Consider the following 55,809-nt stretch of genomic DNA (forward strand, 5'->3'; position numbering starts at 1 on the left):
AGGGAGTCCATGCGGAGTATCGGCGACCGACGACAACGCGGCGAGGTGCGTGCTCCGGCGTCGCGCGCCCGGCGTGATCCGAAAGAGAGCCCCTACGTCCGAGGGCCGTCCGTCACGAGGTAGCGGTCGCTGGTGCTGGTCCAGGCCTGGACGCCCTCGATGAGCTCCCGGGTGCCGTCCAGGTACCAGCGCCCGGCCGGGTGGCGGTGGCGCAGGTCGCTGCGAAGGGCGTCGTTCTCCCGCCGCAGCCGGGCGACCCGGGAGCGGACGGCGCCGACGGCCCGGCTGCGGGTGCAGCCGCGGATCCGTTGCAGGGTGAGGACGGTGTTGAAGGCGGCCGCGCTCTGGCGTTCCTCCCGCTCCAGTGAGTACAGGTCGTTGATCAGCGTGGCGGCGTCGGCGGTGTTGGCACGCAGCCGGTGCAGTGCGGGCTCCGCGTGGAGGGCGGCGGGGGCGTCGGCGCCGTGGACCCGTTCCAGTATGTTCATGAACGGGTAGAGACAGCTGCCGTGGCGGCGCAGCCGCATGGTCTCGGGCAGGCCGAGGGCGGGGACGGTGCCGTGGGCGCGGTGTTCGGCCTCGGCGGGGAAGGTCTCCAGGCAGGCCTGCCACTCCCGGGCGGCCCGGGCGCGCCAGTTGGGGGACATGCCCTGCGCCTGGCGGCTCCACAGGTCGTGCCAGGCGCGGAGCACGTGGTCGCCGGAGCGCGGCGCCGGGCCCGCGCCGACCGGCGCGGAGGCGCCCGTCCGATCGGCCCCGGTGCGGTACAGGACGTCGATGAGCGGGTCGACGACGTCGCGGGCTTCGACGGGGCGGCGCCCGGGCGGGCCGTCGAAGCGGTCGTCGAGGATGGTGAACCAGCCCAGCATGTCCACCAGCAGGTCGAGGTCGGCGCCGTGGGCGCGGGGGAAGGCGTGGCCGATCAACTCGTGCAGGGCGTAGGCCCCGTAGCGGGTCATCTCGGGCGGGGTGAGGAGGTTGCGGCCGACCACCCAGGCGGCGTGCCGGGCCGCGGCGGTGCGCAGTTCGCCGGACCGTTGCGGGAGTTGGGGCGCGGCGGGGGCCGGGGCGGGGATGCTCACCGGGCAGCGGGCCGCCGGCGGGGCCTCGACGGCCGCCCGGTCGTCCCCCGCTAGGTCCTCTCCCGCTCGGTCCTCTCCCGCTCGGTCCTCTCCAGCCCGGTCGTCCCCCGCCCGGTCCTCTCCCACCCGGTCGTCCGGCGGGCTGTCCGGGCGGGGCACCCGGGCGCCGCGCGGGGTCAGCCGCACGCGCAGCCCGTGCGCCTGGACCGTCGTCCACACCACCTCCCGGGCCCGGGCGCCGGGGACGGCCACCGGCCGCCAGCGGCGCAGGATCGCGGCCGCCGCGACCGTCAGCTCGGCCCAGGCGAAGGCCTCCCCGATGCACTTGTGCTTGCCGGCCCCGAACGGGAGGAAGGAGTGCCGCCCGGCCCCGCCGGATTGCCAGCGCTCCGGGCGGAAGCGCAGCGGGTCCGGGTAGCGGTCCGGGTCGCGGTGCAGTGCGGTGAGGCTGTAGAGCAGTTCGGTGCCGGCCGGGATCCGGTACGGGCCGAGGTCCACCGGCACCTGGGCGGTGCGCATCAGGAAGGCGTTGGGCGCGTGCAGCCGCACCACCTCCTGGGTGACGCTGCGGGTGTAGGTGAGCCTGGCCAGCGCCTCGGGGGTGGGGACGGCTCCGGCGGGCAGGTGCTCGTCGAGTTCGGCGAGCACCCGGGCCTCCACCTCGGGGTGGCGCAGGAGTTCGTCGAGGAGCCAGGTCAGCGTGGTGGAGACGGTCTCGGTGCCGGCGCCGAACATGGTGATCGCCTCGGACCGGACGTCCGCCTCGGTGAGCGGCCGGCCGGTGCCCGGGTCGGTGGCGGCGCGCAGCAGGGCGGGCAGGGTGCCGCCCCGCTCGGTGGATCGGGTGCCCGTCGGCCTGACGGCCTGGTCGACGACCTGGTTGAGCACCCGGACGGCGGCGTCGAAGCGCCGGTTGACCGCCAGTGGCAGCCGGGCGAGCGCCGGGTGCGGGTAGAGGGACTGGACGATCTGGCCCTTCACCAGGTCCGGCAGGGCCTGGTGGAAGGCCAGGGTGGCATCCTCGCTCAGCCGGGCGTCGAACAGCGAGCGGGTGACGATCTCCAGCGCGAGGTGGTTCATCTCCTTGGCCACGTCGAGGACTTGCCCGGGGTGCCAGCGCCTGGCCCGCTCCTCGGTGACCTGGTGCATCACGGCGACGTACTCGGCCATCCGGTCCGGCCCGAAGGCGGGTTGGATGATCCGGCGGCGGTCGCGGTGGGCCTGGCCCTCGGACATCAGCAGGCCGTCGCCGAACGCCGTCTTGAGGGTGTCCTGGACGGCGCCGCGCGGGCAGTCGTAGGCGAGGGCGACGAGCAGGGTGTGGACGAGCGGGGCGTCGGTGACCACGCAGACGGTGCGCGGCCCGAGCCGGATCCGGACGACGCCGCCGTGCCGGGAGAGCGAGCCGAGGAAGCCGAGCGGGTCGCGCAGCAGGGCGGCCGCGTGGCCGAGGCCGGGGACGGCGCCGGGGGCGAGCGGGGGGACGGCCGAGCGGGTGGCGCGGGGTGCGGTGGGTGCGGTTCTCGGGGGGAGGTCCCGTTGCCGCGTCTCGGTCAGCAGGGTCATGTCAGTACCTCTCATCAGAGGAGCCGGTGCGGACGGTACCGGGGGCCCCGACGGGCCGGCCGGGAGGTGGGGGGCCGGCTCGCGCGGATCCGCGCGTGCCCCGGCTGGAGGGGCGCACGTCATGGCAAACGCGCCGGTTCGACGGGCGTTGCGCCGAACGCGGGTGGATCACTCCAACGGTCGATCATCCGCAGTGGCTCCGACCGCCCCGGAACGCGGTGCTGACCTGCGGCGAAGGCCCCACCGGAAAGATCCGGGCCGGGCCCCTCGCGCAGGGTCTTTGGACCCTCGCCGCCCGGCCGCCCGAGGGCCAGCATGGTCCGGGAGAAGGAGGACCCTGATGACCAGTCTGCGCCACCAGCCCGCCCTCGACGTCCGGGTGGAGATCCGCGGCGAGCTGCCGCGCGAGAACGCCGAGTACGCCCGGGCGCAGGCACTGGACACGGCGGCCGGGCTCGGCCCCGGAACCCGCGCGCTGCGCATCCGGCTCACCCGCGTGCGCGACCGGGCCATGACCCGGCCCGCCCTCGCGCAGGCCCACGTCGACCTGGCCGGCGCCGGTCCGGTCCAGGTGCAACTCGCCGCCGCCACCGCCCGCGAGGCCGTCGACGTCGCCCTGGGCACCCTCGCCGGCCGGGCCGCCCGGCTGCGCGAACAGGGCGACATCGGATTCGCCGCCGCCCACGAGAGCGCCTACCGCCCGCAGTACGCCGCCCGCCCGCTCGCCGAACGGCGGATCGCCCGGCGCAAGGAGGTCGTCCTCGCCCGCCGCACCCCCGAGCAGGCCACCCGCGAACTGCTCGCGCTGGACCGGCCGTTCCACCTCTTCGCGGACGCTGTGACCGGCCGGGACGCGCTGGTCCACCGCTGCCCGCTCAGCGGCGCGCCCGAGGCGGGCCGGTCCACGGGCGCCGACCCGGCGGACCCGCTCGACCTCACCGAGGCGGCCCGGCGGATCTGGCTGACCGGCGGCCCGTTCGTCTGCTACGCCGACCCCGACGACGGCCGTGCCCGGGTGCTCTACCGCCGCTACGACGGCCACTACGGCCTGATAACGCCGGTAGCGGAGCCTCGTTGACGGGCAGGAGAACCACCGGGGCGGGCCCACCGGCCCCGATGGCCACGACCGCCACGACCGCCACGACTTCCACGACAGGGGAACCGGGACCATGGACTGCGACGAGGTCATGCTGACCGTCCGGATCACCGCCGCCGAACGCGCGCTGCTGCGGGCCCTCGCCCGCGGCCACGGCGGGGACGTCTCCGAGGTGGTGGTCGACGGCCTGCTGGAGGTCATCCCCGCGCTGCACGACGACGCCTCCGCGCTGCAACTGCGGCGCGTCCTGGCCCGGCCCGCCCCCTGCGCCCTGACCCTCTGGCTGCCCGCCCCGATCGCGGACCTGCTGCCGCTGCTGGGCGAGCGGATCGCGCGGACCGGCGGCCCGTCGAGCGGACCGGCCAGCGCCGCGCTGTCCGCCGCGCTGCGCCTGTGGCTCGCCGGGGACCGGGCGGGGCTGGCCGCCGGGCTGGCCCGGCTGCACGGCGGCTGCGCCGGCGGGCGGGCGGCGGCGCAGCAGGCCCCGGTGCGGGCGGCGGCCTGACCGGTTCCGGTGGCCGGTCGGCGGCCTGGCCGGTGGTTGACGATGCGTCAGTCTTCGGTCTCAGCCGGCATGTCCTGGGCGGGAATTGGCCAGTTCAGGACTCTGGTCAGGGCCCCGTGGCACGCCCTAGCATTCCCGTCACGGCCGTCTGAGCCCAGGCCCCGGGACTCCGGCCGGGTGGCCGCCACCACCCCGTTGCCGGGGAGCGCACACCCCCCGAGTGCGCTTCCCGGCACCGTCATGTCCGGGGTTGTCCCCCGGGGGCTCTCGGGTTGCCCCCCTCCACTTCGCGCGACCCGGTCCGCCGCGTGCGAGCGGCTGAATTTCGCAAGAGGTTTTCGTTATTCCCGTGCGGCCCACCGCTCTCCTGAGTGCCGGAAGGTTCGGGCCCCGCTCCGCGGGGCGCCCGTACCTCGCACGAGGAGGGGAAACGCGATGGGACGCCGGAGCGCGGAGCCGCGCCCCCCGTAGCGGCAACTCGCCTCCGGCGTCGGCCGGTTCACTTCACGGCGGGTGGCGGCGCGCTGGTGCTCGGGCTCGACGGCCGCTGGTACTACGGTGGTCGGTTAGGGCGTGTCCTGATCCACAAGACACGCCCCCGGGGGGAGTTCCAGCAGCCCGAACGGCCGGCCGTGCAACAACCGGCCGCTGCTGAAGGCCTCCTGAGACCGTCCGGCGGCGCCGGGTGCGGGCGCCGCCACCACCCGGTGGCGCCCGCACCCGGCGTCACCGCTCCCTGCCCCTCACCCCTCACGAGGATTGCCCGCCATGCGAACCCGACCCTTCGTCGCCGCCCTCGCCCTCGCCGGTGCGGCCGTGTTGCCCGCCGCCGTGCCGGTCGCCGCCCACGGCGACACCGTCCACCTGGACGTCTCCGGCCAGCGGAACGGCCGCGTCAGCACCGTCGCCACCTGGGAGAACGACCACGACCCGGTCACCGGGGAGTTCACCGGCACGCTGGCCGCGACGGCCACCGACGGTCGCACGGTCGGCCCCTGGCGCCTGGTCGCCGTCCCGGGCGAGCCGGGGACGTACACCACCCGGGAGATCCTCCCGGCCGGGCACTGGCGGGTGAGCGTCGACTGCGCATTCCCCTCGCCGGGGCACGGCGAGGGTGAACTCGACGTCGAGGCCGCGGTGGTCGGCGATCCTCCGCTGCCGGGGGCGACGGGCGCGACGACCGGCGCCCCGGCTCCGATACCCGCGCCCGCTCCCACGGGCACTCCCACTCCCACTCCCACACCCGCCGCCCCGACCGCCCCGCCGGCCGCCGACAGCGCCGCCCGGGCCCGCTCCGCCGCCCGCGACACCCCCTCCGACACCATGCCCGACGCCGCCACCTGGGCCGCGATCGGCACCGCCGTCGCGGCCGTCGTGCTGGTCGCCACCGGCTTCTGGCTCCGCCGCCGCCCCCACCGCTGAGTCCGCCGCCGCCCCCACCGCTGAGCCCGGCGGCGGAACCATCGAGCGCGAACCACCGTCCCAGAGATCACCGGGCGCCACCGGGCGCCCGGCCGACCGCAAGGGAGCGTCCGCGCATGAAGAAGGTCCTGATCACCGGCGGCGCGGGATTCATCGGCAGTTCGGTGGTGTTCGCCCTCCTCGACCAGGGCATCACCCCGGTCATCCTGGACGACCTGTCCAAGGGCCGGGCCGAGTTCGTCGAGGGCAAGGTGTTCTACCAGGGCGACGTCGCCGATGTGGCCCTGCTCGACCGGATCTTCGCCGAGCACCCGGACATCGACGCCGCCGTGCACTGCGCGGCCAGGATCGTCGTCCCGGACTCGGTGGCCAGGCCGCTGTACTACTACCGGGAGAACGTCGGCAAGACCATCGAACTGCTCGACGCCCTCCAGCGCCACGGCTGCACCCGCGTCGTCTTCAGCAGCTCCGCCTCCATCTACGCGCCCACCCCGGACGCGCGGGTCGACGAGAGCAGCCCGGTCGAGGCCAACAGCCCCTACGCGCGCACCAAGCTGATGATGGAGCAGGTGCTCCAGGACTGGACCAGGGGGGAGGGCGCCGAGCGGCAGCGGGTCATCTCCCTGCGCTACTTCAACCCGATCGGCGCCGACCCGCGGCTGCGCAGCGGGCTCCAGGACCTCAACCCCACGCACGCCCTGGGCAAGTTGATCGAGGCGCACACCAACGGCACCCCGTTCACCGTCACCGGTGTCGACTGGGCGACCAGGGACGGCTCCGGCATCCGCGACTACGTCCACGTGCGGGACCTCGCCGAGGCGCACGTCGCGGCGCTGCTCCGCTTCGACGAGGTGATCGCCGAGGGCGCCGAGGACCGCTACCGGGTCATCAACGTCGGCACGGGCGACGGCACCACCGTGCGCGAGCTGATCGCCGCCTTCGAGCAGGCCGTCGGCGCGAAGCTCGACGTCCGCGAGGCGGGCCCCCGGCCGGGCGACGTGATCGGCTGCTACGCGGCCGTCGACACCGCCCGCGAGCTGCTCGGCTGGGAGCCGCGGCGGGGCATCGCGGAGGGCGTCGCCGACGCGCTGGCCTGGCGCGCGCAGTGGGCCGCCCGCCTCGACGCCAGCTGATTCCCGGCGCGGCCGCCCCCGCCCCCGGGGGCGGCCGCGCTACTGGACGGCCGTGCCGGACTTGGCCCAGTTGTCGTGCAGCCGGTCGAGGTAGGACTGCGCCTGGGAGCCCACCTTGACCCCCCGGGCGAAGGCCAGCATGTTGCCCGCGCCGGCGTTGTAGCCGAGGGCGAGGAGCTCGTCGTGGTTCAGCGGCGCGCTCGGCCGCGCCGGGAGCTGCCCGGCCAGGTCGTGCAGGTGCCAGGCGGCCGCCTGGACGGCCAGGTCGCGGTCGTCCGGCAGTTCCTCCCACTGGCGGTCGGCGAAGGGGCGGCCGGGTTTGGTGTCGTCGAAGGCGGCGCGGTGCATGTTGGCGATGCCGAAGGAGGCTTCGGGCTTGCCGCGCTGCCAGGCCCGTTCGAGCTCCGGGTCGTGCGGCTTGTACGACTCGTTGTAGAGGATCGCCATCAGCAGCTGCGGGTTGACCCCGGCCTCGGCGGCGAACCGGCGCACCGGGGCCGCGTAGTCGGCGGGGTCGTAGCGGCCGGACGGCTTCGACGGCGCGGTCGAGGCTGACCCGGACGGGGCGGACGCGGAGGGCCCGGCACCGTCCGGGGACGGGGCCGCCGACGGGGAGGCGCCGGACGACGCCGTGGTGGGGTGGTCACCGCCGTGGACGATGCCCCACCCGGCCGCGACGAGTACGCCGACGACCAGCCAGCGCCCCCAGCGCGACCCCTGTTGCCCCTCGCTCATCGCTGCCGACCCCTCCCCGTGTGCCCGTGCCCTTGTTCGACCGTCGTACTGCCGATCGTGCCGGCGACCGTGCCCGGTGGCAGGCTACTCGGCCGGCTTCTGCTCGCCGTCGAGGTTGCGCAGGAAGCCCTTGGCCTTCTCGACGCCGGTGTCGATCTGGCCGCTGTACTTGCCGTCCGTGCGGTCGTCGATCACGTCGCCGACCTTGTCCAGGCCCTGCCCGAGCACGCCGCTGTGCTCGCGGGCGAGGTCGGTGGCCTTGTCCGCGAGGTTCTTCAGACTCTCAAACATGGTGACGCTCTGCTCCTCTGACGCGTTCCTGATGGTGTGCCGACGTGGCGGGGGATCATGACCATCCTAACGACGGCCCACCAGGCGTTCGGCCGCTGCCGAAGGACGGCGGGTGACTTTGCCGGAATGGGTTTGTATGCTCCAGCCCAACTTCTACAGCCCTGTAGAAGTTGGGAACCGCCACCAGGACGGAACGCGTCCCGGCACGCACAGCGGCGCGCACGCGCCGCGGCAGCCGAAACGAGCGAGGGAAGTGCGCATGGCCGGCCAGCGGGCGAGAACGCCGTACCAGGACGCGGGACCGCGCACCGAGGACCCCGCCCTGCCCGCGCAGCGCTCGCGCGCGGCCGCCCCGGCGGAGCCCGCCGCGCCGCCCGCCGCCCGCCCGCCACGGCCCGCGGCCTCCCGCCGCCGGCCGCAGGCCCGCCGGGGCGGCCGGCTGCCGGTGCTGCTCACCGCCGTCGGCCTGCCTGTCCTCGGCGGTGTCGCGGACGAGCTCGGGGGCCCCGGGGTCGGCGTGCTCTTCGCGGTCGGTGCGGTGGGCGGGACGGGCGCCGCGGCGGCGCTGTGCAGCCGGGCCGGCCGCTGGTGGGTCGTCACCGCGGCCCCGCTCGTGGTGCTGCTCGGCGCCGCCGGCATCGAGTACCTGGCGAACCGGGACGCGTACCAGGGCAAGCAGCTCGGCACCGGCGCGCTGCGGTGGGTGGTGGGGGCTTTCCCGGTGATGGCGGCGGCGGTGGGGGTCGCGCTGCTGGTCGTCGCGGTCCGCATCGCGCTCGACCGCCGACGGCTCCGCAGGGCGGGTACCCCGACCGGAAGGAGCCGTCGTGGCTGAACGCGCCGCCCGCCTCCGCCCGCGCGGCCGCGCCCCGCGCCGCGCCGCCGCCCCGCTGACCGTCGCCGGGCGCACCCTCGCCTGCACCGTCTCCATCGCCGTCCTCGGTGCCAGCGGCTTCACCTGGTACGAGTACCGCAGCCTCGACGACGGCATGACCAAGTCCACCGCGCTGAGCGAGGCCAAGAAGAACGCCCCGCCCCACCTCGACAAGTCCGTCAACCTGCTGCTGATCGGCCTCGACAGCCGCAAGGACATGGACGGCAACGACCTGCCCAAGCAGTTCGTCGAGGACGAACTGCACGCCGGGTCGAGCGAGATCGGCGGCTACAACACCAACGCCCTGATCGTCCTGCACATCCCGGCCAACGGCGGGAAGGTCACCGCGCTGTCCGTCCCGCGCGACGACTACGTGCAGACCCTCGGCGCCGACGGCAAGATGCACAAGATCAAGGAGGCCTACGGCATCGCCAAGGTGGCCGCCGAGCAGAAACTCGCCGGCAAGGGGCTCTCCAAGGCCGACCTGGAGCGGCAGAGCCGCGAAGCCGGACGCTCCGCCACCATCCAGACCGTGCAGGGCTTCCTCGACGTCCCGATCGACCACTTCGCCGAGGTCAACCTGATCGGCTTCTACGACATCGCCAAGGCCGTCGAGCCGATCCAGGTCTGCCTCAACCACCCCGTCGACGATCCGATCACCGCCCGCACCGCCGCCCACGAGGGCGGCGGCACCGGCCTCAAGCTCCCCGCCGGCATCAGCTCCCTCAACGCCGCCCAGGCCCTCTCCTTCGTCCGCCAGCGCCACCACCTCGCCAACGGCGACCTCGACCGCACCCACCGGCAGCAGGCGTTCATCTCCTCCGTCGAGTACCGGCTCAAGCAGCAGGGCATCCTCAACGACTTCGGGCAGATGCAGAGGCTGTTCGGGGTGGTGAAGAAGGACGTCGTCATCGACAACGAGTGGAACATCCTCGACTTCGCCCAGCAGGCGCCCAACCTCACCGGCGGGAACGTCGAGTTCAACACCCTGCCGATCACCGGGTTCAAGACCGTCGGCGGCCAGGAGGTCAACACCGTCAACCCGGAGCTGATCAAGAAGATCGTCCGGCAGCTGTTCAACCGCGAGCCGGCCCCCGTCCAGGCCGTCCCCGCGCCCACCGAGACGGTCACCGAGCCGGCCACCCCCTCGCCGTCCGCCGCCGCCTCCCCGACCGCGACCAGGGCCGTCGTGGACGTCAACGCCGCCGCGGGCGCCGGCACGGCCGCCACCGAGTCCAAGGCCCTCACCGAACTCGGCTACCAGGCGGGGAGGATCGGCGACGCCGCCGCCAGGACCAGGGCCACCACCGTCACCTACGGCAGCGGCGCCAAGGCCGACGCCCAGCAGCTCGCCACCCGCTACGGCGTCACCGCCACCGCGGCCGCCGTCGTCGCCCCCGGCCACATCGTCGTCACCCTCGCCGTCACCCGCACCCCCAGCCCCTCCGCCGCCACCACCGGGCCGGGCGACGCGGCCACCGACCCCGCCGCCGGCCTCCCCATGCAGGGCCCCGCCGTCAAGGCCGGCGGCATCCCCTGCGTGGACTGACGGGCGGCGGCGGGCGCCGTGCGGCCGCACCCGTGAGGCGGTGGGCGAACCGGCCCGGCGGCCGAACCGGCCGTCACAGGAGGGGAGTCCGGCCCCGGGCGCGCTGGACGAGCAGGCCGACCAGCCACAGCAGGACCGCCGTGGCGCCCACCGCGGCCAGCACGTAGGTCGCGGGCATGTCGTCGTTGGGGTAGTGGTCACCGGCCACGCGGACGGTGGCCGGGTCGTCCGCCGCCGCCTCCAGGGGGACGGTCATCCCGACGTGCGGTTTCTCGACCCGTTTGAGGCCGAGCGCCGACGTGCGGTAGTCGCGATCCCCCACCCGGTAGGTGACGGTGTAGAGCCAGCCGCCCTTGCGCAGGGTCACGGCACTGACCGTCCCGTCCACCCGCAGCGGCGCGGCGTCTATCCGGCTCGCGGCCCGCCACTGCGCGGACGCGGCGAACAGGCTCCAGCAGAGCACCAGCAGCGAGACCACCGCGCCCGCCAACGGAAGGGACCACACCCGGCGTAACACTGCCTTCATGGCTCGGACGATACCCGCCCCGTGACGCGCCGTCGGTGGCCGGGGCGAAGCCCCCTTCGAGAGTGACACGGCGGTGGACTTCGCCGACGACCTGGCGCGGACGCCGCCGGATCAGGGGGAGGAGTCGTTCCGAGGCTTCGTCAATTCTGCTTCCTGGCAAGCCAGTAGAGCAGTGCGGCCAGACTGGTGGCCGCGCCGAGGAGGCAGACGGCCGTCCAGCCCCAGTGCTCGTAGACGACGGTGGAGCCGATCGCGCCCGCCGCACAGCCGGCGGAGTAGAGCAGCATGTACCCGGCGGTGAGCCGGCTCTGCGCCTCGGGGCGGACCTGGTACAGCAGGTGCTGGTTGACCACGTGCACGGACTGCAGGCCGTAATCGATCACCACCATGGCGAGCACCAGCCACCACACCGAGTGCGGCAGCAGGGCCGCCGGGATCCAGGCGGCGAGCATGGCCAACAGGCCGATGCCGGCGGTGCGTTCGGCCCGACCGAGGTCGGCTTGCCGGCCCGCGCGGCCGGCACCCAGGGCTCCGGCAGCGCCGGCCAGGCCGAACAGTCCGATCTGGGTGTGGCTGAGGTTGAACGGCGGGGCGGCGAGCGGGAGCACCATCGGGGTGAGCAGGACGGTGATGGAGGTGAAGGTGAGCAGCGCGAGGACCGCCCGGGCGCGGAGCACGGGCTCCTCGGCGAAGAGCGTGAACACCGAGCCGATCAGCCGGGGGTAGCTGATCCGAGCGGTCTGCGAGGTTGGCCCGGCCTGAGAGGTCTGCCCGGTCGGCCGGTGGCGTTCGGTCGGGAGGACGACCGCGACGGCGAGGGCCATCGCGCCGGTGGCGACGGCGGACACCACGTAGACGGCGCGCCAGCCGGCCAGGTCGCCGATGGTGCCGGCGACGGTGCGGGCGAGCAGGATGCCGACCACGATGCCGCTGGTGACGGTGCCGACCACCCGGCCCCGGTCGGCGGGCGCGGCGAGCGAGGCCGCGTACGCGACGACGACCTGGGCGACCACCGCGAGGACTCCGACGGCGGCCATCGCGGCAAGCATCAGCGGCGCGGAGGGGGCGAGCGCGACGGCGGCGAGGGCGAGCACGGAGAGCCCGAGCTGGGCGGTGGTGAGGGTGCGGCGGTTGACGTGGTCGCCGAGCGGGACGAGCAGCAGCAGGCCGAGCGCGTAGCCCGTCTGGGTGAGGGTGCCGACGAGCCCGATGGTGGCCGGGTCGATGCCGTAGTCCGCGGCGATGAGGTCGAGCAGGGGTTGTGAGTAGTAGACGTTGGCGACGGCGAGGCCGCAGGCGACGGAGAGGAGCCAGGCGGCGGCGGGTGGCAGGCCGCGCGGGGGCGCTTCGGCGGTGGTGGCGCGGGTGGGCGAGGTCATGGGCGGGACTTCCTGGTGGCGGGCACGGTCGGACTGGTTTCAAAGTGCTACCACGCCACCCTGGCATACTGTGGTTTTAATAAGCAACCACGCGACTCGCCGCTAGGCTGGGCGCCGACCGGTGGAAGGTGGGAGAAGTGCCGAAGCGCACCACGCACGAGGAGTCGACCTGCCCGGTCGCCCGCCCGCTCGACGTCGTCGGCGACGGCTGGACGCTGCTGATCGTCCGCGACGCCTTCGACGGGCTGCGCCGCTTCGGGCAGTTCCAGAAGAACCTGGGCCTCGCCAGGAACATCCTTTCGGCCCGCCTCACCAACCTGGTCGCCAACGGGGTGTTCGAGCTCGCGCCGGCCGCCGACGGCAGCCCGTACCAGGAGTACGTGCTGACCGAGAAGGGGCGCGCCCTCTTCCCCGTGATCACCGCGCTGCGGCAGTGGGGCGACCAGTGGTTCTTCGCGGAGGGCGAGCCGCGCGCCCGGCTGGTGGAACGCGGGTCGGGCGCGCCGATCGAGGCGATGGAGGTCCGCGCGGCCGGTGGCCGGGTGCTGGGGCCCGAGGACGCCGAGGTGCTGCTGCCCTGAGACGCGTCGCCGCCACCGGCGGACGGGCGGCCGGTGGCGGCGGGTGGTGGCGGGTGGTGCGGGGGAGTCGGGCGGATCAGCTGGGGGTGGCGCTCCCGGCCGTCGCGGTCTTCGGGGGTTCGGGGGCCGTCGCGGTGGTGCCGGGGGCGGTGCCGTTGGTGGTGCCGTTGGTGGTGTTCGTCGTGGTGGATCCGGTCGTGGTCGCCGGGGCCTTGGTGCTCGGCGTCTGGGTCGGGGTCTGGGTCGGTGTCTTGGTGGTGGACGAACCCGTGGACGAACCCGTCGAGGAGCCTGCGGACGACCCCGTGGACGAGCCGGTCGAGGAGCCGGTGGACGCGGACGAGGTGCCGGTCGTCCTGGTCGTCCCGGTCGGGGTGCCCGAGGAGGTGGACGACGTTGCCGAGGCGGAGCCCGTCCCGGTCGAGGCGCCCGAGGACGTCGCCCCGGACGAGGTCGCTCCGGAGGACGTGGCCCCCGAGGAGGTCGCCCCGGACGAGGTCGAACCCGAGGTCGTCGCCGAGCCGGACCCGGAGGTCGCCCCGGAGGTGGCCCCGGAGGACGAGGCGGAGGTCGAGTGCGACGTCGAGGCCGTGCCCGCCGGCGTGGTGGGCGTCATCTTCCCCGGCGGCGGGACGCCCGGCGCCAGCGGCCCCTTGGGCGGTCCGACGTTCCGGTCGACCACGTCGATCCGCCCGGTCAGCCGGGAGAACCAGCCGCCCGTCTCGATGTTCACCAGGATGATCTCGGTCACCGGCTGTGGCGCGGGCACCACGACGACCAGCGTGGTCGGGTGGAAGCCGGCCCATGCCTTCCCGGTGTACTTGGCGTCGCTCACCAGCACCGGCGGCTTCAGCGGGTTGCCGCAGGAGCAGCGCACCCGGGGCACGCCCTGGGAGTCCACCAGGACGGCGGTGCCGGCCTGGAGCGCGGACTGGTATTCGGCGACGGCGCCGCTCTTGTAGTTGTGGTTGGTGACCCGGGTGTCCACCCGCAGGTAGGCCGAGGTCAGCGAGCGCAGGTAGGACGGGATCTCGGACTGCTGGACGCCCGCGGCGGAGGCCCAGGCGCGGCCGGAGTCCCCGCTGGAGACCATCCCGATCAGGCGCTCGGTGTCGCAGCTGGGCTTGGTCATCGTCCCGCCGTACAGCCCGGCGGAGCTGCCCTCGACGCTGTGGATCACCGCCGGGGAGGCGGCCGTGGACCGGCCGCCCGGCCCGGACTGCGGTGCCTGGGCGGACTGCGGCGCCGGCCCGGACTGCGGCTCCTGGGCGGGGGCGGGGGCGCTCACCCCCTGGGTTTCCACCGATGGGGTGAACGGGTCCGGCCCCGGGTCGGCCGGGGCCTGGAGGGCCACCTCGTTGGCGGCCGGCAGGGTGTCGTGGTGACCGCCACTCTGGCTGTTCACGATCAGCACGGTGGCCACCACGGCCACCGCCAGCGTGCCGGCGGCCAACGCGAGCCCCCGCCCGGAGCGCCACCACGGCGTGTGCGGCCCCCGACCGCCGCCGGAGGACGGCCCTGACGGACCGGACGGACCGGACGGCCCTGACGGACCAGACGGCCCGGAAGGCCCGGAAGGGCCGGATGACCCGGGCGGCGGCCCGAACTGGCCGCCGCCCGACGGGGGACCTGCCAGCGGGCCGGACGGGGGGCCGTGGGGCGGCTCGCTCGGCGGGCCGGACGGGGGCGGTTGGGAACTCATCGAGGCTCCGTTTCGCAGGCGGCCGGCGGATGCGCCGACCCGGGAAGCTCCTGCCACTGGCCTCCATTTCCCCCCGGCTCCCCACCCGCCGCAACAGCAGGTGCGGAAACCGTCGCCGAGCGTGCCCGCCGGGTGTCGGCCACCCTGGAACGCGAAGCCCGACGCACCGAGGAGGCGCCATGCAGCAGCCCACCACCCGGGTCGCGGGCCCGCCCGGCGCCCTGCGCGGCTGGCTGGACGCGCTCGCCGTGGTGCTGGCCGGGTTCGCCGCCATGGCGGCGGTGGCCGCGCTCGGCCTCTGGCTGGCCGGCGCCGACGACCTCCCGGGGGGCGGCTTCCCGGCCGTGCTGGCCGGGGCGGTGGTGCTGGCCGTCGGCGGCGCCGTCCAACTCGACGGCGGAGCCGGGCAGTTCGCCGCAGTGGATGCCGGGATCAGTGCCATGCCGCTGTCCGTCTCGCTGGCCGGCGCGGTGGTGATGGCCGAGGTGTTCCTGCGTCAGCTGCGTTTTCGCGCGGTGGCCGGCGGCGGCGAACTGCTCGGCCGGATCGCCCGCACGGTGGTGCTCTGGCTGGTCGCCCTCGCGCTGCTCACCCTCGGCGCCCGGCACACCTTCGTCGTCCCGCTCGGCGGCGACCTGGCGCAGACCATCGGCGGTGCGCTCGGGCTCACCCCGGAGGTCGGCTTCCACGCGGACGCCCTGAGCACGGTCGGCATCGGGCTGGCCTGGCTGCTCGTCGTCCTCGCGGGCACCTTCGCGGTGTCCCGGCGGGCACCGCTGCCGCGGGCCCTGCTGCCCTACCAACTGGCCGTCCGCCCGGCCGCGTTCGCGCTCTGGCTGGTCCTGCTGGCGTACCTGGTGATCGGGCTGGCGGCCGGGGTGCTGACCGCGATCGTGCACGGCAACGCCCGGCAGACCCTGGCCGTGCTGCTGCTCGCTCTGCCCGACCTGGTCTGGCTGGCCTTCGGCGTCGGGCTCGGCGCGCAGTGGCACGGGCGGCTCAGCGGCGCGCTCGGCCTGCCGGTGCCCAGGCCGCTCGCCGAGGTGCTGCGGGCGCCGGACGGGCAGCAGGCCACCATCAGCCTGGGCACCCTCGCCGACCAGGACGCGCGCAGCTGGTGGCTGCTGCCGCTGGCCGCCGTGCTGCTGCTCGCGGCCGGCTTCCTCGCCGCGTACCGCTCGCCGCGCACCGTCCGGCTCTGGCAGCACGCCGTCCGGTTCGCCCTGGCCGGCGCGGTGACGGTGCTGCTGGTCGGGCTCTGGACCAGGGCGGACGCCGACTACGGGCTGTCGGTGCTCGGCGTCGGCGTCGGCCAGGGCGGCCTCGGCGACCTGATCGGCTCGTTCCTCGGCGGCGCCAACCCGCTGGCCGGCCTCGGCAGCGGCAGCCTCACCCTGCGCCCGGTGCTGTGGACGGCCGTCCCGCTGGCGGCGGGCTGGGGCCTGCTGGCCGGCGCGCTGGGCGCCCTGCTGGCCGCCCGCACCGGCCGCCGGGGCGAGGTCTCCAGCGACGACGTCCCCGGTGGCGACGTCTCGGGTGGCCAGGTCTCGGGTGGCGAGGTGCCCGGGGCGGGGTGACGGCTGCCGGGCGGCGCGCGCTCAGAACGCCTCGGCGATGAGGATCGCCGCCGCCGGCAGCGCCTGGGCGAGGGCGCCGCGCCAGACCTTCGGCTCCGAGGCGAAGAGGGTGATCCCGCCGGCGACCATGAACGCGGCGACGTAGCTGATCACGGCGCGGCCGGAGGCGGCGTGCCCGGTGTGCAGTAGGACCAGTCCGGCGACCAGGCCGAGCGCCAGGAACAGGTTGTAGAAGCCGACGTTGAAGCGCCACAGCCGGACTTCCGGCGCGTCCGCCGTGCTGCCGGTGAGCAGGAAGCGCACCCGCGGGTGGCCGTACAGGAAGCTCTCCAGCGGCCACGCGAGGAGGTGGACCGCGGCGGCGATCACGGCGAAGACCTGGCTCACGGCGTTCATGGCGGTCGGCTTCCTGGGGGTCGGACGGCGGTGGACGGCGGTGGACGGTACGGCGCTCACCGCGGCGGCGGGTGGACGACCGGGGCGGCCCACGCGGGCGGCTCGGGCACGACGGCCGCCGCGGCGAGCCCGGGGACGACCGCCTGGACGACCCGGGTCGGCGGCCCGTTCCCGCTCCCGCTCCACGCCCTTGGCGCGGTGCTGAGGCCGGGCACGACGGCGGTGGCCGCGCGCAGCTCGGCGACGAACTGCAGGCAGCTGGCATAGCGGTCCTGGGGGGCCTTGGCGAGCGCCCGGGCGACCGCCGCCCCGACGGCGGCGGGCAGGTCGGGGCGGTGGTCGCGCAACGCGGGCGGCGGGTCGTTGAGGTGCGCCCAGAGCAGCGCCACGTCGCTCTCCCGGCGGAACGGCGGGGCGCCCGCGAGCATCTCGAAGACCACGCAGCCGAGGCCGTACTGGTCGCAGCGCCCGTCCAGCGGCTTGCCGGAGATCTGCTCGGGCGCGGCGTAGTCCAGCGTTCCGACGATCTGGCCGACGCTGGTCAGGCCGCTCAGCGAGAGGGACTTCTTGGTGAGGCCGAAGTCCGCCAGGTACAGGTGTTCGGGGTGCTCGCTGTCCGTCCCGGCGGCGACCAGCACGTTGCCGGGCTTGACGTCCCGGTGGACCAGGTCGTGGTCGTGCGCGGCGTCGAGCGCGGAGGCGATCTGCAGGGCCAGCTGGGCGGTCCGCTCGGCCGAGAAGGGGCCGCCCCGGTTCATCAGCCCGCGCAGGTCGCCGCCCTCGACGTAGCGCATCGCGATGAACAGGATGCCGTCGTGCTCGCCGGCCTCGAACACCGGGATGATGTGCGGGTGGTCGATCGCGGCGGCGGCCTCGGACTCGTGCATGAAGCGCTGCCGGAACACCTCGTTGCGGGCCAGTTCGGGGGCGAGCAGTTTGACCGCGACGGTCCGGCCGAGCCGCAGGTCCTTGGCCCGGTACACCACGGCCATGCCGCCGCGGCCGATCTCGCGTTCCAGCCGGTAGCCCGCGATCCGGCGCCCGACCATGCCGGCCGGCAGGCCGGGTGCGGACGGCCGGTCGGCATGGTCGAGCTGGTCGGCATGGCCGGGGTGGTCTTCGGGTACTCGTTCGGCCGACTGGACCGCGGGCTGGGCGGCCGGCCGGTCGAGGGGGCGTTCGGGGGGTCGTTCGGCCGGGGTCACGGCGCGCCCGGCCGGGTGGGGGCGTACGGAGCGGGCGCGGGCCCCGGCGGGGTGGCGGGGGCGGGCGACGGCGTGGGGGACGGCGTGGGCGACGACCCGGGCACCGGCCGGTCGGTGGCCGCGTACGTCTGGAGCTGGAGCCCGTCGCAGTAGCACCAGCGGTCGCGCACCGGGTCGAACACCCAGAGCGCCTCGGCGTCCACGACCAAGCCGATCCGCAGGCCACGGGTCCGCTCCCGGAAGGCCTCCAGGTCCAGGGCGCCCGCCGCGAGGTCCTCCAGCAGGGCCCGGTAGCGGGCCACCGCGGCCTCGGCCTCCACGAGCGCCGGGCGCGGGTCCGCCGTCCGGGCGGGCGGGCCCCCGGCGGTGGGCGGCGGCTCCGGGAGGGCGACCAGCAGACGGCCGTCGACCCAGGCCGTCCAGCCGTTGGAGCAGAGGATCTGCGCCCAGTCGCCCTGCCGGGCGACCACCCGCACCGGCAGCAGCGCGTCCAGCCGGGTGGCGGGCCGGGCCGGGTCCGGGGCCGCCCAGGTGGCCATCCCGGCCGGTGGGGCGACGTGGGTGGGGCGGAACGCGAACTCGTCCATGGGCGGCTACATTTCCTCCGCCGCGCGAGCCCGCGGCTGCGCGCGGTCATAGCGATGGGACTCGCACCACAGGTCGCTTCCCACTGTACCGGCGGTGGTCGGCAGGGGCCCGGGGTCGCCCTTCGAGGCTCAGCGCCGCATGATCGCGGGCTCGTGCCGCCGCAGCAGGGCCAGCACCAGCAGCCCGTACGCGACCGCGAGGCCGGGCAGCACCGCGATGTCGAGCAGCCAGCCGGCGCGCTCGTGGCGGAACATCGGGTCGGCGGTGATCGCCGTCGGGAAGATGCCGTGCAGCTCGACGGTGCGGGCCATCGCGGCCATGCCCCAGCGGGACGGGATCAGCCAGGCGAACTGCTCCAGCCCGGGCACGCCGTGCAGCTTGAGCATCAGGCCGCTGAAGACGATCTGCACCACCGAGAGGAGCACCAGCAGCGGCATGGTGGCCTCCTCCTTGTCCACGATCGCCGAGACCACCAGGCCGAGCATCATCGCCGAGAACGCCAGCAGCGCGACCGCGATGATCAGTTCGGGCAGCTGCGGCATCACCACCCCGGTCGGCACCGCCCAGGAGAGGTCCACCCCGGCCAGGCCGACCACGGTCAGCACGGCGGCCTGGGCGACCGTGACCGTGCCGAGCACCACCACCTTGGAGACCAGGTACGCCGATCTGGACAGTCCGACCACGCGCTCGCGGCGGTAGATCGCCCGCTCCTTGACCACCTCGCGCACCGAGTTGGCGGCGCCGGTCAGCAGGCCGCCGATGCACAGCGTGAGCAGGCAGTTCACGGCGTTGTCCGGGGTGAGCCGGGAGCCGGCCATCACCCGGCACATCAGGCCGATCACGAAGGGCAGCACCACCATGATGGTCAGGAACAGCCGGTCGGCGGCGAGCACCGCGGTGTACCGGCGCACCAGGGTGCCCAACTGGGAGAACCAGCCCTGCGGCTTCTCCCAGCCGATCGGGTCCCGCCCGGCCACCGGTGCCTGCGCCGGCCCCGCCGCCTCCGGCGCTCCCGATGCCGCGGCCGGCGCTCCCGGTACCGCGGCCGGCGTCAGGGACACCGCCTCGGCGGCGACGTACCGCTCGTACTGCGGGGAGGAGCGGAAGCGGCGCTGCCAGGCCTCGTGGTCCTCGCTCTCGAAGGCCTCGAAGGCCTCCGGCCACTCCGCGAAGCCGAAGAACGCCAGCGCCTCGCCCGGCGGGCCGTAGTAGGCCGTCCGGCCGCCGGGGGCGAGCACCAGCAGGCGGTCGCACACGTTCAGGCTCAGCACGCTGTGCGTCACCACGACCACCGTCCGGCCGTCGTCGGCCAGCCCGCGCAGCATGTGCATCACCGAGCGCTCCATGCCCGGGTCCAGACCGGAGGTCGGCTCGTCGAGGAACAGCAGCGAGGGCTTGGTGAGCAGCTCCAGCGCGACGCTGACCCGCTTGCGCTGGCCGCCGGAGAGGCTGCCGATCACCTGGTCGGCCCGGCCGGCCAGGCCCAGCTCGTGGACCACCTCGACGACCCGGGCCTCCCGCTCGTGCTTCGCGGTGTCGCCGGGGAAGCGCAGTTCGGCGGCGTAGCCGAGCGCGCGGCGGACGGTGAGCTGGGTGTGCAGGATGTCGTCCTGCGGCACCAGGCCGATCCGGCGGCGCAGTTCGGCGTAGTCGCGGTAGAGGTCGCGCCCGTCGTACAGCACGGTGCCCTCGTCGGCGGGGCGCAGCCCGGTCAGGGCGTTGAGCAGGGTGGACTTGCCGGCGCCGCTCGGGCCGGCCACCGCCAGCAGCGCCTTCTCGGCGAGCGGGAAGCTGACGTCGTCCAGCAGCACCCGGTGGTCGGAGCCGACCCGGACCACCAGGTGCCGTACGTCCAGGGAGATCTCGCCGGTGTCGGTGTACTCGACCAGGTGGTCGTCGGCGAGGCAGAGCGCGGAGTGGCCGATGCCGACGATGTCGGCCGGGCCGACCGGCGCCCGCTGCACCGGGCGGCCGTTGTGGTAGGTGCCGTTGTGGCTGTCCAGGTCGACGATCTCGTGGCCGCCGCCGGGCAGTTCGCGCAGTTCGGCGTGGTGGCGGGAGACCACCAGGTCGTCCAGGACCAGGTCGTTGTCGTGCGAGCGGCCGATCCGGACCGTGCGGCCGGGCAGCTGGAGCACCGAGCTGGGGCTGCGGAAGGTGCCGGAGGCCTGCGGGGCGAGCAGGGAGGGCCGCTCGCCGGGGTCGGGGCGGGGCAGGCCGGCGAAGGTCGCGGACGGGCCGTCGGCCGGGTCGCCGAAGCGCAGCCGGGTGCCGGGGCCGATGTCCTCGCGGTCGACCCGGTGGCCCTGGTCGTAGGTGCCGTTGGTGCTGCCGACGTCCTCCAGCAGCCAGTGCCCGTCGGTGGCCCGCAGTACGGCGTGGTGCCAGGAGACCCGGGGGTCGTCCAGGACGATCTCGCTGGTCGGGTCGCGGCCGAGGTGGTAGGCCAGGGCCGGGTCGATCAGCAGCGACCCGGTGTCGGTGACCAGGACGAGGGGCGGCGCGGTGGGTGCGCCCGGGCGCTCTCCCATGCTGGGCATTCTATCGCCGCAGCAGTCCAGCGGCCTTTCCGGATCCCGGGATTGGACTGGACCACTGTGACGGCGCGGCACTATCGTTCGGCGTGCCCGCACGCCACCCGCAGAACAACCGGGGACGGAACGCATGAACAGTTGGCCGGTGTTGCGAAGATCCCGGACTGTCAGGGCCGGCCGCGCCCCCGGAACGGTGCTGCACTGCGGCCTGATGGACACCATGCTGGCGGACCTCGCCGTCTCGGTCGTGCTCTACTTCGACCAGGCGCTGGACGAGGACCGGCTGGCCGCCGGACTGGCCCGCGCACTGGACCGGGTGCCGGTGTTCGCCGGGCGGCTGCGCACCGGCGGGGGAGGCGCCCTCGAAGCGGTCTGTGACGACTCCGGCGTCCCGCTGGACGTCTACACCGTGGACGGCACGCTCGCCGAGGCGATGGGCCGGGTGACGGCCGCCGGCTCCGAACTGGTCGATCCGGTGGACGCCCCGGCCGCGCGCGGCGGCGGCGTTCCGCTGCTCACCGTCCGGGTCACCCGCACCGGCGACGGGGGGACGGTGCTGGGATGCTCCTGGCACCACGCGATCGGCGATCTGCACAGCTTCATGCTGTTGCTGCGGATCTGGTCGGCGGCGGTCGAGGGCGAGGAGCTACCGGAGGCCGAACTGGTCGAGGACCAGGACGAGTTGCTGGACCGGGTGCTCCCGGCCGAGGACTGCGGACGGCCCGGCTTCCGGGTGCCCTCGACGGCGCAGGCGCAGCTGCTGGCCCGCGAGGTGGCGCTCGGTCCGCGGGCCAACCGGACCGTCCAGATCTACTTCGGGGACGCCGAAGTCGAGCGGATGCGCACGGAGTTCAGTGCGACGGCCGGCCGGCGGCTCTCCTCCGGTGACGTGCTCTGCGCTCATGTCGTCAGCACCATAAGGGAGTTGGACGGCGACGGGGCGGAGCGCTGGCTGACCGTACCGGTCAACGCCCGGCGCTGGCTCGGACTCTCACCCGCCCTGGTGGGCAACCTGCTGGGCGACGTCCACGTGTCGCACCGGCCCGAGGACGGCCCGGCGGCGCTCGCGGGCGCGCTGCGGGCGGCGGTCGAGGAGTTCCCGGCCGCCCACCTCAACCTGCGTTCCAACCTCGGGTTCCTGGCCTCGCTCGGCCGCTCCCGGTTGCGGGACTGCGTGCCGCTGGGCTTCGACCCGCAGGAGCGCCGGTTCAGCTTCTCGAACTGGAGCCGGTTCGGGGCCTATCGGGTGAGCCTCCAGGGGCACCGGCCGGTGTTCTTCAGCCCGGCCGCCAACTACCCTCTTCCCTGGGTGAGTTGGACGGTTGAGGGGTTCGGCGGCGCCGGCTACCTGACCACCGTGGTGCTGCCGGCCCGGCTCGCCGCCCGGGTGCGGGGGGCGGAGGGCCGGGCCGCGCTGCACCGTTTCCGGACGGCGGCGGACGAACTGCCCGCGTCGGCCGCCGCCGTCCCGAAGGTGGTCTGAGCCGCACCGCATGGCGTGAGGCGCGGGTGAGCCGCGGGGTGAGCCGCGCCCCGGCCGCGCTACGCGAAGGCGGCCTCGATCGCCGTCCACAGCTGCACCCGGGCGCGCAGCGCGGTGCGGACGGTCTCGGCGCACTCGTCCCACTTGGCCTGGTCGTCGCCGCACAGGTCGATCAGCATCTGCATCGCCATCGGGGTGTGCTGCTCGCCGTCCACCTCGATGTGCCGGGCCAGGTAGTCCTTGAAGACGGTGAGCACGCCGTCCGGGTCGTCGATGCCGACCACCTGGGCGAACATGTCCGGGATCAGGTCCTCGCGGCCGAAGGCGAAGGCGGCGGCCCGGCAGTGCACCGGCGCGTTCTCGATGATCGACCAGGTGGTGCCGGTGAAGTCGACGGCGGCCTGCGGCACCGCGGCGGCCTTCAGCGCCTCCGGGACGGCGGTGCCGGTGCCCAGCAGCCCCAGGAACTCCTCCACCGGGCCCGGGTCGGCGCCGGCCTGCCGCATGCCCTCGACGTACAGCTCGAAGTGGCTGGTGTAGCCCTCCCCGAGTTCGTCGCTCTCCTCGACCAGCACGATCTCGTTGATCAGCCGGCGGCTGGCGGTCGGCCCGCTCGGGACCCACGGGACCTCGACGCTGGTGAGGTCGCGCTGCAGGCTCTTCAGCAGCGACATGAAGTCCCAGACCGCGAAGACGTGGCTGTCCAGGAAGGTGCGGACGCGCCCGATGCTGGTCAGCCCGCCGTACACGCCGTGGCCGACCACCTCGCGGCGCAGCGGGTCGATGGCCTGCTGGAGGCTGGTCAGGCCGGGGTGCGAACGGTCCCAGTGGTAGCGGTTGGTGGACAAGGCGGCTCCTTCTGCTCGGGGGTCTCAGGGGTCTCAGGGGTGCTTGAGGACGGCGTGCAGGGCGTGGCGCAGCTGCTCGCGGCCGGGCTGCAGGGCGCGGTCGAGGGCGGGGGCGAACGGCAGGACGGTGCCGTCGGGGCGGGTGACCCGTCGGGGCGGGGCGATCAGGCGCATCTCCTCGGAGGCGGTGGCCAGCACCTCCGCGGCGAAGCCGCAGCTGCGGTTGGAGTCGTCGAAGACGACCAGCCGGCCGGTGCGTTCCAGCGAGGCGGCGAGCGCGGCCCAATCCATGGGGTACAGCGTGCGGGGGTCGAGGACTTCGACCGAGATGTCCTCGGCGACCTCGTCCGCCACGGCGAGCGCGTCGTGCACCAGGTGTCCGACGGCGACCACGGTGACGTCGGTGCCGGGGCGGTGGATCCGGGCCTGCCCGAGCGGGATCGGCGCGAGGTCCCAGGTGACGGTCTCGCGCACCGGGAGGGCGGCGGCGGGCGCGAACACCACGACCGGGTCCGGGTCGCGGATCGCCGAGCGCAGCAGCCCGTAGGCGTCGGTCGGGGTCGCGGGCACCACGGTCTTCACCCCGGCGTGCGCGAACAGGCTGTACGGGTGGTCGGAGTGCTGCCCGGCCCAGCCGTCCCGGGAGCCCGAGCCGGGCACCAGGCAGGTCAGCGGGACGCTCGCCTGTCCGCCGGTCATCAGCGAGAACTTGTGCGCCTGGTTGACGAGTTGCTCGAAGACCAGGAACAGCAGCGAGGGGATCTGGAACTCCAGCACCGGGCGCCGCCCGGCGAGCGCCGCGCCGATCGCCATGGCGGTGAAGGCCTGTTCGGACAGCGGGGTGTCGACGATCCGCTCGGGCCCGAAGCGGTCCAGCAGGCCGAGCGTCGGGCCGGCCATCCCGGCGCCGATGTCCTCGCCGAAGACGCAGACCGCCGGGTCGTCGGCGAGTTCGTCGGCGATCGCCCGGTTGAGGGCCTTGGTGTACGAGAGCCTGGTCATGCCACCGCCCCGGCTCGGGGCCGCAGGCCGTCGGCGTACAGGTGGTCCGACGCGCCGGCCGGGTCGGGGTGTTCGGAGGCGAGGGCGAACTCCTCGGCGGCGGCGAGCTGGCGGGCCACCGCGTCGTCGAGTTCGGCGACGGCCAGCTGCTCCAGCTGGGCGGCGGCCCGGGGGAGCGGGTCGCGGGCGCGCCAGGCCTCGACCTCCTCGGGGGTGCGGTAGTGCAGTTTCATCCGGCGTTCCATGGTGTGGTGGCCCTCGTAGCGGTAGGTGCGGCATTCCAGGAAGCCGGGGCCGCCGCCGGACCGGGCCCGCTCCACCGCGCGCAGGGCGGCGGCGCGGACGGCCTCGGTGTCCATACCGTCCACCTCCTCGGCGGGGATGCCGAAGGCGGCCGCCCGCCCGGTCGCGCTGCCCGCGACCGCGGTGGCGGCGGGCAGGGTGGTGGCGTAGCCGTTGTTCTCGCAGACGAACACCACCGGAAGCTGCCACATCGCGGCGAGGTTGAACGACTCCAGCAGCACGCCCTGGTTGAGCGCGCCGTCGCCGAAGAAGGCCACCGCGACCCGGCCGTCCCCGGCCTGCCGGGCGGCCCAGGCGGCGCCGACCGCGATCGGGGCGCCGGCGCCGACGATGCCGTTGGCGCCGAGGATGCCCAGCGAGAGGTCGGCGGCGTGCATCGAGCCTCCCCGGCCGCCGTTCAACCCGTCGACGCGGCCGGCGAGTTCGGCGAGCAGCCGGTGCGGTGCGGCGCCCCGGGCGAGCACGTGGCCGTGGCCGCGGTGGGTGCTGGTGAGCCGGTCGGCGGGGCCGAGCGCCGAGCAGACGCCGACCGCGACGGCCTCCTGTCCGATGTACGGGTGGATGCCGCCGGGGATCGCGCCGGCCTTCACCAGGCCGAGCGCCAGCTCCTCGAAGCCGCGGATCAGCCGCAGCATCCGGTAGCGCTCGGCCGGCGTGTCCAGCGGCGCGGTGCCGGGAACCGCGGCACCGGGAGCAGTGGTGCCGGGAGCCGCGGCGCCGGGGGGCACGGTCGCCGGGGGAGCCGTCACCGGGCCCCCCGCCAGATGGTCGGGCAGAACTGCGGGTCGGCGTAGTCGGGCCGGCCGTCGTCGGTGCGGCGCACCAGCACGTCGTGGTTGTACACCACCGGGCCGCCGTCCGCCCGGGTGTGGTGGCGGTACTCGTTGGCGCCGTCCTGAAGGTGCAGCGAGACGGCCCGGCGCGGGAAGGAGGCCAGGTTGGGGCCGCTGCCGTGGTAGGTGCGGCAGTGGTGGAAGGACATGTGGCCGCGCGGGATGTGCATCGGGACGGTGCGCACCTGCTGCCCGTTGTGGGCGGCGTTGGCGGCCAGGATGTCGTCGAGTTCGGTGCGGTCGCGGTCGGCGAAGTGGCGGGTGGAGTCCTCGCCGGAGTCCATCTCCCGCCAGCGGTGGCTGCCGTCCACCATGGTGATGGTGCCGTTCTCCTCGCGGCAGTCGTGGAACGGGATGAACGCGGTGAGCATCTCCTCCGAGGTGGAGGTCTGCCAGTAGTGCTTGTCGAAGTGCCAGGGCACCTGGTTGCTCGGCTCCCCGGGCACCGGCGGCTTGTAGATCAGGGTCGCCTGGAACACCCGGATCTCCTCGGCGCCGGCCAGCAGGGCGGCGACCGCGCCGATCAGCGGCTTGCGCAGGATCGCGCCGATGGCGTCGCTCTCGTAGTGCACGTAGTCGTTGTGCCGCTGGATCGGGCCCTGCGAGGGCTCCCAGGCGGCCAGGCGCGGCGGGCGGGCGGGCAGTTCGCGGTCGCGGTGGCCGCCGTAGTAGAGCTCGGTGGCGGCCTGGAGGGTGTCCAGTTCCTCGTCGCTGAACAGCTTCCGGGACAGGTACCAGCCGTGCTCGCGGTAGTGGGCCACCTCCTCGGGCGTGGGCAGCAGGGCGTGTTCGGCCTCGCTGAGGCGGAACTCGACGGCGGTGGTCATGGGGTGTGCCCCTTCTTGAGGTGTGGGCGGCGGTCAGACGGCGGCGTCGGAGCTCTGCCGCTCGACGGCCTCGTACAGGGCCTTGATGTTCGCGGTGCCGAAGGTGCCCGCGCCCTGGCGCTCGATCAGCTCCAGGAAGTACGTCCGCCGCGGGTGGGTGGAGCGGACGAAGATCTGGAACAGCTGGCCGCCGTGGTCCTGGTCGACGAGCACGTGCAGGTCGCGCAGGGTCTCCACCGGGATGGCCGTCTCGCCGAACCGCTCGGCCAGGGCGTCGAAGTAGGCGCCCGGGGTGCTCAGGAACTCCACGCCGTTGGCCCGGGCGGTCCGGACGGCGGTGGCGATGTCACCGGTGCGGAAGGCCAGGTGCTGCACTCCGGCGCCGTCGTGGGAGGCCAGGAACTCGTCGATCTGGCCGGGCCGCCGGGTGGTGTCCGGCTCGATCAGGGTGAAGGTGACCTCGCCGGAGGCGCTCTGCACCACGCTGGAGTCCATGGCCTGCTGGCCGACCTCGATGTACTCGCCGAAGATCCGGTGGAAGCCGAGCGCGGCCTCGCAGAACCGTACGGCGTCGGCGAGTTCGCCGGCCGGGACGCAGATCGCGACGTGGTCCAGGGCGTCCAGCAGGCCCGGCTCGTCGGCGGGGTCGGCGGTGGGCAGCGGCACGAACCGCAGGGCGGTGTCGCCGAAGCCGGCGATCAGCCCGCCGGCCCGGTCCAGCACGCGGGCGCCGTGCCGCTCGGCGCGCTCCAGCGCGGCCTGCGGGTCGGTGCAGGCGAGGGCGAGGGCGGCGACGCCGTCCCCGTGCCGGGCGACGAAGCCGGCCACCGGGTGGTCAGGGTCGGCGGCGGAGGCCAGGTGCATCCGGATCGAGCCCTGGCGCAGCCGGATGGTGCGGGCGCCGTCCGGTGCGGTCTCCGGGGCGTCGGCGGTGAAGTCGAAGTCGGCGCAGAGCCCGGCCGCGGTCTTGTCGGCGTCCGCGCAGTGGAACTCGACGTGGGTGATGGACTGGATGGACAACGGGATCTCCCCCGGAGGGATGGAAGGGCGTGGATCGGCGCGCTACTTGGCGGCCCGGGTGGACGCCGGGCCGAGGATCAGGCTGAGGTTGTGGCCGCCGAAGGCGAAGGCGTTGCTCAGCGCGGCGCGCACCGGTGCGGACCGGGCCCCGCCCCGGACGTGGTCCAGGTCGCAGGCCGGGTCGGGGTCGGTCAGGTTGAGTGTCGGCGGCAGCGTCCCCCTCGCCACCGCCAGGGCGGTCACCACCGCCTCCAACGCGCCTGCGGCGCCGAGGAGATGACCGGTGGCACCCTTGGTGGAGCTGACCGCGGGCGGGTGCGCGCCGAAGACGGCGCGCAGGGCCGCGGTCTCGGCCACGTCGCCGAGCTTGGTGCCGGTGCCGTGGGCGTTCACGTAGTCGATGTCGCCCGGTGCCAGCCCCGCGTTGGCGAGTGCGGCGCGCATCGCGTCGGCGGCGCCGGAGCCGTCGGGGCGGGGCATGGTCGGGTGGTGGGCGTCGGTGGAGGCGCCCCAGCCGATGACGTCCGCGTACCCGGCGGCGCCGCGGGCGTCGGCGTGGTCGGCGCGTTCCAGGACGAGGACGGCGCTGCCCTCGCCGAGCACGAAGCCGTTGCGGCGGGTGTCGAAGGGCCGGCTGGCCTGCTCAGGGTCGTCCCAACCCTGGGCGAGCGCACGGGCGTTGGTGAAGGCGGCGGCGATGGTCGGGTGCAGCGAGGACTCGGTGCCGCCGCACACCACCACGTCCGCGTCGCCGGAGCGGATCAGCCGCAGCCCCTCGGCGACGGCCTGGGCGCCGGCCGCGCAGGCCGTCACCACGGCCGAACTGTAGCCGCGGATCCCGTGTTTGATGGCGATCCGGGCGGTGGCCATGTTGGAGAGCATGCCCGGCAGCAGGTACGGGCTGACGCCGGGGCGGCCGCGTTCCAGCCGGCGGTGCGACTGCTGCTCGAAGGTCTCCAGCCCGCCGCCGCCGGTGGCCAGCACCACGGCGGTGCGGTGCGGGTCGGCGTCCCGGCCGACGACCAGGCCGGCGTCGGCGAGCGCGTCGTCGGCGGCGGCCAGGGCGAGCAGCACGAAGCGGTCCACGCAGCGGGTCTCGGTGGGCGGCAGCACCTCGCGGCCGTCCACGGCGGGGGCGATCCCGGCGGCGGGCAGCCAGCCGTGCGCGGCGTGGCCCTCGGGAACGGCGGTCAGCCCGGAGCGCCCGGCGTTGAGCGCGTCGAACACCTCGGCGGGCTTGCGGCCGAGCGGCGAGACCAGGCCGAGGCCGGTGACGACGGCGCCCTCGCGGCGGGTCATCGGGCACCGGCCGCGGCGTCGAGGTAGCGCTGGCGCAGCAGCACCTTGCGGACCTTGCCGGTGGGGCCGAGCGGGATGTCGTCCCCGGAGACGACCAGCACCTGGCGCACGGTCGCGGCGGCGGCCTCGTCCAGGGCGGCGATGACGTCCTTGGTCCGGTCGGCGGCCGGGTCGGCGTCGGCGGCGAGGATCAGCAGCACGTCGGTGACCACGCGCTCGCCGTCCCGCACGGCGACCACCGTGCAGTCCGCCACGTCCGGGCGGGCGGCCAGCACCCGCTCCTCCGACATGGCGGTGAACAGCCGCTTGCCGTCGCCGAGTTCGACCGAGTCGACGGCCCGGTCGACGTGGTAGTAGTAGCCCTCCTCGTCCCGGTACATCAGGTCGCCGGTGAGGAAGCGGCCGCGGATCCGGGTGCGGAAGGTGGTGGCCGAGTCGTTCCAGTAGCCGAGCGCCAGGGTCGGTGAGGAGGTGGCGAGTTCGCCGACCTCGCCGGGGCCGAGCGGCTCGCCGTCCGGGCCGACCACCTCGCAGTCGACGAAGGCGTGCGGGCGCCCGACGCAGCGCCCGTAGCGCTCGGTGCCGGGGCCGTGGGTGATGAAGAAGTGCGAGTGGCCCATCTCGGTGGAGCCCAGGCCGTCGACGAACAGTGAGCCCGGCGTCCGGGTGCGGCCCGCGCGGGTGACGGACTCCCGGCTGCCGGTGGCGATCAGGCGGCGGATGTGCACCTCGTGCGCGCAGTCGCCGGTGTTCCACCACAGGGCGACGGTGGCGAGGTCCCGGGTGGCGAGGTCGTGGTGGGCGAGTTCGGCCCAGGTGGCGGCGAAGCCGATCACCCCGGTGGGCCGCCACTGCTCGATCGCGTCCAGCACCCCGGCGCCGGACTGCCGTGACAGCACGGCGAGTTCGGTGTGCGAGCTGAGCGCCAGGTTGAGCGCGATCAGGGTGGCGGCGTGCGGCGCGGGCAGCGCGCTGAGCATCCGGTCCTGGCCCTGCGGGCGGGGCAGCCGCAGCCGGTGGCGGATCGCCGCGTACAGGCTCGCGTGCGAGTGGACGACGGCCTTGGGCATCCCGGTGGTGCCGGAGGAGTGGGTGATCGCCACCGGGTCGCCGGACCAGTGCCGGTACGGCTCGGGGGCGGCGTCCGGGTCGCCCGCGCCGAGGGTGGAGATCTCGGGCAGCAGCGGCGCGCCGGGGTCGTGGCCGGCCAGCGCGGCCAGGTGGGCCGGGTCGGCGAGGACGCCGACGGCGCCGAGGCGGGCGATGTAGCGGGCGGCCCGCTCGCCGTCCACGTTGGGGTTGAGCAGCGCGGGGATGGCGCCGAGCCGGGTCAGGGCGAGGAAGGCGAGCACGTGGTCGGCGGCGTCGCTGGCGAAGACCACCACTGGGTCGCGCCGGGTGATGCCGAGGGCGTGCAGGGCGGCGGCGCGGGCCCGGACGGCGCGGTCGAGCTCGCGCAGGGTGAGCGGCTGCCAGGCGGGGTGGTCGTCCACCGGGGTGTCGAAGGTCAGCAGCGGTTCGTCGAGGCCGAGGCCGAGTGCGAGCCGGGCGGTCAGGACGTTGCCGGCGCCCACGTCGGGGTCGTCCGCGATCAGGCTGCGGACACTGCGGATGGTCACGGGGTGGATCCCTCCCTCGGGGCCGGAGACGGCCCGGGCGGCTGATCGGTTGGCGTGGGTCGGGCGGCCGCGCGGGCGGCGAAGGGTGTCGGCGAACGGTGTCGGCGGGTGTCGGTGGGCTGTCGGCGGGTGCGACGGCGCCTGGGTGGGTGACGGGGCCGGATGCTGGTCTGCCGGGTGCGGCTGCTTCAGTCGTCGGGCCTCGTCCGTGGGTACGGCCGGCGGTGGCCGGACGGTTCAGCCGGTGACTGAGGCGGCGACTCGGGCGGTGACTGAGGCGGTGACCAGGACGTCAGCCGGTGACCAGGACGGCCACCGCGTGTCCGGCGGCCTCGCCCGGTCGGTCGTCGCCCGGTTCGGCGGCGATGACCAGCACCTGGTCGGCGTCGCCGTCCGCGAGGAGCAGCGCCGCGAGGTCGAGCGCGTCCGCGGGCACCTGCCCGGGGACGGCGTGGGCCGGGCTGATCGCCACGACGGGGCCGGTCAGGCCCCAGCGGGCGGCGATGTGCCCGAGGACGGCGTTGGGGTTGGACTGGAAGAACAGCAGCGGTGCGGGGCGCCGTCCGGGTTCGGCGCTCTGGTCGATGGCCCGCGCGGTGGCGCGGTCGCCGCCGGCGCTGGCCAGCAGCAGTGCGGTCCGCCCGGGGGCGGGCGGGGCGCCGTGGTGGGCGCGCAGGCAGCGGTCGGCGGTGTCGGCGACCAGCGGGTTGAAGCCGGAGGCGGCGAAGCCGGGCAGCGGTGGCGGTGGGCCGGCCAGGTCGGGGTCGGCCGAGCCGGGGTCGGGTCGGCGGGCCTCGGCGAGGACCCGCAGCCGGGCGGCGGCCGGGGCGGGTGCGGCGCCGACGTTCGTGGCGTCGGGGTCTGTGGCGTCGAAGGCCGTGGTGTCGGAGTCTGTGGCGTCGGTGGTCATGGTGTGGGTGCCGGGGTACGGGGTCGGCGCCGTCGGACGGCGGGCGGGGTCTGGTGGCCGGTCATGCGGGGGCCACCAGCAGGGCGGTGTTGGCGCCGCCGAAGGCGGAGTTGAGGCTGAGTGCGTAGCGGGGGCGGGCGGCGCGGGGGCCGTCCAGGACGAGGTCCAGGCCGACGTCTGGGTCCGGGCCGAGCCAGCCGGCGTTGACCGGGAGCTGTCCGGTGTCCAACGCGCCGATGGTGACGGCGAGTTCGAGCAGGGCGGAGGCTTCCAGGGCGTGCCCGTGGACGGATTTGCTGGAGCTGACCGGGAGTTGGGCGGTGTGCGTGCCGAAGACCCGGCGCAGCGCGCTCGCCTCGGCCTGGTCGGCGAGGGTGGAGCCGGTGCCGTTGGCGTTGACGTAGCCGACCTCGGCCGGGGCGACGCCGGCGCGGGTGAGCGCGGCCTCGACGGCCCGGGCGACTCCGCCGCCGTCCGGTTCGGGGCGGCACACGTGGTGGGCGTCCCCGGCCCGGCCCCAGCCGGCCAGCCGGGCGAGGGCGGCGGCGCCGCGCCGTTCGGCGGCCGGGGCGGCCTCGACCAGCACGGCGGCGGCCGCGTCGCCGAGCAGGGTGCCCGTGCGGCCGGTGCTGAACGGGCGCAGCTCGCCGTCCCGGGCCAGCGCGCGGCCGGCGTCGAAGACGGCGAACACACCCGGCTCGACCAGGTGCCCGGCCGCGACCAGGACCCGCTCGTGCCGCCCGGTGGCGACCAGCGCCGCGGCGTCCGCGACGGCGGTCGCGGCCGCCACGCAGGCGCCGGTGTACACCCGGGTGACGCCCGCGGTGCCCCAGGCGGCGCGGACGCCGGCGGCCACCGCGTCGGCGGTGCCCCTGGTCCGTTCGTCGCTGTGCAGGGCGAGCAGGACGGGCGTGTCCGCGCCGTCGGCGGCGGTCAGTCCGGCCTGGCGGCAGGCCTGGCCGACGGCGTCGAGCACCGCGCGGGCCAGCGGGAAGGTGTGGGCGAGCGGCACGTCGTCGGGCAGCAGTGCGGCCCGGGTGGTGCGGCGGGCGCTCACGTCGAAGCGGGTGACCGGGCCGAAGGCGGTCTTGCCGTGGGCGGCGGCCTCGGTCAGCGGGCCGAGTCCGCGCCCGGCGGCGCTGAGCACGCCGAGCCCGGTGACCACCGGCCGGCCGCGCGGCCGGTGCGCGGAGGGCGCGCCGGTGGTCATGGCCGGGCGCCCACACGTTCGGCCAGGACGGCCGCGCGCAGCAGTTCGGTGGCGTCGTCGACCGTCCGGACGGCGCCGAAGCGGTCGTCGTCGAGGTCCACCTGGATGCCGTAGCGCTGCTCGAACTCGGCTATGAGCCAGGTGAGTTCGAGCGATCCGAGGTCGTCGGGCACGGTGTCGGCGGCGCGCTGCCCGAACGCCGCCAGCATCGCGCGGACCTCGGCCCGGTCGGGGAGGGCGGAGCCGCTCACGCCGGGCTGCCGGCGGTGGCGGTGGCTGCGCCGGCGTCGATCCGCTTGACGACGTCGGCGGTGAACTCGTCGAGCGTCATCAGCGCGGTGGTCTCCATCTCGTCGAGGTCGAACTTGATCCCGAACTCGTCCTCGACCTGCACCGACAGCTCGGCCAGCGCGAGCGATTCGAGGTCCAGCCCGGCCGGGCCGAGGTCGGTGTCCCCGGTGACCTCGGAGACGTCGTACTGCATCTCGGTGAGCGAGGCGAGGACGAACTCGCGGACGCGGTCCTGCATGGTGTGGCTCCTTGTCGGGGTGCGTGCGGTGGATCAGAGCGCGGCGGCCGTGGCGGTGCTGCGCAGGGCGGCCGGGTCGCGCAGGAGTTTTCCGGTGGCGGTACGGGGGAGTCGGGGCAGCAGGGCGAGCCGTCGCGGCCGCTTGTAGGCGGCGAGCCGGCGGGCCAGCCCGTCCTGGACGAGGGCGAGGTCGGCGTCGGGTTCGGTGGCGAGGTAGGCCTCGATCGCGCCGTCCTCGAAGACCACGACGGCCTCGCGGACCTCGGGCAGTGCGGTGAGGGTCTGCTCGACCTCGGTGAGGTCGACCTTGAGGCCGCCGATCGAGACCTGTGAGTCCAGCCGGCCGAGGACGGTGACCAGGCCGGTGGCCGGGTCGAGTTCGGCCGCGTCGCGGGTGTGCAGCCAGCCGTCCGACCAGCGGGTCGGGTCGTCCAGCCCCGGGTAGGGCGAGGCCTCCGTGCCGATCCGCAGCTCGCCCGCGACCATCCGCAGCCGCATCCCGTGGACGGGCTGCTTGGCCGGGTGGAGCGTGCCGGACAGGTCGGTGGCGATGACCCCGGTCTCGGTCATCCCGTACATGGTGCCGAGCGGGACGCCGTAGCGGTCGGCGAACAGCGCGGGCAGGCCCGGGCGGACCAGTTCGCCGGCTACGATCATCCGTCGCAGCCCCGGCAGCGCCGGGGGGTTGACGGTGCCGGCCAGCAGTTCGGCGTGGAAGGGCACCCCGATGACGGTGGTCGGCCGGTCGCCGGCGGCGACCGCGGCGAGGATGCCCGCCGCCGTCATCCGCTCGGGCACGGTGAGCGCGGCCCGCGCGTGCAGACTGTTGAGCAGTCCGCCGACCAGGCCGAGCACGTGCACCACGGAGGACAGCAGGACGACCCGCTCGCCCTCGCCGGGGAACTCCACCAGCCTGTGGTAGCAGTCGAGTTCGCGGAGCAGGTCGGCGGCCGTGCGGGCGATGACCTTGGCCGGGCCGGTGGATCCGGAGCTGAGCTGGATCAGCGCGTGCCCGGTGCGGGCCGGGAGCCCGTCCGGCAGCCGGACGGCCACCGGCTCGACCTCGGAGAAGCCGCGCAGAGCGGCCGCGGGCCGGTGGGCGGAGCCTACCAGGACCTGCGGAGCCAGCCGCGCGACCGCCGCGTCGACCTCGTGGTCCGTCAAGCGGTGGTCGAGCAGCGCCACTTGGGCGCCGAGCCGCCAGCACGCCAGCAGCACCGTGACGAACGCCACCGAGGGCGGCAGCCGTAGCGCGGCGGTGCCGCCGGGGCCGAGTCCGGCCGCGGCGAGGTGCGCGGCCTGTTCGTCGACCAGGGCGCGCAGGGCGTCCCGGTCGAGTGGTCCGCCGAGATGCAGGCACTCCTCGCCTCCGGGACCGGCCAGCAACAGCCGGTCGACCCAGGCGTCCGGGGCGTCGGCGTGCGGCGGTGAGGAAGGCGGAAGTGAAGAGGGGGAAATGCCGGTCAACACCGCTCCACACAAGTGAGGGGATTTGACATGAACGCCGTTCACAACCAAAACGGTCAATTCCGTTGCCAGACGATTGCACAGACGTTTGGTCAAATCAAGGTCTATACCAATGTGGTTGTTGCTCCTACGCTGCGGAACCGGGGCTGGTCCACGCGTGGCCGCCCGGAATCGAGGACGCCCGTGGGAGAACTCACGCTGGCCGGGATGGAGCACGCCGCGCGCGCGCAACTTTCCCCGGAAATATGGGACTTCATCGAAGGTGGCAGCGGCACGGAACGCACCGTGGCGGCGAACCGGGAAATGTTCGCGCGCTATGCACTGCGCCCGCGCACGATGGTCGACGTCTCCGACTGCTCGCCCGGGCGCACACTGCTCGGCGCGCCGCTCGGCCTGCCGGTCGGCATCGCCCCGATGGCCTACCACCGGCTGGTCGACCCGGAGGGCGAGACCGCCACCGCGCGCGCCGCCGGCCGCGCCGGGGCCCTGCTGGTCGCCGGCATGTTCGCCAGCCGCACCCTGGAGGAGATCGCGGCCGCCGCCACCGGCCCGCTCTGGCTCCAGCTGTACTGGCTGCGCGAACGCGCCGCGCTCGCCGCCCTGGTCGAACGCGCCGAGGCGGCCGGCTACTCCGCTCTCGTCCTGACCGTGGACGCCCCCAGGATCGGCCGCCGCCTGCGCGACCTGCGCAACGGCTTCGCGATCCCGCCCGCCGTCCGCGCCGTCAACCTGGACCAGGACCTGATGTCCGCCAGCCACCGCGCGACGGACGGCGGCTCGGGCATCGCCGAGCACGCGCGCGAACAGTTCGACCCCACCCTGACCTGGGCCGACCTCGCCTGGCTGCGCGCCCGCACCCGGCTGCCGCTGGTCCTCAAGGGCATCCTGACCGCCGAGGACGCCCGGCTCGCCGCCGAGCACGGCGCCGACGCCGTCGTGGTCTCCAACCACGGCGGGCGGCAACTCGACGGCGCACTGCCCTCCCTGGCCGCACTGCCCGAGGTCGTCGACGCCGTACCCGCCGACCTGCCGGTGCTGCTCGACGGCGGGGTGCGCACCGGCGCCGACATCGCCGTCGCGCTCGCCCTCGGCGCCCGCGCCGTCCTGGTCGGCCGTCCGGTGCTCTGGGGCCTCGCCACCGAGGGGGAGGCCGGCGTGCACCGCGTCCTCGACCTGCTGCGCGAGGAACTGGAGCACACCATGGCCCTGTTGGGCCGCCCCCGGCTCGCCGACCTGGACCGCTCGGCCCTCGCCCCCTGGCCCTGCCCGGCCGGCTGAACCGCGCACGGCCCGCACCACGTTGTCCTTACTGGATGGAGAACAGCAGATGACCGAACCGACCCCCGAGACCGAACGCAACGACCCCTTCCCCGGCTGGGACTGGGACGACCCCGACGGCCTCGCCACCCGCCTGGACGCCTTCAGCGAGCAGGTCGCCACCTGCGACACGCTCGCAGCGCACCCCGGCGGGCTGCCCCGCGACCACGCCGGATTCCGCGAACTCGGCCTCACCGGAATCGAGTTCGCCGCCTTCCGGACCGCCCACCCGGAAGGACTCGGCACCGACCTCACCGCCCTGCGCGGCCCCGGCGCCGCCACCGAACCCGGCACCCTCTACCGGATCGACGGCGACCGCTGGTTCACCCAGCTCGACATCGGCCGGCCGCTGCCCTTCGCCGACGCCAGCGTCGACTGGGTCTACGCCGAGCACCTGATCGAGCACGTCACCATGCCGGTCGCGGTCGGCTGGCTGCGCGAGGTGCGCCGCGTCCTGCGCCCCGGCGGCGTGCTGCGCCTCACCACCCCGGACCTCGCCCGCTACCTGGCCGGCTACGCCAACGGGGACGGCTTCCTCGCCAAGCACCGCCGCCGCCTCACCACCCTCGGCTTCGGCCCGCCGATGCCCGCCCGCCCGGCCTTCCTGGTCAACCAGATCTTCCGTTACTACGGGCACCAGTGGATCTACGACCTGGACGAGCTGCGCCACGTCCTCACCCTCGCCGGCTTCGAACCGGAGCGGATCCGCCACTGCGCCTACCGCCAGGGTGCCCGCCCCGACGTCGCCGACCTCGACACCGCGTTCCGCACCGACGAGACCGTCTACGTCGAAGCCGACCGTTAGGCCCGTAGACCCCTAGGCTCGTCAGGCCCTCGGGTCCTTGGGCTCATAGCCCCTGGACCCTGAGAGTCCGCCCGCCGACGCCCCCGCACCGAATCTGTACCGAACGGGACCACCCATGCCCCTGCACCCCCAGGCCGAGGCGCTGCGCGCCCGGCGCGCGAGCAGCGGTGCGCCGCCGCTCTACACCCTCACGCTGGCCGAGGCCCGTGCCGCCGACCTCGCCGACATCCGCGCCGCGGCCGGGAGCCCCGAGCCGGTCGCCGCCGTCGAGGAGCACCGCATCCCCGGCCCGGGCGGCGAACTCGCCCTGCGGCTCTACCGTCCCGAGCCGCCCGGCCGTCAACTACCGGCCCTGCTCTACCTGTTCGGTGGCGGATGGGCCCTCGGCTCGCCCGACACCAGCGACGCGATCTGCCGCCGGCTGACCAACGCGGCCGGCTGCGTCACCGCCTCCGTCGGCTACCGGCTCGCCCCCGAACACCCCTTCCCCGCCGCCGTCCACGACTGCCGCGCCGCGCTGTACTGGCTCGCCGCACACGCCGGCGAACTCGGCGTCGACCCGGGCCGGCTCGCCGTCGGCGGCGACAGTGCCGGCGGCAACCTCACCGCCGCCCTCACCCTGATCGCCCGCGACGAGAACGGCCCGGCCCTGCGCCACCAACTGCTCGTCTACCCCAACACCGACCACGCCGCCGACACCCCCTCGCTGCGCGAGCACGACGACCCGATGCTCTTCAACCGCCGCTCGGTGGACTGGTACTGGGGCCACTACCTGGCCGACCCCGCCGACGGCGCCCACCCGCACGCCTCCCCGCTGCGCGCCCCCGGTCTGGCCGGACTGCCGCCCGCGACCGTCATCACCGCCGAGTACGACCCACTGCGCGACGAGGGCGAGCAGTACGCCGAGGCGCTGCGCGCGGCCGGGGTGCCGGTGGAGAGCCGCCGCTACGCCGGCATGCCGCACGGCTTCTTCGCCATGACCGGCACCCTGGACGCGGCCGCCGACGCCCAGCGCTACGCCGCCGAGCGGCTGCGCGAGGCCCTGCGGTGAGCGCGCCCGAGCCCCTGCCCCTGGCCGACCTGCACGCCAGCCTGGCCGACCCGCTGCTGGACGCGATGACCTTCCTCAACGAGGTCACCACCCGCTACCCCGACGCCGTCTCCTTCGCCCCCGGCCGCCCCTACGAGGGCTTCTTCGAACCCGAGGACGTCCCCGCCTACCTGGACACCTATCTCGCCCACCTGGCGGCCCGCGGCCTCGACCGGGACGCCGTGCGCACCGCGCTGTTCCAGTACGGCCCCACCAAGGGGATCATCGCCGACCTGGTCGCCCGCACCCTCGCCAACGACGAGGGCCTGGCGGTGGCCCCCGAGGCCCTGGTGCTGACGGTCGGCGCCCAGGAGGGCATGCTGCTCACCCTGCGCGCCCTGTGCGCCGGCCCGGACGACGTCCTGCTGGTCAGCTCACCCTGCTACGTCGGCGTCACCGGCGCCGCCCGGCTGCTCGACCTGACCACCCTCCCCGTCCCCGAGGGGCCGGCCGGCGGCCCCGACCCGGAGGCCGTGCGCGCCGCCGCCCGGGCCGTGCGGGCCGAGGGCCGCCGCCCGCGCGCCCTCTACGTCGTCCCGGACTTCGCCAACCCCTCGGGCACCAGCATGCCCGTCGCGGCCCGCACCCGGCTGCTGGAGACGGCCGCCGAGGAGGGCCTGCTCGTCATCGAGGACAACCCGTACGGCTTCTTCGCCCGTGACCCGGGGGAGCGTCCGACGCTCAAGGCGCTCGACCGCCGCCGCCAGGTGGTCTACCTGGGCTCCTTCGCCAAGACCTGCTTCCCCGGCGCCCGCCTCGGCTACGTCGTGGCCGACCAGGAGGTGGCCGGCCCCGGCGGGCGGCGCACCCTGCTGGCGGACGAACTGGCCAAGCTGAAGAGCATGACGACGGTCAACACGCCCGCGCTCAGCCAGGCCGTCATCGGCGGCATGCTGCTGCGCCACGACTGCCGGCTGCGCGCCGCCAACGCCGCCGCCACGGCCCACTACGCGGCCGGCATGGACACCCTGCTGCGGGAGCTGGACCGGCACTTCCCGGCCTCCGAGCGGCGCCGGCTGGGCGTGTCCTGGAACCGGCCCGAGGGCGGCTTCTTCGCGGTGCTGACCGTGCCGTTCGCCGCCGACGACGCGGCGATGGAGCGCTGCGCCCGCGGCTACGGGGTGCTGTGGACGCCGATGGCGCCGTTCTACCCGGCGGGCGGCGGGGAACACCGGCTGCGGCTCTCGATCAGTTCCCTGACGCAGGCTCAGATCATTGACGGTGTGGCCAAGTTGGCGGCGTTCATCGCCTCCTGAGTGATTGCTTCCTGAGTGGCGCCGACAACAGCAGGAGGGGCCCGGCTCGCAAGCCGGGCCCCTCCTGCTGTTGCCGTGTCTCAGCGCACCCGGGTGGAGAACAACCGGGCCGACCAGTACACCGACAGCACGGTCATCACCACGACGACCAGCAGGCCCTGCCACACCGCACTGTCCCCGAGGTGGCCGGAGAACAGCGCGCGCATGCCCTCCACCGCCCAGTAGAAGGGGTTCCACTTGGCGGCCTGCTGCTGCCAGTGCGGTGCCAGGGTGAGCGGCAGCAGCACCCCCGAGAGCAGCGCGATCGGCTGCGCGAGGGTGTTCACCACCGGTGCCATCGCCGCGTCCGTCGGCACCATCAGCGCGATGCCGTAGGAGATCGCCGAGGTCATCAGCGCCAGCAGCCCGAGCAGCAGGTAGGCGAGCAGCAGGTTCAGCGGGCTCACCCTCAGCCCGAACGGCAGCGCGATCAGGGTGATCAGGACGGCCTGCACCAGCAGCGCCACCATCTCCCGCAGCGCCCGCCCGAGCAGCAGCGCCAGCCGGCTCACCGGCGTCACCCGGGCGCGCTCGATGATGCCGGCCTTCAGCTCGCCGAGCAGGCTGAAGCCGGTGAACAGCCCGCCGAAGATGCACAGCACCGCCAACAGGCCCGGCACGTACATCTGGTAGGTGTCGGCGTAGCTGCTGGTACCGCCGGGGACGAGCACCTTCTTCAGCAGCGGGGCGAACAGCAGCAGGTAGAGCACGGGCTGGATGATCCCGACGGCGATCCAGATCGGGGTGCGGATCATCAGCAGCACCTGGCGCTGGAAGACCAGCCAGGTGTCGCGGGCGAGCTTCATGGTCTCCCCAGGAATGGGCGGATCAGGACTGCTGGAGCGAACGGCCGGTGCGGGCCAGGAACACGTCGTCCAGGCTGGGGCGTTGGAGCTGGACGGTGCCGGGCGTCACGCCCGCCCCGTCGAGCGCGCGCAGCAGTTGCGGGATGGCCGCCGCGCCGTCCTCCAGGTAGAGCCGCAGTCCGTTCTCCCCGCTGAACTCCAGCCGGTGCAGGTAGGGCTGCGGGCGCAGCACCTCGGCGGCCCGCTCGGCGACGCCCTCTCCGGGCTCCAGTTCGAGAAGCACGACGTCGCCGGAGATCTCGCGCTTGAGCACCTCGGGCGTGCCCTCGGCCACCACCTGGCCGTGGTCGACGATCGCGACCCGGTCGCACAGGGCGTCGGCCTCGTCGAGGTAGTGCGTGGTGACGACGACGGTCATGCCCTCGGTGCGCAGCCGGCGGATCTCCTCCCACACGTACGCCCGGCTGGCCGGGTCCAGCCCGACCGTGGGCTCGTCCAGGAACAGCACCCGGGGCTCGTGGATGACGCCGAGCGCGATGTCCACCCGGCGGCGCTGGCCGCCGGAGTAGGTGGCGCACGGGCGGTCGCCGAATTCGGCCAGGTCGAAGGCCTTGAGCGCGCCCTCGGCGGCCTGGACGGCCTGCGCCTTGGCGGCGCCGTACATCCGGGCCTGGAGCACCAGCTCCTCGCGGGCGCTGACGGTGTCGGTGGTGCCGCCGCCCTGGGCGACGTAGCCGATCCGGCGGCGTACACCGGCCGGGTCGGTGAAGAGGTCGGCCCCGGCGATGCTGGCCTGACCGCCGTCCGGGCGGATCAGGGTGGCCAGCATGCGCAGGGTGGTGGTCTTCCCGGCGCCGTTGGGCCCGAGGAAACCGTAGATCTCGCCCGCGTCGACGGACAGGTCGATGCCGCGCACAGCGTCGACGGTGGGGTTCTCGCCGCTCTTGCGGGAGGTCTTCTTGCGATAGGACTTGCGCAGTCCCGTGGTCTCGATCAACCGGAACTCCCGTGCTGGGATGGGCTGCCACGGCACCTGGGAAGGCGGTGCTCGGCACCTGCGAAGGCGGTGCTGGGCGCCACCCTAGGACGAACCCCGGCCCGGAGACAATGGCCTAGACCAATGGACGTTGATCTTCCGGTCTGCTACAGGGCCCCCGGTAGCGGCTGCCGGAAGTCCCGCCCGGCTCGGGCCGACAGGGCGTGTTTCATAATTCCCGCCAGGCTGGGGGAGCCGCGCGCTGATCCGACGCGAATTATGAAACACGCCCCAGGCCCTCCAGCCGGTCTGCGGCCGCGGCCGCCCCGCCGCCCGCGCGCAGCGCCTCGCCGACCCGGACCGCGCCGCGCCGGTAGTCGGCCGTGTCCAGGACGGCCCGCAGGGCCTGCGCCAGCCGCTCCGGCGTCACCCGGGCGAACGGCACCCGCAGCCCCGCCCCGGCCGCCGCCACCTGCGCCGCGACGAACGGCTGGTCGTGCCGGATCGGTGCGGTGACCAGCGGCAGGCCGTGCGTCAGGGCCTCGCCGACGGTGTTCATCCCGCCGTGGCACAGCACCGCGTCCAGCGCGCCGCGCGCCATCAGCTCCAGCACCGGCGCCCGGTCCACCGCGACGGCCTGCGGCGGCAGTTCGGGCAGCAGCTCGCGCGGGGCGGCGAACACCGGCTGCACGTCGTCGCCGCACAGCTCCAACGCCCGGGCGGCCCGTGCGTGGAAGTCCGCGCCCAGCTCGCCGGCCAGCGTGCCCATGGTGACCAGCACCCGCCGGCGCCCGGGCAGCAGCCGCTCCCACGGGAAGTCCGGGTCGGCCGGGCGGGCGGACTGGACCGGCCCGACCAGCGCGTGGTGCGGGGGCGGCGCGTCGTCACCGGTCAGCGCGGGGCCGGTGGTCGCCAGCACCAGGGCGGGGGAGAAGCGCGGGTCCACGTACTCCTGCGCGGGCAGTCGGGCGCGCTCCCACAACCCGCGCAGCAGGCCGGTCATCCAGGCCTCCACCTGCGGCAATGCCCGGTACGGGCGGCCCAGTTCCATCGCCCCGGGCGCGAAGCTCGCCCACGGCAGGCCGTGCCGGTGGGCGGCCAGCGCGCCTGCCGGGGTGTGCTGGTCGACGAGCAGGACGTCCGGCCGGAACTCCCGCACGATCGCGTCCAGCGGCTTCGCGGTGAACCGCGCGTACGGGACGATGAAGCCCTCCCAGAGCGAACGCAGCGCGGCGAGCCCGTGCCCGCCCTGCGCCCGGAACGCCCGGGTGCCGGTGCCGAGCACCTGGGCCTGGGGGCCGAGCAGCGGGCGCAGCACCGACTCGGTGCCGGTCCAGGCGACGTCGTGTCCGCGCGCGGTCAACTCGGCGGCGATGCCCGCCGCGGGATTGACGTGCCCGGTCAACGGGGGCATCACCAGCAGGAACCGGGTCATCGTGCACCCTCCTCGGGGATCAGTTTCTGCAGGTCGGCGACGGTCAGCGCTTCCAGGGCGGCCAGGTCCAGCCCGGCGCGCAGCCGGGCCAGGTCGGCGGCCGGGCCGAAGCGTTCGCGCAGGCGCCCGGCGAGCGCGGCCAGCTCGCCCTCGTCGAGCAGCAGGTCGCCGTCCAGCCGGGCCTCCGGGGTCAGCCGGTCGGCCCAGCCGGGGGGCGCCCCGGCGGCCTCGACCAGCAGGGCGACCAGCTCGGGGTACAACGGCGCGGCGGGGTGGTGCGGTTCACGGTCGGACGACGTGTGAGAAATGGCATCGGACATCGAAGGGGGTCTCCCACCTGCTCGACGGCACGGGGGTGAACGCGCCCGCCCCGGAGGCGGATTCGGCGGCCTCGGAGACGAACACGACGGTGAAGGGGCCCGAGATCACTTGTGCGACCCGGCGGGCGTCGGAATACTAGCCCGCGTGACAGCACTGGAGGCAGTGGCCGTTCACCTCCCCCCGCACGCCGTGCCCATCGAGGCGGTTGGTGAGCGGATCGGCCTGACCCCACGTCAACTTCGACTCTTCCGCCGCTTCCACGGACTGGACCAGCTCCGTCTGGACCCGTCCGGGACGCTGCCCGACCTGCTTGACTCCGCCCTCGACAACCTGCCTGAGCTGCGCGGACGCGAACGGGACGTCCGCTTCGTGATCCACGCGCGCAGCATGCCGGTGGCGGTGCCCTACCCGCTCAACCCACTGCACGACCTGCTCGCCCCGCGCGGCCTCGCGCACGCCAACGCCTTCACGGTGACCCACCACGCGTGCGCGGTGGGCCTGCTGGCCATCGACCTGGCCGGCCGGCTGCTCGCCGCCGAGCCCGACCCGCGGGCGCTGGCGCTCATCCTGGCGGGCGAGAAGACCTTCACCAAGGACGCCCAGGTGGTGCCCGAGACGGGTATCTTCGCCGAGGGCGCGGCCGCCTGTCTGGTGAGCGCCGACGGCGAGCGCCACCGGGTGCTCTCCTTCGCGGTGCGCCAGCGCCCGGAGTTCGACGGCCGGCTGGCCGAGGACGCGGACCTCCTGGGCCGCTACCAGCGCGAGTACCCCAACGTGATGGTGGAGGCGATCGAGGCCGCCCTGGACGAGGCAGGTCTGGACCTCTCCGACCTGGCCGCGGTGCTTCCGCACAACGTCAACCAGGCGTCGTGGCGGATGATAGCGCGCCGGATCGGCTATCCGCTCGACAAGGTGGTGCTGGACAACGTGCTGTCGGTGGGGCACAGTTTCGCTGCGGACAGCCTCATCAATCTTCACACCGCCACCACGCGGGGGCTGCTGCGCCGCGGCGACCACTACCTGATCGCCGCCGCCGGTGTCGGAGCCACTTTCTCCGCGATGGCGGTCCGCTGCTGACGAAGCGTCGGCTTCGTCCATCCTTCCCATGCCAGACCACTCTCCCACGTACGACGGGACGGGACACCCATGTCAGAACCTGTGGTCCAGACCACTGACCCCGAGCTGCGCGAGCGGATCCGCACCGGCATCGGCGAACTGCTGCCCCGCGTCCTCAAGCGCGAACTGCCCGAGATCCCCGAGAACGCCTGCCTCTTCGACGACCTCGGCCTCACCTCGGCCGGCACCATCGAGCTCATCCTGGAGCTGGAGGAGTCGCTCGACATCCAGGTGGACGTCGAGCAGATCACCGAGGACGACCTGCGCTCGGTCACCAAGCTGGCCGACTACGTCGCCGGACACGTCATCCCCGAGGACTGACCAGGTGGCCGACCACGGCCTGCGGATCACCCGGGCGCTCGCGCGGCGCTTCGACGGCCGCTCGGAGGCCTCGCTCCATCCGGACCTGCGGGTGTTCGTCTCCGACCTCGTCCGCCCCTACGGCCTGCCGCTGCGCGAGGACCTGCTGCGCGAGGGCGTCGGCCACTCCTACGAGGAGCTGGCAGCCGACCTGCTGCGCGAGGCGCTCGCCGAGGACGAGCCCGTCGACCTGCTGATCCTGGCCTTCGACACCCCGGACGTCCGACCGGGCGCGCCGTCCTCGCTGGCGCTCAGCCGGTCCTGTCCGGGCACGCCGCTCGCCTTCGCGGTCTGCGACCAGGGCGTCGCCGCGGCCTTCACCGCGCTGCGCCTCGCGGTCGACTACCACCGCACCGGATCCTGCCGCCGGGCGGTCGTGGTGCTCGCCGAGCAGACCGCGCTGCACCACGAGCCGGCCGCGCCGGTGTCGCTTCCGGAGCGGCACGGCGTGGTGGTGCTGGTCTGCGAGGAGGCCCCCGGGCCTGACATGACGATCCATCAGATGCCCGGTGCCGGGCTGTCGGACACGGTGGTGCGGGATCGGGCTGCCGAGCTGGGGCCCGACCCGGCGCTCGTGCTCGGCCCCGGGCTGGCCGGTGCCGACGGTGCGGCCGCCCAGCCGTTCACCGGGGCCTGGGCGGAGCTCGCCGAGCAGCTGCCCGCCTGGCGGGCGCAGGGGCGCCCCGTCCTGGTCGCCGACCTGGACCGCCGGCTCGGCGTGCTGAGCACGTTGACCCTTCCGTAGCCATGGTTCGGTTCATGCCAACTCGCTTGTCTTGCACAGGAATTGGCGAACTATCGGTTTGGCGGACGATTGGTCTGGACCAGCGTGCGAGGTCGCTGGTAGCGTCCCGATCGCACCCCCGCTGAACCCTTCCCGGCGAGCCGAAAGGCGCGTACGACGTGACCCCGTACGGCGAGACACAGAGCAGTAGGCGGATCGAGGTCCGGTACGCGGCCCCGGCCGACGGTTCGGCTGTCGATTCGGCTGTCGATTCGGGGCCGCTCACGCTTGGCCAGGACAACATGATCCGGTGCATCGGGCGCGACGCCCCCGAGCAGATCAACAAGGATTCGCTCTGGCCCGTCCCGGACGGCACCTCGGTGTCGGCCGGGCTGGCCGCCCTGCGCCGGCTCGTCGAACGGCACGAGTCGCTGCGCACCTCCTTCCCCGCCGGCCCCGGCGCGGACGGCTTCCCGGAGCGCCAAGTGGTGCACCCGGAAGGCCGGTTCACCGTCACCGTGATCGAGGCGGGCGATCGCGACGGCACCCAACTGGACGCGTTCGCAGCAGAGTTGGGCCGAGCTGACGTCGCCGTTCCGTTCGACCTGGCCGCCGCCCCGCGGCTGCGCGTCACCCTCGTCGCCGACGGGGAGCGACTGCTGCGGCTGGTCGCGGTGGTCTGCCACGCGGGCGCCGACGGCGCCGCCACCGTGCTGCTGATCCAGGACTGGCTGGACCTCGCCGCCGGCAAGGACCTCCCGCCGGTCACCGCCCCGACCCCGCTGCGGATCGCGGACGCGGAACGGAGCGCGCAGGGCCGCCGCAAGTCGGCCGCCGCCCTGCGGTACTGGGCCCGTAGCCTCGCCACCGGCCCGCAGGTGGTGTTCGCCGACGCGCGGATCACCGGCCCCCCGCGCGACCACTCGGCCGTCCTGGTCCGCTCCCGCACCGCCGCCGAGGACCTCGCCGCCGTCTGCCGCCGCACCGGTGCGAGCCCGTCCGTCGTCCTGCTCGCCGCCTTCGCCGCGCTCGTCACGCACCGGTCCGGCCGTACCGAGCTGGCGCTCTCGGCGCTCTCCGCGAACCGCCAGCGCGCCGCCCTGGTCGACCACGTCGGCACCCTGGCGCAGGACGCCCTGATCCGGCTCGACACCGGGGCGGCCGACCTCGACCAGCTGATCGGCCGGGCCAAGGCGGCCTCGCTGAGCGCCTACTGGCACAGCACCCTGGACGCCGAACAGGTCTGGCGGCTCATCGAGGACTGCGCCCACCTGCGCGGCAGCCGCTTCCCCCGGCATGTCGTGGTCAACGACCTGAGCCTGACCATCCCCGCGGCCGTCGCCGACGCCCAACCCGCCGCGGCCGCCGACCCCGAACTGACCCGGGTGCCCGCCCCGCCGCTGCCGGTCCGGCTGATGTTCACCATCCTGCGGATCAGCGGCAGCCTCGACTTCGCCCTGATCAGCTGCCCGCAGGTGCTGGACCCGGACGAGACCGACCGGTTCGCGCGGGCGCTGCTCGCCGTCCTCGCCGCCGCCGCCCGCGGGCCCGTGCCGCTCGACGCCCTGCCCGGCGTCGGCGGCGTGCCGACCCCCGGCCGGAGCGGGGAGTGGCACCTGGTCGACGGCTCCTGGATCGACCTGGCCGCCGTCCGCGCCCTGCTGGAGGCCGCCCTCGGCGCGCGGGCGGACATCGAACTGGCGCTGGACGAGGGAAGGCTGACCGCCAGGCTGACCAGCGCGGACCACGCACTCACCCCGGCCGTCGCCCACCACGCGGTGGTCGCCGCCCTGCCCGGCCGCGACACGGCGATGGCGCCGCACCACTACGTCGTCCGGCACACCGGCCCCGGGGCGGAGGCCGTCACCTCCGGCGGCGGCCGCGACCCTGACATCGCCGCCCGGCAGGCGGCGCTCACCTGAACGGGGGGAGGACGGGCAGACGCGGTCGGCTCACTCCAACGGGTCCTCGCCGTCCCACCGGACGTCCCACGAACACACCGAGGTCGCCCCCGAGGTGAGCCCCCACGGGCTCGGCACCTCCTCCTCGTCCTCGTCGCCCTGCACCGGCAGCCGGTCGATCACCGCGACCAGCCGCGGCGGCAGTTGCGGCGCCAGCCCGTGGTGGACCCGGGACAGGATGTCGCGCCGCACGTCGTCCGGCAGCAGCGGCCTGGTCATCCGCAACGGCATCGGCCCGGAGGGGCGTCCGGCCGCCGCCAGCTGGTCCGACCAGGCCCGCCAGTAGTCGGCGTCGTCGTTCTCGCCGAGCTTCAGATGGTGCAGGTGCAGGCAGTACGCCGCCGTGCCGCAGCCCGATCCGGCGGCGAAGCGCCACCAGAACTCGGCGCCCTCCTCCCGCCCGGTCGCGTACAGCAGCGCGGCGAACACCTCCGCCCCCTCGGGCTGGATCCGGCGGGCGTTCACCAGGAGGTCGAGCCCCCGGGAGGCGTCCGGCGCGCCCAGCACCAAGGCCACCACCAGGCCCAGTTCGAAGGCGGCCTGCTCGAACTCCGACGGCAGGTGTGTCGGCGCGGCCGTGAGCCGGGCCTGGCGCAGTGCTGCGATGCGCTCGGCGTGCGCGCGTTCCGGCCGGGGCACGTGAACCACCGCACGCCCCCCACCGCTGGCAACCGCCTCACCGCTCGGACCCGCCCCGTCGCTCGTACCCGCCCCGTCGGGCGGGTCGGCTTCCGGCCCGGGCGTCACAGCTGACCCGCGCGGTCCGGAAGTTCACCCGCGCGGTCGGCCGGTTCGCCCGAGCTGTCCGGCAGTTCGCCCACCCCGAGCCGGCGCGCCAGCCGCTCCCGCGCGTGCCGGAGGTTGGAGTGCACCGTCGCCACCGGCCGCCCCAGGTAGGCCGCGATCACCTTGACGTGCAGGCCCAGCAGGTACCGCAGGATGATCACATCCCGCTGCCGGTCCGGGAGTTCGAGGATCGCCGCGTACAGCCGCACCTCGTCCGCCTCGCTGTGCAGCAGCCCGTTCGCGACCTGTTTGAACGCGCCGATCACCGCGGCGAAGGTGACGGCCTCCACCGCCACCGGTTCCTCGGCGGACATCCAGTCCGAGACGTGCCGGTTCGCCAACCGCCAGGCGTACGCGGCCGGCTCCTCGAACCGCAGCACCTGCGGCCAGCAGCGGGCCAGGTCCGCCTTCACGGCCTCGACCACCAGCGCGGCGTCCGCCTGGCCGCCTATCCTGGTCAACGCGAGGGCGTGCCAGGCGGGTTCATGGGTCTCGCAGAACGACGCGTAGGTGAGGTCCAGCCGCAGGCCGAGGTCGCCACCGGCCTCCCGGTCCGACTCCGGGCCGTCGGCGCGCTCCAGCGTGGGCCCTCCCCGGTACCCGCGCACGGGGGCGCCCCTGTCGATCGTCATCGAGCCTGCTTTCCGTGGCCGCCGGCAGCTCGGCGGTCCACTCGAGGGTCGGGCTGTCTGCGCCCATCCTCAGTCCATCCGGCTCGTCACTCCAGGCCGCATCCCGAATACTGATTGTCATCCCATCGGATCAGCTGACCGGAGGGAATGCGGCGGACCGCGCTTGACCTCCGGATACGGTGGGCACCAATCGACAGGTGTCCGCGACGCCAAGGGGAACGCGATGAGCCTCTACGACGGAGTCGACCTGCGGCTCAACATGCCGCACTCGGCCCGGATGTACGACTACTACCTCGGCGGCTTCACCAACTTCGCCGCCGACCGCGAGGCCGCCGGGCACGCCCTCGCCCTCGGACCCTGGCTGCGCGTCGCCGCCCGTGCCAACCGGTCCTTCGTCCACCGTTCCACCCGTGCCCTCGCCCGGGCCGGCATCGACCAGTTCCTCGACATCGGCACCGGCATCCCCACCCCGCCCAACCTCCACGAGGTCGCCCAGAGCGTGGAACCGTGCGCCCGGGTCGTCTACGCCGACAACGACCCGATCGTGCTCTCACACGCCCAGGCCCTGCTCACCGGCACCCCCGAAGGCCGCACCGCCTACGTCGAGGCCGACGTCACCGACCCCGCCCGGCTCCTCGCCTCACCCGGCCTGCGCGACACCATCGACCTCACCCGGCCCGTCGCGCTCTCCCTCAACGCCCTCCTGCACTTCGTCCCCGACACCCACGGCGCCCACGAGCTCGTCGAGCACCTCAAAGCGGCCCTCGCCCCCGGCAGCGCCCTGGTGATGACCCACGTCACCCCCGACTTCGCCCCGGCCGAGATCGCCGGCCTGGTCCGGATCTACGAATCCGCCGGCACCGCCGCCCAGGCCCGCACGCTCCCCGAGTTCACCCGCTTCTTCGACGGCTGGAACCTCATCGCCCCCGGCATCGTCCCCACCCCCCACTGGCGTCCCACCCCCACCGACCCGCCGGCCACCGCCCCCGAAGCCGCCGCCTACGCGGCCGTGGCCCTCAAACCCTGACCCCGTCGGCCGCGCCGCCCCCACCCGCCCCACCCGTGCGGCCTCGCCGCCCCGGGGACAGACTGGTGGTGGATCGATGCTGCCCGTGAGGCTGGGAGAGGCATGCTGCTGGGACTCACCACCGCCTTGGTCGCGACCGTGTGCTTCGGGTTCGGGGCGGTGTTCCAGGCGCGTGGGGCGCGGTCGGCGCCGCAGGCGGACCGGGTGCGGGCAGGGCTGCTGGCCGCGCTGGCGCGCTCGTGGGAGTTCCTGCTCGGCACCGTGCTGGACATCGTCGGTTTCGCGCTGAGCATCGTGGCGCTGCGCAGCCTACCCCTGTTCCTCGTGCAGGCCGTCACCAATGCGAGCCTGGCCGTGACCGCGCTCGCCGCCGTCCGGCTGCTCGGGGCGCGGCTGCGCCGGGGGGACGCGGTGGGAATCGTCGCCGTGGTGGTCGGCCTGACGCTGCTGGCGTCGGGGTCGGGCCGGGAGGGCCGGGAGCACGCCCCGCCGCTGTTCCACTGGGCGCTGCTCGCGACGACGGCCGTGATGCTGCTGCTGACCCTCGTCCTGGTGCGCCGGGCCGGCACCGTGGCGGCGGCCGGGCTGGGGCTGCTGGCGGGGGTGGGGTTCGGGGTGACGAGCCTGGCGGTGCGGGTGATGGACGCGTCGAGCCTGGTCACCGTCCTCACCGACCCGGCGGCGTACGCGCTCGTGGTGGGCGGCCTCGGCGGCTACCTGGCGTACGCGCTGGCCCTGCAGCGCGGCACGGTCACGGCCGCGACCGCCGCCGGGACGGTCGCCGAGACCTTCGGTCCGGCGCTGGTGGGCGTGGCGGCGCTGGGCGACGCGGCGCGTCCGGGGTTCGAGTGGTGCGCGCTGGCGGGCTTCGCGGTGGCGGTGGGCGGCACCTTCCTGCTGTCCAGGTTCGGGGAGTTGGAGGGGCAGTCCGCGGAGGTGGCCGGTGCGCGGCCGGGCGCGGCGGACCGGGACCCTGAACCCGGCCCGGGCCCGGGCCCGGAGGCGGAGTCCGAGCCGGCCGTCCCGCCCCGGTAGCCCGGGCGGCGCCGCCGTGCGAAGGTGACTTGCCGGACAAATCGGACGGTTGAACGCCCACGGAGCGGCAGGTGCGCGATGGCGGACGAAGCCCAGCCGGGCCCCCGACGGCCGGGGCCCGCCGACCCTCCGGTCGTGCTCGTCACCGGCGCCTCCTCCGGCATCGGCCTGGCCACGGCCGTCCGCCTGGCCGACGCCGGCTGGCGGACCCTGCTGTCCGGTACGGACGGCGCCCGCCTGGACGAGGTCGCCGCCCGGACCGGTGGCCGCGTCCTGCCCGAGGACCTGAGCAAACCGGACGGCCCGAGCCGGCTCGCGGAGGCGGCCCTCGCGGAGGCCGGCCGGGTGGACGCGCTGGTCGCCAGTGCGGGCCTGGGGTGGCGCGGACCGTTCGCGGACACCCCCTCGGACGTCCTGGACCGGATGATCGAGGTCAACTTCGCCGCCCCGCTGCGGCTGGTCCGCCTGCTCCTGCCGGGCATGCTGGAGCGCCGCCGGGGCCGGATCGTGCTGCTCGGCTCGATGGCCGGCCAGGTCGGCGTGCGCGACGAGTCGGGGTACGCGGCGACCAAGGGCGGACTGGCGATGTTCGCGGAGAGCCTCTGGTACGAGCTGCGCGGCACCGGGGTGGGGGTGCGCCTGGTGCTGCCGGGCCCGGTGGACACCCCGTTCTTCGAACGGCGCGGCACGCCCTACCAGCGGGAGCGGCCACGGCCCGTCCCGGCGGAGCGGGTCGCCGACACCGTGGTCGCGACCATCACCACCGGGCGCGACCGGCTCTTCGTGCCGCACTGGCTCGGCTTCCCGGCCCGGATCCACGGCGTGGCGCCGGGCGTGTTCCGGCGCATGGCCTCCCGCTTCGGGTGAGCCCGGTGAACACCGCCACCCGGGTGCTCGCGGCGGCGACCGCGACGGCGGCCGCGGCGGAGTTCGCGCACCTGGCCCCGGCGGCGGTGCGCCTCCCGGCACTGCGCCGCACGCTGGCCCGTCGAACCGCCGGCCTCGGCGCCGACCCGCACCACGTCGCCCTGACCTTCGACGACGGCCCCGACCCGCGCAGCACCCCGGAGATCCTGGATGCGCTGGACGCCCTGGGCGGTGTCCGGGCCACCTTCTTCCTGCTGGGTTCGATGCTGGAGCGCGCCCCCGCCCTCGGCCGGGAGCTGGTGCTGCGCGGCCACGAGGTGGCCGTCCACGGCTGGCACCACCGGTCGCAGTGGTACCCGGCCCCGGCCCGTGACCTGCGCGAACTGCGCCGCGCGACCGAGGCGGTGACCGCGCTGTGCGGGGTCCGCCCGCACTGGTACCGCCCGCCGTACGGGGTGCTGACGGCGGGCCCGGCCCTGGCCGCCCGGCGGCTGGGCCTGCGCCCGGTGCTGTGGACGGCCTGGGGCCGGGACTGGACGGCGGAGGCAACCGGGGCCTCCGTCTACGCGACCGCCCGCCCCGGCCTCACCGGCGGCGCGACCCTCCTCCTGCACGACTCCGACTGCACCTCCGCCCCCGACTCCTGGCGGGCCACCCTCGCCGCCCTTCCGCTGATCGCCGCCCACTGCCGCGCCCACTCCCTCACCCTCGGCCCGCTCCGGGACCACGCCGTCCCGGGGGCCGCCCGCGGCTGACGGCATCGCGCCCGCCGCCGAGCGCCGGGCGGACGGCGAAGCCCCGCCTCGACCGAGGCGGGGCTTCGCCGTGTGGCGTTGCTCGGCGTCTTCTAACGTTCGCAGGCGACGCCGTCGTTGTCGCGGTCCAGGCCGGACCGGTACCCGGGGTCGCCCCGGTGCAGGGGGGCCTTGCCGGCGGCCTTCACCGCGTCGCAGTTCTTGTAGTAGGCGCTGCCGCCGGCACCGCCCTGGGAACCGCCACCCGACGCCCCGTCCGAGTTCGTGTCCGAGCCCCCGCCTGACGTTCCGCCTGACGTTCCGCCCGACGACCCGCCAGTGGAACTGCCGCCGGCGTTGCCCTGGTGGTTCGGGCTGGACGGGTCGTTGCGTTCGTCCGCGTAGAGCGCCGCGTACCGGTCCGCCGGGCAGGAAGCCCCCGGCTTCACCAGTTGGAGCGCGGGAGAGGCCCCCGGGTACAGCTTGCTCCCGGGCTGGAGCACGTTCGCGCACACCACCCAGGCGTCGTGGTCGGCGGGCAGCGCGAGGTCCAGGTAGCGGCTGTGCTCCTGGATCCGGTCGGCTGCGACACCGGCCGCCACCAGCAGGGCACGCGCCTCCCCGGAGGTGTGCTGGGCGACGTCGGGCATGACACCCGACACGGCGCTCGGAGTCGGAGTCGCGCTCGGAGTGGGAGTTGGAGTCGCGCTCGGGGTCGGAGTCGCGCTCGGGGTCGGCGTCGGGGACCCGGCGTCGGCCGTCGTAGCCGTAGCCGTAGCGGCCGGAGCCGGAGCGGCGGTCGTCTCCGGGGCCGCGACCGGCTGCGCCTTCTCCGGCTTCGGCCCCGTGATGACGCCCAACCAGAAGAGCGAGCCGATCAGGCAGCAGAAGGTCAGCGCCACCTTGGCGGCGACGTGCAGGCGGCGGGAGCGCCACAGCCAGATCGCGGCGAGCGGCGGTACGAACAGCAGGGCGGCGGCTCGGACGAGCCGGTTGGCCGTGGTGCGGGGCGGTACGGCCTGGGGCCCGGGCGGCCGGTGCGGGTCGGGGGTCACGAGGGGGTTCCTTCGAGCAGGAGTGTGTCCCCGGGGAGAGCGGCACCCCGGGGTGAGTGCTCCGGCCTGGGCTGGACGGCCGCCGCTGCCGGCGGGCGCGGCCGCCGTCCGGGGCCGTCCGGAGGCTTCGGAGAGTGTAAAGGACTCGTATGGAACAGGTATGCGCCAGGTAGCGAACTCCGGCCCCGGCCCCCGCCCGGGTGCACGGCTCCACCCCGGCCGGGACTCCCGCGTTGCTCGCCCCGGCGCTCGGCTACGCCAGCCCCACCTGTGCCAGGGCCGCGGTGAACCCGGTGCGCCAGTGCTCCGGGGCGGCGCCGGGGGAGGGGGCGGGCCCGGGGCGGGCGAGGGCGGCGAGGGCGTTGCGGACCACCTCGGCGGGGTGGGCGGAGGCGACGTCGGCGTGGCCGAGTTCCAGCTCGTGCTGGAGGTTGTCGCGACCGTGGCCCTGGACGACGTCGAGCAGCAGCAGTCGCCGTCCGAGGGCGCGGGCCTCGCTGCAGGTGTCGCCGGAGCTGGTGACGACGAGGTCGGCGGCGGCCATCAGGGCGGGGATCCGGTCGGTGTAGCCGAAGGGGTGCAGGCGTGGCTCCCGGCGGGCGGCGGCCCGCAGCCGCCGTTCCAGTTCCCGGTTGCGCCCGGCGACGGCGAGCACGTGCGGACCGGCGGCGGCGAGCGAGGCGGCGGTGCGGGCGAGCGGTCCGAGCCCCCAGGCGCCGGACATCAGCAGCACGCACCGCCCGCCCGCCGGGACGCCCAGTTCGGTACGCGCCTCGGCCCGGTCGGGCGGCCGGTAGAACGGTTCCCGCAGCGGAGCGGGCAGGACGGTGACGGCGGCGTCCGGCCGGTAGCGGCGGACGGCGCAGGCGGCGACCTCGGAGGTGACCAGGAAGAGGTCGGTGCCCTCCTGCACCCAGAGCCGGTGCGGTGTCACGTCGGTGCAGAACACGAAGTGCCGGAAGTCCCGTTGCGGCAGCCGGTTGACGGCCGAGGTGGCGGTGGCGAACACGGAGACCACCAGCTGCGGCCGCTGCGCCGCGACCAGGTGGCGCAGGGCCGGGACGAGCCGGCTGCGGGCGGCCGCGTCGGCGAGCAGCGCGAGCCGGGCGCCGGGCCGCAACGCCGAGAAGTGGAAGGCGTCGTACACGCCGGGCAGGTCGAGCAGCCGCCGGAACACGGCCTCCCCGGCGGCGCCGGAGCGCTCCCCGAGCAGGGCCATCGCGTCGACGGTGTGGGTGGTCCAGCCGCGGGCCCGCAGGGTGTCGGCGCAGGCCTGGGCCATCACGTCGTGGCCCTGGCCGAGGGAGCCGGAGACGAGCAGGGCGTGCGGCATCGGGCGGCCCGCTCAGGAGGCGGCGGAGGCGGCTGCGGCGGCCCGGTACCAGTCGGCGTAACTCCGCACGCCGTCCGCGAAGTTGGTGTGCGGAGACCAGCCGAGCAGGCGCTTGGCCTGGGCGCAGGAGATCCGCCGCCCGGTGTAGTCGGCCTTGCGGCCGTCGATGTGCTCGATCGAGACCGGCCCCAGCAGGTCGTCGACGGTGTCGGCGATGTCGCGCACCGAGACGGCGGTGGAGCCCTCCAGGGCGAAGGTCTGGTCCTCGGCGGCGGGGGACAGGGCCCGGACGTGGGCGTCGGCGAGGTCCTCGACGTAGACGAAGTTGCGGCTCTGCCGCCCGTCGCCGGCGATGGTGATCGGCCGCCCGGTGAGCGCGGCCTGGACGAACCGGGCGACGACCAGTTCGTCGCGCATCCGGGGCCCGTACGGGATGCCGTAGCGCAGGATGGTGAAGTGCTGCCCGTACAGCTCGCGGTAGCTGTGCACCAGCATCTCGGCGGCGAGCTTGGTGGCCACGTAGAGGTGGCCGCTGTGTTCCAGCTCGATCGGCACGTGCTCGTCCAACTCCTGCTCCCCGCCGTCGAGTTGATCGTCGGTGAGAGCGGCGCCGTAGACCCAGACGGTGCTCGCCAGCACGGTGCGGCTCAGCCCGCTGCGCCGGGCGGCCTCCAGGACGGCCTCGGTGCCGTCGATGTTGGTCCGCACGGCCCGCACCGGGTCGGCGGAGACCTGTTCGACGTCGGCCATCGCGGCGAGGTGGTACACCACTTCACTGCCGGCCAGCGCGGAGGTGAGGGCCGCGAGGTCGAGGATGTCGAGCCGGGCGTGTTCGGCGTCGGGGTTGAGATACTTGTCGGTGGTGTCCACCGCGAGGACGTCGTGGCCGGCCGCGAGCAGGTGGTCCACGACGTGTGACCCGATGAATCCACATCCCCCGGTGACGGCTATCCGCACGATCTCTCTCCTTGTCGGGCTCCGTGTCGAGCGCCTTCTCGAACTCCGTGTCGAGCGCCTCGGCGCGCCCGCCTGGTCGGGTCGACCCCGCCCTGGCTATCCGGCGAGTCTCCGGTGCACCGCCGAGACGGCCTCGATGACCTGCTCCGTCTCGTCCTCGGTCATGTCGGAGTGCACCGGCAGGCACACCTGCCGCGCGCAGACGTCCTCGGCGACCGGCAGCGGCCCGCGCCGGTAGGGGGCGAGGACGGGCTGCAGGTGCAGCGGCAGGTCGTACACCTCGCCGGACAGCCGCACCCCGTACTCCTCGGCGACCGCCCGCTTGAACGCGGCGCGCTCCACCCCGGGCGGCAGCAGCGCCACGTACTTGTAGTAGTTGCCGCGGCAGCCGGGCGGTTCGAGCACCGGCTCCAGGCCGTCGAGCCCGGCCAGCGCCTCGTCGTAGCGGCGGGCGACGGCCCGGCGGGTCTCGATGAACTCCTTGAGCCGGCGCAGGTGCACGGCGCCGACGGCCGCGCTGAGCTCGCTCATCCGCCAGGCGTGGCCGAGCCGGACGTGGTGGTTGGTGGTGAAGGAGCCCTTGCCCTGGTCGCGGTAGGTGCGGGCCTCGTCGCGCAGCTCGGGCGACTCGGTGAGGACCAGGCCGCCCTCGCCGCTGGTGGTGACCTTGGTCGGGTAGAACGAGAAGGCCCCGGCCAGGCCGAACGTCCCGGCGCTGCGCCCGTCGAGGCTGCTGCCGTGGGCGTGTGCGGCGTCCTCGACCAGCGGGACGCCGTGCCGGTCGCAGAGCGCGCGCAGCTCCTCGACCCGCGGGGTGATCAGTCCGCCGATGTGGACGAGTACGACGGCTGCGGTATCCGGGGTGAGGGCCGCCTCCAGCGTCTCGGGGGAGAGCGCCAGGGTGGCGGGGTCGACGTCGGCGATCACCGGGCGCCCGCCGGCGTGCAGGACGGCGCCGGCGGTCGCGTAGAAGGTGACGGCCGGCACGACGACGTCGCGGCCCCGGACGTCGACCGTGCGCAGGATCACCTCCAGCGCCGCGGTGCCGCTGCTCACCGCGACGGCGTGCGAGGCGCCGTGCTCGGC

53 protein-coding genes (1 of these 53 only partly in view) are annotated in these 55,809 nt (G+C 74.8%); 21 read left to right on the top strand and 32 right to left on the bottom strand.

Going from position 1 to position 55,809, the window contains the following annotated elements; all coding sequences use genetic code 11:
- Nucleotides 1-92: 92 nt before the first annotated feature.
- Complete coding sequence (locus tag AB0R04_RS24365; RefSeq protein WP_363374606.1) at nt 93-2,648, bottom strand: cytochrome P450; 2,556 nt, start codon at nt 2,646-2,648, stop codon at nt 93-95.
- Between the two features lie 340 nt (nt 2,649-2,988).
- Here AB0R04_RS24365 and AB0R04_RS24370 point away from each other — a divergent pair, with 340 nt between their 5' ends.
- The 4 genes from AB0R04_RS24370 to galE all read left to right on the top strand — a co-directional run bounded on the left by AB0R04_RS24370 (nt 2,989) and on the right by galE (nt 6,804).
- On the top strand, nt 2,989-3,726 hold the full coding sequence (locus AB0R04_RS24370) for a sigma 54 modulation/S30EA ribosomal C-terminal domain-containing protein (protein ID WP_363374608.1): 738 nt from the start codon (nt 2,989-2,991) through the stop codon (nt 3,724-3,726).
- A 91-nt stretch (nt 3,727-3,817) separates the two neighbouring features.
- Nucleotides 3,818-4,249 carry a hypothetical protein gene (locus AB0R04_RS24375; protein WP_363374611.1) on the top strand — a complete coding sequence of 144 codons (432 nt, stop codon included), beginning with the start codon at nt 3,818-3,820 and terminating at the stop codon, nt 4,247-4,249.
- 768 nt (nt 4,250-5,017) lie between these two features.
- On the top strand, nt 5,018-5,671 hold the full coding sequence (locus AB0R04_RS24380; protein WP_363374612.1) for a hypothetical protein: 654 nt from the start codon (nt 5,018-5,020) through the stop codon (nt 5,669-5,671).
- Nucleotides 5,672-5,787: 116 nt separating this feature from the next.
- The gene (gene galE, locus AB0R04_RS24385; protein WP_363374615.1) at nt 5,788-6,804 is read left to right on the top strand and encodes a UDP-glucose 4-epimerase GalE; all 1,017 of its coding nucleotides are present in this window, start codon (nt 5,788-5,790) and stop codon (nt 6,802-6,804) included.
- 39 nt (nt 6,805-6,843) lie between these two features.
- On the opposite strand, the gene AB0R04_RS24390 is transcribed toward galE, so the two are convergent.
- Together AB0R04_RS24390 and AB0R04_RS24395 are read right to left on the bottom strand one after the other, a co-directional pair.
- Nucleotides 6,844-7,539 carry a lytic transglycosylase domain-containing protein gene (locus tag AB0R04_RS24390; RefSeq protein ID WP_363374618.1) on the bottom strand — a complete coding sequence of 232 codons (696 nt, stop codon included), beginning with the start codon at nt 7,537-7,539 and terminating at the stop codon, nt 6,844-6,846.
- Between the two features lie 84 nt (nt 7,540-7,623).
- Nucleotides 7,624-7,830 (bottom strand): antitoxin, encoded by a 207-nt coding sequence (locus AB0R04_RS24395; protein ID WP_063350645.1) that lies wholly within the window; start codon nt 7,828-7,830, stop codon nt 7,624-7,626.
- Between the two features lie 259 nt (nt 7,831-8,089).
- On the opposite strand from AB0R04_RS24395, the gene AB0R04_RS24400 reads away from it, so the two are divergent.
- Together AB0R04_RS24400 and AB0R04_RS24405 are read left to right on the top strand one after the other, a co-directional pair.
- Nucleotides 8,090-8,665, top strand: coding sequence for a DUF6542 domain-containing protein (locus AB0R04_RS24400; RefSeq protein ID WP_363374620.1), 576 nt, complete (start codon nt 8,090-8,092; stop codon nt 8,663-8,665).
- The gene (locus AB0R04_RS24405) at nt 8,658-10,253 is read left to right on the top strand and encodes an LCP family protein (RefSeq protein WP_363374622.1); all 1,596 of its coding nucleotides are present in this window, start codon (nt 8,658-8,660) and stop codon (nt 10,251-10,253) included. The genes AB0R04_RS24400 and AB0R04_RS24405 overlap by 8 nt, the downstream gene beginning before the upstream one ends.
- 73 nt (nt 10,254-10,326) lie before the next feature.
- Here AB0R04_RS24405 and AB0R04_RS24410 read toward each other — a convergent pair whose 3' ends face one another.
- The gene (locus tag AB0R04_RS24410; RefSeq protein WP_363374625.1) at nt 10,327-10,779 is read right to left on the bottom strand and encodes a hypothetical protein; all 453 of its coding nucleotides are present in this window, start codon (nt 10,777-10,779) and stop codon (nt 10,327-10,329) included.
- 140 nt (nt 10,780-10,919) lie between these two features.
- Nucleotides 10,920-12,158 carry an MFS transporter gene (locus tag AB0R04_RS24415; protein ID WP_363374627.1) on the bottom strand — a complete coding sequence of 413 codons (1,239 nt, stop codon included), beginning with the start codon at nt 12,156-12,158 and terminating at the stop codon, nt 10,920-10,922.
- A 137-nt stretch (nt 12,159-12,295) separates the two neighbouring features.
- On the opposite strand from AB0R04_RS24415, the gene AB0R04_RS24420 reads away from it, so the two are divergent.
- Nucleotides 12,296-12,739: a helix-turn-helix domain-containing protein gene (locus AB0R04_RS24420; protein WP_363374630.1), complete on the top strand. Its 444-nt coding sequence runs from the start codon at nt 12,296-12,298 to the stop codon at nt 12,737-12,739.
- Nucleotides 12,740-12,815: 76 nt separating this feature from the next.
- Here the strand turns inward: AB0R04_RS24420 and AB0R04_RS24425 are convergent, their stop codons facing one another.
- Nucleotides 12,816-14,192: a DUF6777 domain-containing protein gene (locus tag AB0R04_RS24425; RefSeq protein WP_363374632.1), complete on the bottom strand. Its 1,377-nt coding sequence runs from the start codon at nt 14,190-14,192 to the stop codon at nt 12,816-12,818.
- 428 nt (nt 14,193-14,620) lie between these two features.
- Between AB0R04_RS24425 and AB0R04_RS24430 the strand changes: the two genes are divergently transcribed.
- Entirely contained in the window at nt 14,621-16,018 is a 1,398-nt protein-coding gene (locus AB0R04_RS24430; RefSeq protein ID WP_363374634.1) for a streptophobe family protein, read from the top strand.
- Between the two features lie 21 nt (nt 16,019-16,039).
- Here AB0R04_RS24430 and AB0R04_RS24435 read toward each other — a convergent pair whose 3' ends face one another.
- From AB0R04_RS24435 to AB0R04_RS24450, 4 genes are all read right to left on the bottom strand, one after another.
- Nucleotides 16,040-16,414, bottom strand: a complete 375-nt coding sequence (locus tag AB0R04_RS24435) for a DUF1304 family protein (RefSeq protein WP_350885526.1) — start codon at nt 16,412-16,414, stop codon at nt 16,040-16,042.
- 56 nt (nt 16,415-16,470) lie between these two features.
- Nucleotides 16,471-17,463, bottom strand: a complete 993-nt coding sequence (locus AB0R04_RS24440) for a serine/threonine-protein kinase (protein WP_363374834.1) — start codon at nt 17,461-17,463, stop codon at nt 16,471-16,473.
- A 152-nt stretch (nt 17,464-17,615) separates the two neighbouring features.
- Nucleotides 17,616-18,206: a hypothetical protein gene (locus tag AB0R04_RS24445; RefSeq protein ID WP_363374637.1), complete on the bottom strand. Its 591-nt coding sequence runs from the start codon at nt 18,204-18,206 to the stop codon at nt 17,616-17,618.
- Nucleotides 18,207-18,335: 129 nt separating this feature from the next.
- A complete protein-coding gene (locus AB0R04_RS24450) occupies nt 18,336-20,738 on the bottom strand; it encodes an ATP-binding cassette domain-containing protein (protein ID WP_363374640.1) in 2,403 nt (800 codons plus the stop codon).
- A 148-nt stretch (nt 20,739-20,886) separates the two neighbouring features.
- Between AB0R04_RS24450 and AB0R04_RS24455 the strand changes: the two genes are divergently transcribed.
- Nucleotides 20,887-22,224 carry an acyltransferase gene (locus AB0R04_RS24455; RefSeq protein WP_363374643.1) on the top strand — a complete coding sequence of 446 codons (1,338 nt, stop codon included), beginning with the start codon at nt 20,887-20,889 and terminating at the stop codon, nt 22,222-22,224.
- Nucleotides 22,225-22,283: 59 nt separating this feature from the next.
- Here the strand turns inward: AB0R04_RS24455 and AB0R04_RS24460 are convergent, their stop codons facing one another.
- From AB0R04_RS24460 to AB0R04_RS24515, 12 genes are all read right to left on the bottom strand, one after another.
- Nucleotides 22,284-23,072, bottom strand: a complete 789-nt coding sequence (locus AB0R04_RS24460) for a DUF3050 domain-containing protein (RefSeq protein WP_063350656.1) — start codon at nt 23,070-23,072, stop codon at nt 22,284-22,286.
- Nucleotides 23,073-23,105: 33 nt separating this feature from the next.
- Nucleotides 23,106-24,074 (bottom strand): transketolase C-terminal domain-containing protein, encoded by a 969-nt coding sequence (locus tag AB0R04_RS24465; protein ID WP_363374646.1) that lies wholly within the window; start codon nt 24,072-24,074, stop codon nt 23,106-23,108.
- Complete coding sequence (locus AB0R04_RS24470) at nt 24,071-25,126, bottom strand: thiamine pyrophosphate-dependent dehydrogenase E1 component subunit alpha (protein WP_363374649.1); 1,056 nt, start codon at nt 25,124-25,126, stop codon at nt 24,071-24,073. Before AB0R04_RS24470 ends, AB0R04_RS24465 begins: the two co-directional genes overlap by 4 nt.
- The gene (locus AB0R04_RS24475) at nt 25,123-26,037 is read right to left on the bottom strand and encodes a phytanoyl-CoA dioxygenase family protein (RefSeq protein ID WP_363374652.1); all 915 of its coding nucleotides are present in this window, start codon (nt 26,035-26,037) and stop codon (nt 25,123-25,125) included. Before AB0R04_RS24475 ends, AB0R04_RS24470 begins: the two co-directional genes overlap by 4 nt.
- A 33-nt stretch (nt 26,038-26,070) precedes the next feature.
- The gene (hppD, locus tag AB0R04_RS24480; protein ID WP_363374655.1) at nt 26,071-27,057 is read right to left on the bottom strand and encodes a 4-hydroxyphenylpyruvate dioxygenase; all 987 of its coding nucleotides are present in this window, start codon (nt 27,055-27,057) and stop codon (nt 26,071-26,073) included.
- 42 nt (nt 27,058-27,099) lie between these two features.
- A complete protein-coding gene (locus tag AB0R04_RS24485) occupies nt 27,100-28,356 on the bottom strand; it encodes a beta-ketoacyl-[acyl-carrier-protein] synthase family protein (RefSeq protein ID WP_363374657.1) in 1,257 nt (418 codons plus the stop codon).
- Entirely contained in the window at nt 28,353-29,975 is a 1,623-nt protein-coding gene (locus AB0R04_RS24490; RefSeq protein ID WP_363374659.1) for a class I adenylate-forming enzyme family protein, read from the bottom strand. Before AB0R04_RS24490 ends, AB0R04_RS24485 begins: the two co-directional genes overlap by 4 nt.
- Nucleotides 29,976-30,267: 292 nt before the next feature.
- Entirely contained in the window at nt 30,268-30,885 is a 618-nt protein-coding gene (locus AB0R04_RS24495) for a hypothetical protein (RefSeq protein WP_363374661.1), read from the bottom strand.
- Between the two features lie 61 nt (nt 30,886-30,946).
- Nucleotides 30,947-32,095, bottom strand: a complete 1,149-nt coding sequence (locus AB0R04_RS24500; protein ID WP_363374664.1) for a beta-ketoacyl synthase N-terminal-like domain-containing protein — start codon at nt 32,093-32,095, stop codon at nt 30,947-30,949.
- The gene (locus tag AB0R04_RS24505; RefSeq protein ID WP_079136142.1) at nt 32,092-32,346 is read right to left on the bottom strand and encodes a hypothetical protein; all 255 of its coding nucleotides are present in this window, start codon (nt 32,344-32,346) and stop codon (nt 32,092-32,094) included. Before AB0R04_RS24505 ends, AB0R04_RS24500 begins: the two co-directional genes overlap by 4 nt.
- Entirely contained in the window at nt 32,343-32,624 is a 282-nt protein-coding gene (locus AB0R04_RS24510) for a phosphopantetheine-binding protein (RefSeq protein WP_363374667.1), read from the bottom strand. Before AB0R04_RS24510 ends, AB0R04_RS24505 begins: the two co-directional genes overlap by 4 nt.
- Nucleotides 32,625-32,657: 33 nt before the next feature.
- Entirely contained in the window at nt 32,658-34,094 is a 1,437-nt protein-coding gene (locus AB0R04_RS24515) for an AMP-binding protein (RefSeq protein WP_363374669.1), read from the bottom strand.
- 180 nt (nt 34,095-34,274) lie between these two features.
- On the opposite strand from AB0R04_RS24515, the gene AB0R04_RS24520 reads away from it, so the two are divergent.
- From AB0R04_RS24520 to AB0R04_RS24535, 4 genes are all read left to right on the top strand, one after another.
- The gene (locus AB0R04_RS24520; RefSeq protein WP_363374671.1) at nt 34,275-35,369 is read left to right on the top strand and encodes an alpha-hydroxy acid oxidase; all 1,095 of its coding nucleotides are present in this window, start codon (nt 34,275-34,277) and stop codon (nt 35,367-35,369) included.
- Between the two features lie 49 nt (nt 35,370-35,418).
- Nucleotides 35,419-36,213 (top strand): methyltransferase domain-containing protein, encoded by a 795-nt coding sequence (locus tag AB0R04_RS24525; protein WP_363374673.1) that lies wholly within the window; start codon nt 35,419-35,421, stop codon nt 36,211-36,213.
- 115 nt (nt 36,214-36,328) lie between these two features.
- A complete protein-coding gene (locus AB0R04_RS24530) occupies nt 36,329-37,264 on the top strand; it encodes an alpha/beta hydrolase (RefSeq protein ID WP_363374676.1) in 936 nt (311 codons plus the stop codon).
- The gene (locus AB0R04_RS24535) at nt 37,261-38,559 is read left to right on the top strand and encodes a PLP-dependent aminotransferase family protein (RefSeq protein ID WP_363374679.1); all 1,299 of its coding nucleotides are present in this window, start codon (nt 37,261-37,263) and stop codon (nt 38,557-38,559) included. Before AB0R04_RS24530 ends, AB0R04_RS24535 begins: the two co-directional genes overlap by 4 nt.
- An 80-nt stretch (nt 38,560-38,639) precedes the next feature.
- Here AB0R04_RS24535 and AB0R04_RS24540 read toward each other — a convergent pair whose 3' ends face one another.
- The 4 genes from AB0R04_RS24540 to AB0R04_RS24555 form a co-directional block, all read right to left on the bottom strand.
- Complete coding sequence (locus AB0R04_RS24540) at nt 38,640-39,404, bottom strand: ABC transporter permease (RefSeq protein WP_063350667.1); 765 nt, start codon at nt 39,402-39,404, stop codon at nt 38,640-38,642.
- A gap of 22 nt (nt 39,405-39,426) precedes the next feature.
- Nucleotides 39,427-40,401 carry an ATP-binding cassette domain-containing protein gene (locus tag AB0R04_RS24545; RefSeq protein WP_363374682.1) on the bottom strand — a complete coding sequence of 325 codons (975 nt, stop codon included), beginning with the start codon at nt 40,399-40,401 and terminating at the stop codon, nt 39,427-39,429.
- Between the two features lie 256 nt (nt 40,402-40,657).
- Complete coding sequence (locus AB0R04_RS24550) at nt 40,658-41,815, bottom strand: glycosyltransferase (RefSeq protein WP_363374685.1); 1,158 nt, start codon at nt 41,813-41,815, stop codon at nt 40,658-40,660.
- Nucleotides 41,812-42,135, bottom strand: coding sequence for a hypothetical protein (locus AB0R04_RS24555; RefSeq protein ID WP_363374688.1), 324 nt, complete (start codon nt 42,133-42,135; stop codon nt 41,812-41,814). Before AB0R04_RS24555 ends, AB0R04_RS24550 begins: the two co-directional genes overlap by 4 nt.
- 145 nt (nt 42,136-42,280) lie before the next feature.
- Between AB0R04_RS24555 and AB0R04_RS24560 the strand changes: the two genes are divergently transcribed.
- From AB0R04_RS24560 to AB0R04_RS24575, 4 genes are all read left to right on the top strand, one after another.
- Nucleotides 42,281-43,213, top strand: coding sequence for a 3-oxoacyl-[acyl-carrier-protein] synthase III C-terminal domain-containing protein (locus tag AB0R04_RS24560; RefSeq protein ID WP_063350671.1), 933 nt, complete (start codon nt 42,281-42,283; stop codon nt 43,211-43,213).
- A gap of 69 nt (nt 43,214-43,282) precedes the next feature.
- On the top strand, nt 43,283-43,573 hold the full coding sequence (locus AB0R04_RS24565; protein ID WP_079136143.1) for a phosphopantetheine-binding protein: 291 nt from the start codon (nt 43,283-43,285) through the stop codon (nt 43,571-43,573).
- 4 nt (nt 43,574-43,577) lie between these two features.
- A complete protein-coding gene (locus AB0R04_RS24570; RefSeq protein ID WP_363374692.1) occupies nt 43,578-44,357 on the top strand; it encodes a hypothetical protein in 780 nt (259 codons plus the stop codon).
- 281 nt (nt 44,358-44,638) lie between these two features.
- Nucleotides 44,639-46,258 (top strand): condensation domain-containing protein, encoded by a 1,620-nt coding sequence (locus AB0R04_RS24575; protein ID WP_363374695.1) that lies wholly within the window; start codon nt 44,639-44,641, stop codon nt 46,256-46,258.
- A gap of 30 nt (nt 46,259-46,288) precedes the next feature.
- On the opposite strand, the gene AB0R04_RS24580 is transcribed toward AB0R04_RS24575, so the two are convergent.
- Nucleotides 46,289-46,936, bottom strand: a complete 648-nt coding sequence (locus tag AB0R04_RS24580; protein WP_363374696.1) for a hypothetical protein — start codon at nt 46,934-46,936, stop codon at nt 46,289-46,291.
- A 104-nt stretch (nt 46,937-47,040) separates the two neighbouring features.
- Nucleotides 47,041-47,715: a sigma-70 family RNA polymerase sigma factor gene (locus tag AB0R04_RS24585; protein ID WP_063350675.1), complete on the bottom strand. Its 675-nt coding sequence runs from the start codon at nt 47,713-47,715 to the stop codon at nt 47,041-47,043.
- Nucleotides 47,716-47,938: 223 nt separating this feature from the next.
- Here AB0R04_RS24585 and AB0R04_RS24590 point away from each other — a divergent pair, with 223 nt between their 5' ends.
- The 4 genes from AB0R04_RS24590 to AB0R04_RS24605 all read left to right on the top strand — a co-directional run bounded on the left by AB0R04_RS24590 (nt 47,939) and on the right by AB0R04_RS24605 (nt 51,399).
- Nucleotides 47,939-48,742 carry an SAM-dependent methyltransferase gene (locus tag AB0R04_RS24590; RefSeq protein WP_363374698.1) on the top strand — a complete coding sequence of 268 codons (804 nt, stop codon included), beginning with the start codon at nt 47,939-47,941 and terminating at the stop codon, nt 48,740-48,742.
- A 102-nt stretch (nt 48,743-48,844) separates the two neighbouring features.
- Nucleotides 48,845-49,777, top strand: a complete 933-nt coding sequence (locus AB0R04_RS24595) for a hypothetical protein (RefSeq protein WP_363374700.1) — start codon at nt 48,845-48,847, stop codon at nt 49,775-49,777.
- A 78-nt stretch (nt 49,778-49,855) separates the two neighbouring features.
- On the top strand, nt 49,856-50,644 hold the full coding sequence (locus AB0R04_RS24600; RefSeq protein ID WP_363374702.1) for an SDR family NAD(P)-dependent oxidoreductase: 789 nt from the start codon (nt 49,856-49,858) through the stop codon (nt 50,642-50,644).
- Nucleotides 50,645-50,649: 5 nt separating this feature from the next.
- A complete protein-coding gene (locus AB0R04_RS24605; protein WP_363374704.1) occupies nt 50,650-51,399 on the top strand; it encodes a polysaccharide deacetylase family protein in 750 nt (249 codons plus the stop codon).
- Between the two features lie 92 nt (nt 51,400-51,491).
- Here AB0R04_RS24605 and AB0R04_RS24610 read toward each other — a convergent pair whose 3' ends face one another.
- The 4 genes from AB0R04_RS24610 to AB0R04_RS24625 all read right to left on the bottom strand — a co-directional run.
- Nucleotides 51,492-52,433, bottom strand: coding sequence for an excalibur calcium-binding domain-containing protein (locus AB0R04_RS24610; RefSeq protein ID WP_363374707.1), 942 nt, complete (start codon nt 52,431-52,433; stop codon nt 51,492-51,494).
- A 253-nt stretch (nt 52,434-52,686) separates the two neighbouring features.
- Nucleotides 52,687-53,766 carry a hypothetical protein gene (locus AB0R04_RS24615; protein WP_363374710.1) on the bottom strand — a complete coding sequence of 360 codons (1,080 nt, stop codon included), beginning with the start codon at nt 53,764-53,766 and terminating at the stop codon, nt 52,687-52,689.
- A 12-nt stretch (nt 53,767-53,778) separates the two neighbouring features.
- Nucleotides 53,779-54,723, bottom strand: a complete 945-nt coding sequence (locus tag AB0R04_RS24620) for an NAD-dependent epimerase/dehydratase family protein (protein ID WP_063350681.1) — start codon at nt 54,721-54,723, stop codon at nt 53,779-53,781.
- A gap of 96 nt (nt 54,724-54,819) precedes the next feature.
- Nucleotides 54,820-55,809: the 3' portion of a DegT/DnrJ/EryC1/StrS family aminotransferase gene (locus AB0R04_RS24625; protein ID WP_363374712.1), read on the bottom strand. The gene runs 135 nt beyond the window's last position; 990 of the gene's 1,125 nt are visible here — the last part of the coding sequence; the start codon falls outside the window, past its right edge; the stop codon is at nt 54,820-54,822.

It is taken from the genome of Kitasatospora sp. NPDC056731 (genome assembly GCF_040687675.1).
Taxonomy (GTDB): Bacteria; Actinomycetota; Actinomycetes; order Streptomycetales; family Streptomycetaceae; genus Kitasatospora.

Excerpts from the sequence above, each read along its gene's own strand:
- AB0R04_RS24365 (WP_363374606.1), bottom strand. The coding sequence starts at position 2,648 with ATGACCCTGCTGACCGAGACGCGGCAACGGGACCTCCCCCCGAGAACC.
- AB0R04_RS24370 (WP_363374608.1), top strand. The coding sequence starts at position 2,989 with ATGACCAGTCTGCGCCACCAGCCCGCCCTCGACGTCCGGGTGGAGATC.
- AB0R04_RS24375 (WP_363374611.1), top strand. The coding sequence starts at position 3,818 with ATGGACTGCGACGAGGTCATGCTGACCGTCCGGATCACCGCCGCCGAA.
- AB0R04_RS24380 (WP_363374612.1), top strand. The coding sequence starts at position 5,018 with ATGCGAACCCGACCCTTCGTCGCCGCCCTCGCCCTCGCCGGTGCGGCC.
- galE (WP_363374615.1), top strand. The coding sequence starts at position 5,788 with ATGAAGAAGGTCCTGATCACCGGCGGCGCGGGATTCATCGGCAGTTCG.
- AB0R04_RS24390 (WP_363374618.1), bottom strand. The coding sequence starts at position 7,539 with ATGAGCGAGGGGCAACAGGGGTCGCGCTGGGGGCGCTGGCTGGTCGTC.
- AB0R04_RS24395 (WP_063350645.1), bottom strand. The coding sequence starts at position 7,830 with ATGTTTGAGAGTCTGAAGAACCTCGCGGACAAGGCCACCGACCTCGCC.
- AB0R04_RS24400 (WP_363374620.1), top strand. The coding sequence starts at position 8,090 with ATGGCCGGCCAGCGGGCGAGAACGCCGTACCAGGACGCGGGACCGCGC.
- AB0R04_RS24410 (WP_363374625.1), bottom strand. The coding sequence starts at position 10,779 with ATGAAGGCAGTGTTACGCCGGGTGTGGTCCCTTCCGTTGGCGGGCGCG.
- AB0R04_RS24415 (WP_363374627.1), bottom strand. The coding sequence starts at position 12,158 with ATGACCTCGCCCACCCGCGCCACCACCGCCGAAGCGCCCCCGCGCGGC.
- AB0R04_RS24430 (WP_363374634.1), top strand. The coding sequence starts at position 14,621 with ATGCAGCAGCCCACCACCCGGGTCGCGGGCCCGCCCGGCGCCCTGCGC.
- AB0R04_RS24435 (WP_350885526.1), bottom strand. The coding sequence starts at position 16,414 with ATGAACGCCGTGAGCCAGGTCTTCGCCGTGATCGCCGCCGCGGTCCAC.
- AB0R04_RS24440 (WP_363374834.1), bottom strand. The coding sequence starts at position 17,463 with ATGGTCGGGCGCCGGATCGCGGGCTACCGGCTGGAACGCGAGATCGGC.
- AB0R04_RS24445 (WP_363374637.1), bottom strand. The coding sequence starts at position 18,206 with ATGGACGAGTTCGCGTTCCGCCCCACCCACGTCGCCCCACCGGCCGGG.
- AB0R04_RS24450 (WP_363374640.1), bottom strand. The coding sequence starts at position 20,738 with ATGGGAGAGCGCCCGGGCGCACCCACCGCGCCGCCCCTCGTCCTGGTC.
- AB0R04_RS24465 (WP_363374646.1), bottom strand. The coding sequence starts at position 24,074 with ATGACCAGGCTCTCGTACACCAAGGCCCTCAACCGGGCGATCGCCGAC.
- AB0R04_RS24475 (WP_363374652.1), bottom strand. The coding sequence starts at position 26,037 with ATGACCACCGCCGTCGAGTTCCGCCTCAGCGAGGCCGAACACGCCCTG.
- AB0R04_RS24485 (WP_363374657.1), bottom strand. The coding sequence starts at position 28,356 with ATGACCCGCCGCGAGGGCGCCGTCGTCACCGGCCTCGGCCTGGTCTCG.
- AB0R04_RS24495 (WP_363374661.1), bottom strand. The coding sequence starts at position 30,885 with ATGACCACCGACGCCACAGACTCCGACACCACGGCCTTCGACGCCACA.
- AB0R04_RS24500 (WP_363374664.1), bottom strand. The coding sequence starts at position 32,095 with ATGACCACCGGCGCGCCCTCCGCGCACCGGCCGCGCGGCCGGCCGGTG.
- AB0R04_RS24510 (WP_363374667.1), bottom strand. The coding sequence starts at position 32,624 with ATGCAGGACCGCGTCCGCGAGTTCGTCCTCGCCTCGCTCACCGAGATG.
- AB0R04_RS24525 (WP_363374673.1), top strand. The coding sequence starts at position 35,419 with ATGACCGAACCGACCCCCGAGACCGAACGCAACGACCCCTTCCCCGGC.
- AB0R04_RS24530 (WP_363374676.1), top strand. The coding sequence starts at position 36,329 with ATGCCCCTGCACCCCCAGGCCGAGGCGCTGCGCGCCCGGCGCGCGAGC.
- AB0R04_RS24540 (WP_063350667.1), bottom strand. The coding sequence starts at position 39,404 with ATGAAGCTCGCCCGCGACACCTGGCTGGTCTTCCAGCGCCAGGTGCTG.
- AB0R04_RS24550 (WP_363374685.1), bottom strand. The coding sequence starts at position 41,815 with ATGACCCGGTTCCTGCTGGTGATGCCCCCGTTGACCGGGCACGTCAAT.
- AB0R04_RS24555 (WP_363374688.1), bottom strand. The coding sequence starts at position 42,135 with ATGTCCGATGCCATTTCTCACACGTCGTCCGACCGTGAACCGCACCAC.
- AB0R04_RS24565 (WP_079136143.1), top strand. The coding sequence starts at position 43,283 with ATGTCAGAACCTGTGGTCCAGACCACTGACCCCGAGCTGCGCGAGCGG.
- AB0R04_RS24575 (WP_363374695.1), top strand. The coding sequence starts at position 44,639 with ATGATCCGGTGCATCGGGCGCGACGCCCCCGAGCAGATCAACAAGGAT.
- AB0R04_RS24585 (WP_063350675.1), bottom strand. The coding sequence starts at position 47,715 with ATGACGATCGACAGGGGCGCCCCCGTGCGCGGGTACCGGGGAGGGCCC.
- AB0R04_RS24590 (WP_363374698.1), top strand. The coding sequence starts at position 47,939 with ATGAGCCTCTACGACGGAGTCGACCTGCGGCTCAACATGCCGCACTCG.
- AB0R04_RS24595 (WP_363374700.1), top strand. The coding sequence starts at position 48,845 with ATGCTGCTGGGACTCACCACCGCCTTGGTCGCGACCGTGTGCTTCGGG.
- AB0R04_RS24600 (WP_363374702.1), top strand. The coding sequence starts at position 49,856 with ATGGCGGACGAAGCCCAGCCGGGCCCCCGACGGCCGGGGCCCGCCGAC.
- AB0R04_RS24615 (WP_363374710.1), bottom strand. The coding sequence starts at position 53,766 with ATGCCGCACGCCCTGCTCGTCTCCGGCTCCCTCGGCCAGGGCCACGAC.